At 36.7% G+C, this 56,833-nt stretch carries 68 protein-coding genes and 1 pseudogene (2 of these 69 only partly in view); 13 read left to right on the top strand and 56 right to left on the bottom strand.

Features of this window, described 5'->3' with window-relative positions:
• The 23 genes from CFE53_RS03290 to mfnE all read right to left on the bottom strand — a co-directional run.
• A protein-coding gene (locus tag CFE53_RS03290; RefSeq protein ID WP_148120469.1) for an uL15 family ribosomal protein crosses the window boundary here: on the bottom strand, nt 1-235 show its 5' portion. The gene continues 197 nt to the left of window position 1, outside the view; the window shows 235 of its 432 coding nt (coding positions 1-235); it begins with the start codon at nt 233-235; its stop codon lies beyond the left edge, outside the window.
• 12 nt (nt 236-247) lie between these two features.
• Nucleotides 248-712 carry a 50S ribosomal protein L30 gene (locus CFE53_RS03285; RefSeq protein WP_148120468.1) on the bottom strand — a complete coding sequence of 155 codons (465 nt, stop codon included), beginning with the start codon at nt 710-712 and terminating at the stop codon, nt 248-250.
• 9 nt (nt 713-721) lie between these two features.
• Nucleotides 722-1,384, bottom strand: a complete 663-nt coding sequence (gene rpsE / locus CFE53_RS03280) for a 30S ribosomal protein S5 (RefSeq protein WP_148121143.1) — start codon at nt 1,382-1,384, stop codon at nt 722-724.
• Between the two features lie 22 nt (nt 1,385-1,406).
• Complete coding sequence (locus tag CFE53_RS03275; RefSeq protein WP_148120467.1) at nt 1,407-1,991, bottom strand: 50S ribosomal protein L18; 585 nt, start codon at nt 1,989-1,991, stop codon at nt 1,407-1,409.
• Between the two features lie 23 nt (nt 1,992-2,014).
• Nucleotides 2,015-2,467 carry a 50S ribosomal protein L19e gene (locus CFE53_RS03270; protein WP_148120466.1) on the bottom strand — a complete coding sequence of 151 codons (453 nt, stop codon included), beginning with the start codon at nt 2,465-2,467 and terminating at the stop codon, nt 2,015-2,017.
• Nucleotides 2,468-2,479: 12 nt separating this feature from the next.
• Nucleotides 2,480-2,923 (bottom strand): 50S ribosomal protein L32e, encoded by a 444-nt coding sequence (locus tag CFE53_RS03265; protein WP_148120465.1) that lies wholly within the window; start codon nt 2,921-2,923, stop codon nt 2,480-2,482.
• A gap of 9 nt (nt 2,924-2,932) precedes the next feature.
• Nucleotides 2,933-3,481, bottom strand: a complete 549-nt coding sequence (locus CFE53_RS03260; protein WP_148120464.1) for a 50S ribosomal protein L6 — start codon at nt 3,479-3,481, stop codon at nt 2,933-2,935.
• A gap of 69 nt (nt 3,482-3,550) precedes the next feature.
• Nucleotides 3,551-3,943: a 30S ribosomal protein S8 gene (locus tag CFE53_RS03255; RefSeq protein WP_148120463.1), complete on the bottom strand. Its 393-nt coding sequence runs from the start codon at nt 3,941-3,943 to the stop codon at nt 3,551-3,553.
• Nucleotides 3,944-3,964: 21 nt separating this feature from the next.
• Entirely contained in the window at nt 3,965-4,117 is a 153-nt protein-coding gene (locus CFE53_RS03250) for a 30S ribosomal protein S14 (protein WP_148120462.1), read from the bottom strand.
• A 13-nt stretch (nt 4,118-4,130) separates the two neighbouring features.
• Nucleotides 4,131-4,679, bottom strand: coding sequence for a 50S ribosomal protein L5 (locus tag CFE53_RS03245; protein WP_148120461.1), 549 nt, complete (start codon nt 4,677-4,679; stop codon nt 4,131-4,133).
• 12 nt (nt 4,680-4,691) lie between these two features.
• Nucleotides 4,692-5,438 (bottom strand): 30S ribosomal protein S4e, encoded by a 747-nt coding sequence (locus CFE53_RS03240; protein ID WP_148120460.1) that lies wholly within the window; start codon nt 5,436-5,438, stop codon nt 4,692-4,694.
• 12 nt (nt 5,439-5,450) lie between these two features.
• Nucleotides 5,451-5,822: a 50S ribosomal protein L24 gene (gene rplX, locus CFE53_RS03235; protein ID WP_148120459.1), complete on the bottom strand. Its 372-nt coding sequence runs from the start codon at nt 5,820-5,822 to the stop codon at nt 5,451-5,453.
• A gap of 20 nt (nt 5,823-5,842) precedes the next feature.
• Nucleotides 5,843-6,241, bottom strand: a complete 399-nt coding sequence (locus tag CFE53_RS03230; RefSeq protein ID WP_148120458.1) for a 50S ribosomal protein L14 — start codon at nt 6,239-6,241, stop codon at nt 5,843-5,845.
• Nucleotides 6,242-6,250: 9 nt separating this feature from the next.
• Entirely contained in the window at nt 6,251-6,580 is a 330-nt protein-coding gene (locus CFE53_RS03225; RefSeq protein ID WP_148120457.1) for a 30S ribosomal protein S17, read from the bottom strand.
• 157 nt (nt 6,581-6,737) lie between these two features.
• Nucleotides 6,738-7,028, bottom strand: coding sequence for a ribonuclease P protein component 1 (gene rnp1, locus CFE53_RS03220; protein WP_148120456.1), 291 nt, complete (start codon nt 7,026-7,028; stop codon nt 6,738-6,740).
• Between the two features lie 7 nt (nt 7,029-7,035).
• Nucleotides 7,036-7,344 carry a stress response translation initiation inhibitor YciH gene (gene yciH, locus CFE53_RS03215; RefSeq protein ID WP_148120455.1) on the bottom strand — a complete coding sequence of 103 codons (309 nt, stop codon included), beginning with the start codon at nt 7,342-7,344 and terminating at the stop codon, nt 7,036-7,038.
• Nucleotides 7,345-7,404: 60 nt separating this feature from the next.
• Nucleotides 7,405-7,614, bottom strand: coding sequence for a 50S ribosomal protein L29 (gene rpmC, locus CFE53_RS03210; RefSeq protein WP_148120454.1), 210 nt, complete (start codon nt 7,612-7,614; stop codon nt 7,405-7,407).
• Nucleotides 7,615-7,626: 12 nt separating this feature from the next.
• Nucleotides 7,627-8,262 carry a 30S ribosomal protein S3 gene (locus CFE53_RS03205; protein ID WP_148120453.1) on the bottom strand — a complete coding sequence of 212 codons (636 nt, stop codon included), beginning with the start codon at nt 8,260-8,262 and terminating at the stop codon, nt 7,627-7,629.
• A gap of 19 nt (nt 8,263-8,281) precedes the next feature.
• Nucleotides 8,282-8,743 (bottom strand): 50S ribosomal protein L22, encoded by a 462-nt coding sequence (locus tag CFE53_RS03200; RefSeq protein WP_148120452.1) that lies wholly within the window; start codon nt 8,741-8,743, stop codon nt 8,282-8,284.
• A 10-nt stretch (nt 8,744-8,753) separates the two neighbouring features.
• Nucleotides 8,754-8,978, bottom strand: a complete 225-nt coding sequence (locus CFE53_RS03195; protein ID WP_148120451.1) for a hypothetical protein — start codon at nt 8,976-8,978, stop codon at nt 8,754-8,756.
• A gap of 86 nt (nt 8,979-9,064) precedes the next feature.
• Nucleotides 9,065-9,334 (bottom strand): elongation factor 1-beta, encoded by a 270-nt coding sequence (locus CFE53_RS03190; protein ID WP_148120450.1) that lies wholly within the window; start codon nt 9,332-9,334, stop codon nt 9,065-9,067.
• A gap of 18 nt (nt 9,335-9,352) precedes the next feature.
• Nucleotides 9,353-9,517: a zinc finger domain-containing protein gene (locus tag CFE53_RS03185; RefSeq protein ID WP_148120449.1), complete on the bottom strand. Its 165-nt coding sequence runs from the start codon at nt 9,515-9,517 to the stop codon at nt 9,353-9,355.
• Nucleotides 9,518-9,559: 42 nt separating this feature from the next.
• Complete coding sequence (mfnE, locus tag CFE53_RS03180; protein WP_172456351.1) at nt 9,560-10,213, bottom strand: [5-(aminomethyl)furan-3-yl]methyl phosphate kinase; 654 nt, start codon at nt 10,211-10,213, stop codon at nt 9,560-9,562.
• Between the two features lie 790 nt (nt 10,214-11,003).
• On the opposite strand from mfnE, the gene CFE53_RS03175 reads away from it, so the two are divergent.
• Nucleotides 11,004-12,107 (top strand): ABC transporter permease, encoded by a 1,104-nt coding sequence (locus CFE53_RS03175; RefSeq protein WP_148120448.1) that lies wholly within the window; start codon nt 11,004-11,006, stop codon nt 12,105-12,107.
• Nucleotides 12,108-12,162: 55 nt separating this feature from the next.
• On the opposite strand, the gene CFE53_RS03170 is transcribed toward CFE53_RS03175, so the two are convergent.
• The 25 genes from CFE53_RS03170 to CFE53_RS03050 form a co-directional block, all read right to left on the bottom strand.
• On the bottom strand, nt 12,163-13,359 hold the full coding sequence (locus tag CFE53_RS03170) for a methanogenesis marker 16 metalloprotein (RefSeq protein WP_148120447.1): 1,197 nt from the start codon (nt 13,357-13,359) through the stop codon (nt 12,163-12,165).
• Between the two features lie 1,103 nt (nt 13,360-14,462).
• On the bottom strand, nt 14,463-16,061 hold the full coding sequence (gene atwA, locus CFE53_RS03165) for a methyl coenzyme M reductase system, component A2 (protein WP_148120446.1): 1,599 nt from the start codon (nt 16,059-16,061) through the stop codon (nt 14,463-14,465).
• A gap of 13 nt (nt 16,062-16,074) precedes the next feature.
• Nucleotides 16,075-16,467 (bottom strand): DUF134 domain-containing protein, encoded by a 393-nt coding sequence (locus CFE53_RS03160; protein WP_148120445.1) that lies wholly within the window; start codon nt 16,465-16,467, stop codon nt 16,075-16,077.
• 10 nt (nt 16,468-16,477) lie between these two features.
• Nucleotides 16,478-16,807, bottom strand: a complete 330-nt coding sequence (locus CFE53_RS03155) for an MJ1244 family protein (RefSeq protein WP_148120444.1) — start codon at nt 16,805-16,807, stop codon at nt 16,478-16,480.
• A gap of 228 nt (nt 16,808-17,035) precedes the next feature.
• Nucleotides 17,036-17,677 (bottom strand): DNA repair and recombination protein RadB, encoded by a 642-nt coding sequence (gene radB, locus CFE53_RS03150; protein WP_148120443.1) that lies wholly within the window; start codon nt 17,675-17,677, stop codon nt 17,036-17,038.
• A gap of 123 nt (nt 17,678-17,800) precedes the next feature.
• Nucleotides 17,801-19,048 (bottom strand): tRNA(Ile)(2)-agmatinylcytidine synthase, encoded by a 1,248-nt coding sequence (locus CFE53_RS03145; protein WP_148120442.1) that lies wholly within the window; start codon nt 19,046-19,048, stop codon nt 17,801-17,803.
• Between the two features lie 248 nt (nt 19,049-19,296).
• Complete coding sequence (locus tag CFE53_RS03140) at nt 19,297-19,737, bottom strand: hypothetical protein (protein WP_148120441.1); 441 nt, start codon at nt 19,735-19,737, stop codon at nt 19,297-19,299.
• 455 nt (nt 19,738-20,192) lie between these two features.
• Nucleotides 20,193-21,392 (bottom strand): tripartite tricarboxylate transporter permease, encoded by a 1,200-nt coding sequence (locus CFE53_RS03135; RefSeq protein WP_148120440.1) that lies wholly within the window; start codon nt 21,390-21,392, stop codon nt 20,193-20,195.
• A 5-nt stretch (nt 21,393-21,397) separates the two neighbouring features.
• Nucleotides 21,398-21,973 (bottom strand): zinc ribbon domain-containing protein, encoded by a 576-nt coding sequence (locus CFE53_RS03130; protein WP_148120439.1) that lies wholly within the window; start codon nt 21,971-21,973, stop codon nt 21,398-21,400.
• A gap of 83 nt (nt 21,974-22,056) precedes the next feature.
• Nucleotides 22,057-22,527, bottom strand: coding sequence for a hypothetical protein (locus CFE53_RS03125; RefSeq protein WP_148120438.1), 471 nt, complete (start codon nt 22,525-22,527; stop codon nt 22,057-22,059).
• A 312-nt stretch (nt 22,528-22,839) separates the two neighbouring features.
• Entirely contained in the window at nt 22,840-23,772 is a 933-nt protein-coding gene (locus CFE53_RS03120; RefSeq protein ID WP_148120437.1) for a YkgJ family cysteine cluster protein, read from the bottom strand.
• A gap of 382 nt (nt 23,773-24,154) precedes the next feature.
• Nucleotides 24,155-24,547 (bottom strand): Zn-ribbon domain-containing OB-fold protein, encoded by a 393-nt coding sequence (locus tag CFE53_RS03115; RefSeq protein ID WP_148120436.1) that lies wholly within the window; start codon nt 24,545-24,547, stop codon nt 24,155-24,157.
• Between the two features lie 12 nt (nt 24,548-24,559).
• Entirely contained in the window at nt 24,560-24,733 is a 174-nt protein-coding gene (locus tag CFE53_RS03110) for a CooT family nickel-binding protein (protein WP_148120435.1), read from the bottom strand.
• An 8-nt stretch (nt 24,734-24,741) separates the two neighbouring features.
• Nucleotides 24,742-25,923 (bottom strand): thiolase domain-containing protein, encoded by a 1,182-nt coding sequence (locus tag CFE53_RS03105; RefSeq protein ID WP_148120434.1) that lies wholly within the window; start codon nt 25,921-25,923, stop codon nt 24,742-24,744.
• A 9-nt stretch (nt 25,924-25,932) separates the two neighbouring features.
• Nucleotides 25,933-26,979 carry a hydroxymethylglutaryl-CoA synthase gene (locus CFE53_RS03100; protein WP_148120433.1) on the bottom strand — a complete coding sequence of 349 codons (1,047 nt, stop codon included), beginning with the start codon at nt 26,977-26,979 and terminating at the stop codon, nt 25,933-25,935.
• Nucleotides 26,980-26,987: 8 nt separating this feature from the next.
• Entirely contained in the window at nt 26,988-27,716 is a 729-nt protein-coding gene (locus CFE53_RS03095; protein WP_148120432.1) for a helix-turn-helix domain-containing protein, read from the bottom strand.
• 425 nt (nt 27,717-28,141) lie between these two features.
• Nucleotides 28,142-29,128: a respiratory chain complex I subunit 1 family protein gene (locus tag CFE53_RS03090; protein ID WP_148120431.1), complete on the bottom strand. Its 987-nt coding sequence runs from the start codon at nt 29,126-29,128 to the stop codon at nt 28,142-28,144.
• A gap of 285 nt (nt 29,129-29,413) precedes the next feature.
• Nucleotides 29,414-29,857 (bottom strand): NADH-quinone oxidoreductase subunit B family protein, encoded by a 444-nt coding sequence (locus tag CFE53_RS03085; RefSeq protein ID WP_148120430.1) that lies wholly within the window; start codon nt 29,855-29,857, stop codon nt 29,414-29,416.
• A 1-nt stretch (nt 29,858) separates the two neighbouring features.
• The gene (locus CFE53_RS03080) at nt 29,859-30,362 is read right to left on the bottom strand and encodes a 4Fe-4S binding protein (RefSeq protein WP_148120429.1); all 504 of its coding nucleotides are present in this window, start codon (nt 30,360-30,362) and stop codon (nt 29,859-29,861) included.
• 241 nt (nt 30,363-30,603) lie between these two features.
• Nucleotides 30,604-32,070: a 4Fe-4S binding protein gene (locus tag CFE53_RS03075; protein ID WP_148120428.1), complete on the bottom strand. Its 1,467-nt coding sequence runs from the start codon at nt 32,068-32,070 to the stop codon at nt 30,604-30,606.
• A gap of 5 nt (nt 32,071-32,075) precedes the next feature.
• Nucleotides 32,076-32,294, bottom strand: coding sequence for a hypothetical protein (locus tag CFE53_RS03070; RefSeq protein ID WP_148121141.1), 219 nt, complete (start codon nt 32,292-32,294; stop codon nt 32,076-32,078).
• A 4-nt stretch (nt 32,295-32,298) separates the two neighbouring features.
• A complete protein-coding gene (locus CFE53_RS03065) occupies nt 32,299-33,066 on the bottom strand; it encodes an MnhB domain-containing protein (protein WP_371678229.1) in 768 nt (255 codons plus the stop codon).
• Between the two features lie 4 nt (nt 33,067-33,070).
• Nucleotides 33,071-33,385: a hypothetical protein gene (locus tag CFE53_RS03060; RefSeq protein WP_148120427.1), complete on the bottom strand. Its 315-nt coding sequence runs from the start codon at nt 33,383-33,385 to the stop codon at nt 33,071-33,073.
• A 49-nt stretch (nt 33,386-33,434) separates the two neighbouring features.
• Nucleotides 33,435-34,895: an energy conserving hydrogenase EhbF gene (gene ehbF / locus CFE53_RS03055; RefSeq protein ID WP_148120426.1), complete on the bottom strand. Its 1,461-nt coding sequence runs from the start codon at nt 34,893-34,895 to the stop codon at nt 33,435-33,437.
• Between the two features lie 11 nt (nt 34,896-34,906).
• Nucleotides 34,907-35,266, bottom strand: a complete 360-nt coding sequence (locus tag CFE53_RS03050; protein WP_148120425.1) for a cation:proton antiporter subunit C — start codon at nt 35,264-35,266, stop codon at nt 34,907-34,909.
• Nucleotides 35,267-35,621: 355 nt separating this feature from the next.
• On the opposite strand from CFE53_RS03050, the gene hycI reads away from it, so the two are divergent.
• The 3 genes from hycI to rplJ all read left to right on the top strand — a co-directional run bounded on the left by hycI (nt 35,622) and on the right by rplJ (nt 38,862).
• Entirely contained in the window at nt 35,622-36,173 is a 552-nt protein-coding gene (gene hycI / locus CFE53_RS03045) for a hydrogenase maturation peptidase HycI (RefSeq protein WP_148120424.1), read from the top strand.
• 45 nt (nt 36,174-36,218) lie between these two features.
• Entirely contained in the window at nt 36,219-38,258 is a 2,040-nt protein-coding gene (gene lonB / locus CFE53_RS03040; protein WP_148120423.1) for an ATP-dependent protease LonB, read from the top strand.
• Between the two features lie 73 nt (nt 38,259-38,331).
• Nucleotides 38,332-38,862, top strand: coding sequence for a 50S ribosomal protein L16 (gene rplJ / locus CFE53_RS03035; protein WP_148120422.1), 531 nt, complete (start codon nt 38,332-38,334; stop codon nt 38,860-38,862).
• 742 nt (nt 38,863-39,604) lie between these two features.
• Here rplJ and CFE53_RS03030 read toward each other — a convergent pair.
• The 3 genes from CFE53_RS03030 to CFE53_RS03020 are packed head-to-tail and all read right to left on the bottom strand — an operon-like array spanning nt 39,605 to nt 42,214.
• Nucleotides 39,605-39,814 carry a hypothetical protein gene (locus tag CFE53_RS03030; protein WP_150131693.1) on the bottom strand — a complete coding sequence of 70 codons (210 nt, stop codon included), beginning with the start codon at nt 39,812-39,814 and terminating at the stop codon, nt 39,605-39,607.
• The gene (locus tag CFE53_RS03025) at nt 39,814-41,085 is read right to left on the bottom strand and encodes a UbiD family decarboxylase (protein WP_148120420.1); all 1,272 of its coding nucleotides are present in this window, start codon (nt 41,083-41,085) and stop codon (nt 39,814-39,816) included. The genes CFE53_RS03030 and CFE53_RS03025 overlap by 1 nt, the downstream gene beginning before the upstream one ends.
• A complete protein-coding gene (locus CFE53_RS03020) occupies nt 41,066-42,214 on the bottom strand; it encodes an amidohydrolase family protein (protein WP_148120419.1) in 1,149 nt (382 codons plus the stop codon). The genes CFE53_RS03025 and CFE53_RS03020 overlap by 20 nt, the downstream gene beginning before the upstream one ends.
• A 254-nt stretch (nt 42,215-42,468) precedes the next feature.
• Here CFE53_RS03020 and CFE53_RS03015 point away from each other — a divergent pair, with 254 nt between their 5' ends.
• The 5 genes from CFE53_RS03015 to CFE53_RS02995 all read left to right on the top strand — a co-directional run bounded on the left by CFE53_RS03015 (nt 42,469) and on the right by CFE53_RS02995 (nt 46,220).
• Nucleotides 42,469-43,689, top strand: coding sequence for a 2,3-bisphosphoglycerate-independent phosphoglycerate mutase (locus CFE53_RS03015; protein WP_148120418.1), 1,221 nt, complete (start codon nt 42,469-42,471; stop codon nt 43,687-43,689).
• A gap of 13 nt (nt 43,690-43,702) precedes the next feature.
• Nucleotides 43,703-45,046: an adenylosuccinate lyase gene (purB, locus tag CFE53_RS03010; RefSeq protein WP_148120417.1), complete on the top strand. Its 1,344-nt coding sequence runs from the start codon at nt 43,703-43,705 to the stop codon at nt 45,044-45,046.
• The gene (locus CFE53_RS03005) at nt 45,043-45,204 is read left to right on the top strand and encodes a Trm112 family protein (RefSeq protein ID WP_148120416.1); all 162 of its coding nucleotides are present in this window, start codon (nt 45,043-45,045) and stop codon (nt 45,202-45,204) included. The genes purB and CFE53_RS03005 overlap by 4 nt, the downstream gene beginning before the upstream one ends.
• Nucleotides 45,205-45,208: 4 nt before the next feature.
• Nucleotides 45,209-45,730, top strand: a complete 522-nt coding sequence (gene thpR, locus CFE53_RS03000; protein ID WP_148120415.1) for an RNA 2',3'-cyclic phosphodiesterase — start codon at nt 45,209-45,211, stop codon at nt 45,728-45,730.
• Nucleotides 45,731-45,941: 211 nt separating this feature from the next.
• The gene (locus CFE53_RS02995) at nt 45,942-46,220 is read left to right on the top strand and encodes a TIGR00304 family protein (protein ID WP_148120414.1); all 279 of its coding nucleotides are present in this window, start codon (nt 45,942-45,944) and stop codon (nt 46,218-46,220) included.
• Here CFE53_RS02995 and ilvE read toward each other — a convergent pair.
• Nucleotides 46,217-47,080, bottom strand: a complete 864-nt coding sequence (gene ilvE, locus CFE53_RS02990; protein ID WP_148120413.1) for a branched-chain-amino-acid transaminase — start codon at nt 47,078-47,080, stop codon at nt 46,217-46,219. The genes CFE53_RS02995 and ilvE overlap by 4 nt on opposite strands.
• A gap of 481 nt (nt 47,081-47,561) precedes the next feature.
• Here ilvE and CFE53_RS02985 point away from each other — a divergent pair, with 481 nt between their 5' ends.
• Nucleotides 47,562-49,436, top strand: coding sequence for a molybdopterin biosynthesis protein (locus tag CFE53_RS02985; protein ID WP_148120412.1), 1,875 nt, complete (start codon nt 47,562-47,564; stop codon nt 49,434-49,436).
• Nucleotides 49,437-50,302: 866 nt separating this feature from the next.
• On the opposite strand, the gene CFE53_RS02980 is transcribed toward CFE53_RS02985, so the two are convergent.
• Complete coding sequence (locus tag CFE53_RS02980) at nt 50,303-50,884, bottom strand: RraA family protein (protein ID WP_148120411.1); 582 nt, start codon at nt 50,882-50,884, stop codon at nt 50,303-50,305.
• 37 nt (nt 50,885-50,921) lie between these two features.
• Here CFE53_RS02980 and CFE53_RS02975 point away from each other — a divergent pair.
• Nucleotides 50,922-51,608, top strand: a pseudogene (locus CFE53_RS02975) (aminotransferase class I/II-fold pyridoxal phosphate-dependent enzyme); the annotation flags it as partial.
• A 99-nt stretch (nt 51,609-51,707) separates the two neighbouring features.
• Nucleotides 51,708-52,898 (top strand): WD40 repeat domain-containing protein, encoded by a 1,191-nt coding sequence (locus tag CFE53_RS02970; RefSeq protein WP_172456350.1) that lies wholly within the window; start codon nt 51,708-51,710, stop codon nt 52,896-52,898.
• Between the two features lie 239 nt (nt 52,899-53,137).
• Here the strand turns inward: CFE53_RS02970 and hpt are convergent, their stop codons facing one another.
• From hpt to CFE53_RS02955, 3 genes are all read right to left on the bottom strand, one after another.
• Nucleotides 53,138-53,692 carry a hypoxanthine/guanine phosphoribosyltransferase gene (gene hpt, locus CFE53_RS02965; protein WP_148120408.1) on the bottom strand — a complete coding sequence of 185 codons (555 nt, stop codon included), beginning with the start codon at nt 53,690-53,692 and terminating at the stop codon, nt 53,138-53,140.
• A gap of 2 nt (nt 53,693-53,694) precedes the next feature.
• Nucleotides 53,695-54,552 carry an Mrp/NBP35 family ATP-binding protein gene (locus CFE53_RS02960; protein WP_148120407.1) on the bottom strand — a complete coding sequence of 286 codons (858 nt, stop codon included), beginning with the start codon at nt 54,550-54,552 and terminating at the stop codon, nt 53,695-53,697.
• 127 nt (nt 54,553-54,679) lie between these two features.
• Nucleotides 54,680-55,450, bottom strand: coding sequence for an isopentenyl phosphate kinase (locus CFE53_RS02955; RefSeq protein ID WP_148120406.1), 771 nt, complete (start codon nt 55,448-55,450; stop codon nt 54,680-54,682).
• 90 nt (nt 55,451-55,540) lie between these two features.
• Between CFE53_RS02955 and CFE53_RS02950 the strand changes: the two genes are divergently transcribed.
• Nucleotides 55,541-56,833: the 5' portion of a lactaldehyde dehydrogenase gene (locus CFE53_RS02950; protein WP_148120405.1), read on the top strand. 108 nt of this gene lie beyond the right edge of the window; the window shows 1,293 of its 1,401 coding nt (coding positions 1-1,293); it begins with the start codon at nt 55,541-55,543; the stop codon falls past the right edge of the window.

Genomic DNA, 56,833 nt, shown 5'->3' with positions numbered 1-56,833 from the left:
CGATCTCTCCTAAGTTTATAGTCCTTAACTCTTTAACGAGGGATGGATGTCTTGTGAATCCATACTTTCCAAAGTGATCTGGTTTATACTTTACAATATGGATCCACTTGTGTTTGTGTCCTCCTGCCATTCCTCTACCTCCTCTGTTTCCAGCTCCTCTGTGTTTCTTGTGGGATCCGTATCCACAGGTTCTACTGCCCCTTAACTTTCTGATCTTTCTACGTTTTCTTATCATGTTACCACCTTTTTACATCATCCTCTCTAACAGTTTGTTTATCTCCCTACCTCTGTATCCGAGAGCACCTCCTACTGAGAAGGGCTTCTTTATACCTGCCTTGTCGTACCCCTTTCTTGGAGGATGGAGTCTAAATACAGGTTTTAAAGGTGTATTCTTTAAGAGTATCTCTCCCTTTATTATCTTCTCAGATAACTCTTCAACAGACATCCCCATTAACTCCTCTATCTTCTCCTCACTTATTCTCCTATCTCCAGGTAACCTCCCCCTCTTGAGGATCAACTTTATCAAGGTATCTTTATCTATCTCTCCATAGGTTACGTAATCCTTAACCTTCTCAAGCATACCTTTGTAAGTATCTGTCTCTGGTACTATTACACAGTGATTTACCCTGTGGAGTCTAAGCATCTTAAGGGTATCACTAATATCTCCTCTAACTCCTACCCTACCCCTAACTCGCACAACTGCATAAGCCATATTATCACCTTAGAATGTCCTACCCTCTGCAATACCAAGGAGTTTTTTATGCTCTGGTTGGTATCTGACACGGTTCAACTTGTTGAGGGCGTCAAAGGTAGCCATAGCGAAGTTGTATGTTGTTCTCGTATCTCCAAAGGTCTTTGTCCAAACATCCTTTATACCTGCCAATCCAAGTACAGTTTTGGCAACATCTCCTGCAACAAGTCCCACTCCCCTTGGAGCAGGGAGTATCTCTATCTTAACACTGGAGCATCTGCCCCTTACAGCGTATGGGATGGAGTGAGGTCTTCCACATCCACACTCCCAGGATCCACATCCCTTTTTCACCCTAATTATGGACAACTTCGCCTGGGCAATTGCCTTTCTAATTGCAGGTCCTACCTCCTTAGCCTTCCCCATACCTACTCCAACGTATCCGTTCTTATTACCTACCACCACTGTAGCCCTGAACCTTGCCCTCCTACCTGACTTGTGCATCCTCTGAACTAGGGCAACGTCTATAACCTCCTCTGTTATATCTGGAAGGAGGGCATCCACTATCTCAGGTTCCAAGATAGGTAATCCCTTATCCAATATGTAGTCGATATCTGTAATCTCGCCCTCTTTAACCATCCTTCCTACCTGGGTCCTAGGTTCCCAGGCCTCTAGATTAAACCTCTTTCTATCCATACTCATGTTTTTCACCTTTTAATTATAATTTTTCTATTTTCTCTTTTATCTCCTCAAAGTGTTCAGGTAGATTCTCAGGAGGTAATCCATTTTCTAGGTACTTTGAAAACTGTCTCTTATACTTCTCCTCGTCCTCCTCCTTTAACAACTGGGCATACCTCCTAATGTGCTCTCCCCTAATTCTCTCCTCATCTGGGAGAATACTCTCCCCATGAGGTATATCCATCCCAGCATCTAGGGCACCCTTAAGTACGGCAAAAACTGCAGCCCCCTTTGTAGCACCATGTAGTCCTATATCCAAGATTGCCTCATTATATCCCTTCTTAAGTGCCTTTTTACCAATGAGGTATCCTACTAGATAGGCTGCAGGTAGATTTCCACGGTGTCCCTTGTATCCTAATTTTAAAAGTTCCCTTGTATGGGCTGAGACTACAACCCTATCTCCCTTCTCGTCGTACTCTACGATCTGAACTATTATGTTATTTAGGGATTTTCTAACTACAAGCCTAGGTTTTTTTGAGAGTAAAAGTCTCAATCTCCTCCTGTAATCTGTTTTTCCCTCTCTTCTCCTTCTAAAGGGAACTCTGTACTTAGCACCATGTGCCATGTTTCTCCCTCCTTAACTATTATTTACTCCTTTATCAACAGTTCATGTTCCTCTAGATATAACTTAAGGTGGCTTCTACTTCTGAAGGCTCCACCCTTGGCCATTCTATACAACATTCTATAGGTACTCCTATCTATCATACCACTGTCTCTAAGTTCTCTTAGCATCCTTCTTAGAGGTCTTATTGTGTTTATCCACTTTCTCTTCTTAGGTGTTCTGGCTCCCTTAGCACCTTTTCTTGAACCAGGACCTCTCCTCCTACCCTTCTTCTTCTGCTCCTTCAACTTCTTAGATCTTGCACTACTTATACCCTTCTTCTGTTTCTTAACTATTATTCCCTCTTTGATCAACTGTCTAATATCGTCCTTTGTAATAGCCATCTTGACTCTATCTAGGTGCTCAGGATCTATCCATACCCTCTCAATACCACAGTCCAGTATATCTGCAGCCATCCTTCTCTGGGTTGATACGTCCATACTATCACCTAATTACTCCTTACTTTCATCATCTTCATTCTTACTTTCCTTATTGTAGTTAAGGAGTTCGGTAATTTTCTCCTCTGATATATTTAAAATCCTTATACCTAACTCCTGAGCCCTCTTTACTATTTCAATCCTCTTCCTCCTACTTACTGTAGAGGCTATTCTCGCCCCCTGGGTTTGAGGATCTAACTTCTCCAACTCCTTTACGTTGTGTACTAGGACATCCTCAAGTCCTGAGGGATGCAATCCTCTAACTGCAGCTGGGGATCTATAACCTATCTTAACTATAGCAGGTCTACCCTTCAACTGTTTTCTCATACTACTCTGTAGGCCCTTAGGTCTCCTCCAAGAGGTACCTAACCTTTTATGTCTGTGCCACTCCTGTCTCCTAAATTTAGGTCTTTTCTGTTTCATCTTAAATTTTAACCTTAGAAGCCTACTCTTACTCATAGGATCACCTTAGATCGTTTTTCCAGCCTTCTCGACGATGTAGATACCATCTTGGAATACCCTAATATCCCTTCCTTTAACCTTTGTAGCCTGTTCAATGTTTGCAGCAGTTTGCCCTGTCTTCTCCTTATCTATCCCCTTTACAATTATATCCTCACCACTGACCTTAACTGTTACACCATCTAAGATCTTTGCCCTCCTCGGGTGTTTTTCACCTAAGAAGTTGTCTATTATTACCTCATTACCTTTGACAGTAACCTTCATAGGGAAGTGAGAGTACCTTATCTTCAACTTGTATTCAAACCCCTCTGTTACGCCCTTTATCATGTTTTTAATATGGGCTGCAAAAGTCCCTACCATAGCGGCGTGTTTCTTCCTTGGGAATAAACTCTCTACAATTACCTTGTTCCCCTCTGTTTTTATAGTAACGTTTGGATACGAAAGTACTCTCCTTAACTCCTTATCTCCAGATCTCACTATAACCTCATCACCGTTGATCTCCACAGATACGTTCTCTGGTATCTCAATCTCCTTCCTAATAACTGCAGCAACTGGCATAGTATCTCCTTTTAAATTTTTAATTATTTTAATTATTATAATTTTTTTAATGAATATAATAGAAGAGATTTAATAGACGTAGGAGATCAGTCTACCACCAACACCCTTTGTCTTAGCCTCCTCGTGGGTCATCAATCCCTCAGGAGTACTTACAATTAAGAGACCGAATCCCTTTGCAGGGAGGTATCTCTTTTCAAACTTTTCAAATTCGTTCTTTTTAACAGCGTATCTCGGTTTAATTGCACCACACTTGTTTATCTTACCTATTAGTTCCACCTTATATATTCCTCCCCTACCATCCTCTATGTATTCAAAATTTCCAATATATCCGTTATCCTGCATAACTTTCAATACTCTTCCTATCAACTTAGAGGCTGGTTTTATATAAACTACTTTTTTACCCACCCTCTCACAGTTGGAGAGATGGTTTAATGCATTTGCAAGAGGGTCCATTAGACTCATATTCCTACCTCCAAAATTTTTTTAATCCAGTTTTTTAAATCCTAACTGAGGAGCCACCTCTCTAAAACACTGCCTACATAGATACAAACCGTACTTCCTAATTATTCCCCTTACCTTCCTTCCACATCTTTTACATACTCTCTGATTTTGCCTTTTCTCTTCAATCTCTACCATATTTTCACCTTCTTTATTCTTCTTCCACTATATCGATATTAAAGGTTGTTTTTATATACTCAATAGCCTCCTCCTTCTTTACCTGGTGTCTCTTTGGGATTCTACTTCTACTGATTTTCCTTCTTTTAACCCTATATCCAGGTTTTTCAAGTGTTACACAGACATCCATCCCAAAGGTACCGATCTCAGGATCGTACTTCTGTCCAGGGAAGTCGATATGTTCTGGAATACCGAAGGAGAAGTTACCTCTCTCATCAAAGGAATAGGAGTATAAAGTTTTTCCAGCAGCTTTAAATGCGATAAATGCATTTTTTAAGAATTCTTCAGCCCTCTTACCCCTCAGTGTAACCTTCAAACCTATTGGAAGTTTCTTCCTTATACCAAATGCTGGGTTTGTCTGTTTAGCACGGGTTCTAACAGGCTTCTGTCCAGTAAGTTCTTCAAGGACCTTTTCACCTTTTAACAACCTATCTCCACTTTCCCCTATTCCCATATTAACTGTAACCTTCTCAATCCTCGGTTTACACATAGGCTGTTTTTCCCATAGTTCCAAGTAAGACATCTCTTTCACCTATTACAGGTTTTTCAATGCAGATAGAACAGGCTCCTCATCACCTACTACAAATACATAGTCTTTAATAGTTTTAAACTCCTCTCCATCTTTTGTTTCAAGTGTTACAATGTCTGGGTGGAGTTTTCTTTTCTCTACACTTATTATCCTTGCAATATCGCCAATATGCTTTCCTCCTGTAATATAGGCCAATTTGCCCTCTTCAAAGGGAATATGATCCAACAACTTCTGCTCTGGGATAGAGAGTATCACTGTATCGCCAGTTTTATAAACATCCTCTTCCGCCTTAGTTGGATCTGAAACGTATACAATCTGGTTTCTACCATCATGGAGATTTAACTGAATATGTCCCCCTTTTATTACAGTCTTGTTTCTAATTTTACATAACTTCATGTCATTTCTATCTGTTTTCTTCAGAGTTATTCTACCTTTTTTGTCAAATAGGACTAAGAAATCTTCCCCAGTGTCTGGGATAGAGAGTATATCCATCAATCCAACGGGAAATTTATGGTCCTTTCTAACTACCCCATCAACAAGTATCTTACCCATTTTAATAATTTTCTTAGCCTCCCTTCCATTGTCAGCATAACCTAAGAGATCCCTTACTATTAACAGAAGAGGCAGGGAGTTCTCTATAGAATGAGGTCCAGGAGAAGGCTTAGTAACGAACTTTTTAACCTTTCTTGGAAGTTTCCACTTTGCTGGGGCAGGATATCTTTTAAGATGTTTTTTAGATCCCTTACTAGCCATTATTTACACCTCTTATTTTTTGTTTCTCTCTAAGAATCTAAATCTTTTCTCATCCGATTCATCTAACTTTACAATCATTACATTGGATGGATGTATAGGATAAGGTACCTCTTTACCATTCTGCTTTTTGATAAATGCCCCCTCTACATGTATCCTGTAGGACTTGTAATCAACCTTTAAAACCTCTCCTTCAACGTTTTTAAAATCTCCTCTCATTATCCTTACAACATCTCCCTTCCTTACAGGGAGGGCATTTTTTTTGTACTTCTCTTTCAACTCTTTTGAGAGCATTGCAGACATTATTTGGCGTCTTCTATGGAGAGGTGCATTAAATAGAGCCTTTCTCTGTTTTCTTGGTTGTTTAGATCTTGTTAGGGCTACCATCTCTATTCACCCTCTTTGTTTTATACAATTATTCTAGCCAATCTTGCTATACCAGGCCACCTTTCGGCAGCTTCCTTTGCAACAGGTCCCTTTATCTCTGAACCTTTTGGGTTTCCATCTGGAGTAACTATTACAGCGGCGTTGTCTTCAAATTTAACTCTTGTACCATCTGGTCTCCTATACTCCTTCTTCTGTCTGATTATTATAGCAGGTAGTACCTGTTTTCTCATCTCAGGTGTTCCCTTTTTAACTGAAACTATAACCATACTACCTACTCCTGCAGCAGGAAGCCTTCTTGCCACACCTTTGTAATTCTTAACTGCAATGATCTCCAACTCCCTTGCTCCAGTGTTATCTGCACATATTACCCTCGCTCCATTTGGTAGAGCCCTAGTTATTTTTGAACCAATACCTCTCATAATCTCACCTTACTTTTCTTCCTCAATCTTTTCAATAACTACAAAAGCCTTGGTTTTACTGATAGGTCTACATTCTGCAATTCTTACTTTATCTCCAACTTTTGCATGAATACATGGTGGATTATGGGCAACTATCTTACTGGTTCTCTTTTCATACCTTTCATACTTTGGAATGTATTTAGTTATTTCCCTTTTAACTACAACAGTTCTAGGTGCTTTATCACTTACTACAATACCTTCGAATATCTGCCCCCTTACAGACAACTTGCCGTGGAATGGACAGTGAGGATCGTCACAGGTATTTTCTGGATACTTCACATCTATACCTATGTTTCTCATAGTACTACCTCCATTTGCTGATTTTTAATACTAATAGGATTATGAAATATATAAGAAAAACAAGGGAGGGTATTAAAACCTTAAAAATAACCCTTTTGAGATAAACTTTAAAAAGTATTTAAAAGTTTCGTCGAATAGGTACTAGATCAAAACAGTATTAGTAGGGATAGATATTTTTAATTTTCCTTTTCAACCTATCCTCTGGCCTGCCTATTAAAAGGCTACCTATAACCTTAACGTACTTATTGTCTCCCAACTTAAATTTAAATACTGCAATATCCTTAGGTACAACTATCTCCTTACCGTTACTCTTCTCTATAATGAGGGTATTTCTCGTTTCATCAACAACCCTACCTTTTACACCTACTAATGATGGGTTGGATGCCTCTACAATCTCTACATCCAACCCTATCAACTCATGTCTAAGTATATTATAGGGTGTTATCATAGGAACATCATCTGATTTCAATCGTATCTTTGGAGAAGCCCATTTTGATAAGGGCCTCCTCTACTCTCCTTCTCTGGTCTCCCTGGAGTTCTATGGAGTCCTTTTTTACAGTTCCTCCACATGCACAGATATCTTTTAACTTCTTTGCAAGATCTTTTATATCGATAAGGTCTGTGTCTATACCCTCTATAATGGTCATTAACTTCCCAAACCTTCTCTTTGTAACGTAGATTTTTATTTTTTGTTCTTCCTTAGCAATTTCCTCACATACACACAGTTCCTTAGGTAGCCCACACCTTGGACAGATCTCGGGCATCACTGCACCTCTAATTTATTAGTGTTTTTTACTCTATAATTAAGATGTGGTATATAACTTTTATTGTTTTTTATATCTCTTCTCATTCATAATGGTGTATATTCTTGCTATTGTTCTCCTTATCTCTCTCATTCTACCTGGGTTTGAAGGAGAACCACTAGTAGCCTTGTTGGTGTATTCCTTAAGAAGTTCCCTCTTCAACTCCATCAACTTCTCCTTCATCTCAGAGATACTCATCTCCCTAATTTCCTGGGCCCTTAGTATTGCCATAATCTCACCTTTTTACTGTTCTTCGACACTACTTACTTCCTCTACCTTTTTGCCTTCCTCCTCCTTTATAATAACCTCATCAGGTAGTATAACATCTGGAGGTACAAGTTTTACAGTTACTCCAATTATACCTAACTTCAACTTTGCTACTCTGTGAGCCTTCCTAACGAGGTCTTCAGAGGGCTCTCCACAGTGTTTCATATACCCTTCCATAAACTTCTCGGTTCTAGCCCTCTCTCCAGTTAACTTTCCTGAGATGATTACTACAACCCCTTTAGCCCCTGCTCCCATTACCCTTCTAACTGCTGCGTGGGCAACTCTTCTGAAGTGCATTCCCCTCTCAAGGGCAGAGGCTATCTTCTGGGCAACAATTGCAGGATCTAAATCAGGGTTTTCAACCTGTTTTACTTCTATCTGTGGATTCTCTACACCGAACTCCTGTGCAATTGTTTCTGTCAACTCCTTTACAAGTCTACCCCTTCTACCAATAACTAGACCTGGTCTTTCGGCGTATACAATAATCCTTGTTCCAATAGGTGTTTTTTTCATCTCCATATGGCTGTATCCTGCTCTAGTTAACCTGTTCTTTAGGTACTCATCTACAAGTGCCTCAATAACATGCTCCTTTATAAATACTCTCTCGATCATCTTCTTCACCTTCTTTAATTTATTGGTACTCCTCCAATATTACCTGGATGTGTACAGTTTCCTGGAACTTAGGTGTAGCCCTACCGTAGGCCCTTGGCATGTATCTTTTTATAGTAAACCCTTTATTTGAGGAGATATGTTTTATCCTAAGTTTGTCTACATTTAACCCCTTGTACTCTGCGTTACTCTTAGCATTCTCTAAGACTTTCAGTATCTCCCTTGCAGCCTTCTGTGGATATCTCCCTGCACCCCAGCCATACTTACCCTTCTTATGGCCTACCTCTTTCCCATGTCTCTTAAATGGAACAACCTGTTTCAACTCAATTACCCTCCTTAGGTACCTCATGGCCTCATCAAGTTTCATGCCCTTTATCTCCCTACATATCTCTACAGCATGTTTTCTAGATATTCTGAGAGCCCTACCCATAGCCCTTGTAGTTTTATTTGGATCAGTTTTAATCTTGTACTTTAACTTTCCCATACCCCTCACCTTAACTTTTTATCATTGAGATACCTAACTTCCACATCAATTTTAAAGCGTTGAAATAACAGACCCTAACATTCCCTACTGTGTTTTTTAGGAGGAAGTTAGGTTTTTTACTACCTATTTCTAAAACAAGATCTCTCTTATAACGTACTCTTAGGGTATATCCCTTTTTTTCTATAAAATCTACAAACTCCTTAAATTCATTAAACTTCTTTATATACTTTACCATAGATATAACCTAAAGAGTTATAGTATTCAAAAAAATTATCAATAATTATAATAATACTATTTATAAAAATTTTTATTATAAAATAGTTAGGCTAAAGATACCTCTACAACATCTACACTTTCTACATCTTCTAAATTACTCAATTCTTTTTCTAGAGGTTCAGTTCCCCCTTCCTTCTCCTCCATCTCTACCAGGACGTAGATAGCATAAAGTCCAAAGGCTAAAGGCTCCTCTAAAATATTTAAGCACTTTATTCCCATATTTTCTACAGTTTTCTTTATTTTTTCCTTCAAACTCTCTCTATCTACTTCAGGATTTACTGGCATAATCTTTACCTTTGCGATAACTGTTGCCATACTTACACCTTTTTACTTTTATGGACCTTCAAATCCACAGGAAGGACATTTATAGAGGTTGCTTAACTTTCTACATTTTTCACATCTTACTATCTCAACCTCTCCACAGTTTGGACATAGGAACTTTGTAGCATGTTCTCTAGGTGCTATCTCTGCATTACAGGAGATACATATGTATTTCATCCTATCACCTTAATTATCTGTATTTTTAAATCTTCAGTTTTATTAATCTACTATAATCTTGGTATATATATCTTTCTTTCCCTTTAGGATATTTACAACCCTCTCCGGGTACTTTCCATTAACCACTATACACTCCATTTTATATTTTATTAAAAGTTTTGGTAGATAACTATCTACGGAAGTAAAACCTCTAATGGATTTAGCACTTATAATATTTAACAGTTTTCCTCCAGGATACTTATTATATATGCCATCTACATCTGTAACTATTATTGCCCTCTTCAACTTTAGAAGTTTGGCGATATAGAGGGCTATGGAGTCCGAGGTAACCTCCCAGGAGTGTGGAAGTTCATCTGTAGAGAGTACAACCTTAGAGGGTAGTAGTATAACTATACTACTATCTAGAAGTGTAATCTTGGTATCGTAGAGATTGTCAACAGTTTTAATATGAGATACGTCGGAGAAATAAACACCCATCATATCCATAGCCATCAAAGCCATCCTGTGGGATGCCCTATTACTCAACCTCACATCCTGATCTAAGTCTCGTACTACATCTGCAAACATCCCCCCTCCAGGTACAATAACTATTCTGTTTTCCTCACTACTGAAGGACTTCAAGGTATTTAAGAGAGGTTTAACGTGATGGGTTAAACTACCTCCTATCTTTACCAGGTGGAGATTGTCTATTTTCATACTTTCACCAGTAATTAAAAAAGGTAAAATTTTCAATTCTCTTATATAGGTGTATATACTAAATTTCATATGTTTTAGTTCTTATAAATAGAGAAATAAGAATTAATACAGAGAAAAAAGAAATGAAAAAAGTATGCCTACTGAAATATTGAATATAATAGACAATCCGCCTTTAACAAAATTATTACTAATATAAATTTTCTATTTTTATTTTTTTATTAGTGCTTTTGTTATTTTTAGATTAGATTTTTATTTTTTAATTACTACTTTGATGGAGATTAGGATAAAAATAAATTAAATTATTTAATCACAATAAATAAAAGTAAAAAATTTTCTAATATAAAAAGATCTTGTCTAATTTTCCCAATGTTCGGAGCATTTCAGAGAATAAACAGCGAGAGATTTTTTATTAATTATTAACTTTTTTATTATTATCAAGAACATAATGTTCAATACTAATTAATATCTATTGAATAAAAAATATAATTTTGAATATTTGAATTTTATAGTACTTATATAAACTTAAACTGTAAAAAATAAAATAGTAAAGTAGGGAATCCCGTCTCGTCTTTTCTAGTTTAGTTATAATACTTTATTCGTTATATTTATAATAGTTAATTATTTTTTATCAGAATCTTTGGTTATTTTAATAAATAATTTTTATTTATAACCGTAAATTTTTATTTTTTCAATATTAAATTCTTTAATTTTGTAAAAATTATAAAAAATATAAAATTTTAATACTAAACCTAATTTATATAGCAATATCATTGTTATCCACTGTGAAACCATGTACCTCAAACTGGCAAAGAGAAACCTAAAGAGACATATCTTAAGAAGTACTTTGGCGTTGTTAGGTATTGTTATAGGTGTTATGACTATTTCTTCCTTAGGGATTTTAGGAAGTGGATTGAAATATAGGATCCTTGAGAACTTTGAAGGTGTGGCAGATTTTGTCGTTGTATATCCTAACCCTGAAGAGGGCTATTTATATTTTACAAAGAGGGACGTAGATAAGTTGAAAAAATTAAGATGTACTGTAATTCCAATATCCTTAAAAACCGATGTTGTATATATTAAAGAAAAAAATAGGAAAACTTATACAACAGTATACGGTATAAGGAAAGACTTAATAAAATATTTAAATTTAGACACTGAAGGTAAGCTGACAGATACAACAGTATATGTAGACAGTTTTTTTGCCAATACCTATGATCTAGATGTTGGAGATAAAATACTCCTGAAAAATGTATCTTTTAGGATAGTTGGTATCTACAACAGTTCTTTTTTTGTGATATCTCAGAATTCAATTATTTTATCGGAGAAAACATATAGGAGGTTTTACGATAACAACTACTCCATGATAATACTCCACGTAGAGAACAGGGAGGATATTGACAGTATAAAAAATAAAATAGAGAAAATTATGAACAAAAAAGAGAAAAAAGTTGTTGTTCTATCCATGGACAGAATTTTAAGATCTATAGAGAATGTTTTAGATAACATATCCCTCTTTTTAATGGGAGTAGGTGGAATATCTCTTTTAGTTGCAGGGGTTGGAATTGGAAATACAATGCTAATGAGTACAGTTGAGAGGACTAAGGAGATTGGGATCATGAAGAGTATAGGAGCGTCTAGGAGAGACATTTTAATGCTGTTTCTATTTGAATCTCTAATATTGGGAGTTGTTGGTAGTGTTGTTGGGGTGTTGTTAAGTTTAGGAATAGGCTATCTAGTAGTTCATTATTTATTGAACTCCTACATAACTCTGGAGGGTTTGATTTATACATTTTTGGGATTTTTATTTGGTGTTGGAACATCTGTAATTGCGTCTCTCTATCCAGCATATAAGGCTGCGAATTTGGATCCAGTGAAGGCGTTAAAAAATGACTAACTTCTTCGCTCTAAGGATAAACTTAGGGTTGTAATCCTTTAATACTTAAAAACTTTTAAAGTTTAAACTCTCCTTTCTCGATTCTCTCTTTAAGTTCTCTAGATAACCTCATTGCCCTTTCCCTGTCTGACTGTCTACAGGTTATAGGTATTCCCAAGATACTGTTTAACTTCATGGAGTATATCCCATAAGGACAGGCACCTGTACAGATACCACACCCAAAGCAATCCTCTGTTGGTAGTGGTCTATTTCCTAAATGAGGCATTCTCTTTATAGCCTTCGTTGGGCACATTTCCATAGGAATACATACATCACAGTTTCTACACCTGTAGATGTTTATATTGGGCCTTAAATCAGCATCCTTCCATACCTGGGCGTAGTTACCTATATCTATAATACTCCTTCCCACCACATTTACCAGAGGCAAAGGGATATTTTCATCTAAGGTCTTTAAGAACTCTTTATTTTTCTCATCAACCTCTACAGGTACTGCAACTGTATTAAATACCTCTACACCTCCAGATGTAATAAAACCTCCTAAATAGTAAGGATCCATACTGTGCATATCTGCAGATATCATAATATTTTCCTTCCCACTTGAACTCCTTGTCCCAAATCCAAGTATTACACCTTCAGCACCATTTAATAATACTCTTTTTCCAAGAAGGTTCCTTTCATCACAGTACATATTTTGGAGAGGGTTTAATTCACCACATCCTGAGAAGGAGGCCTCTCCTTTTTTCATCTTTCTTCTATGGAAGATAGTCCTTACAGGTTCCTCTCCTAAGTTGGTAAAGGCTGAATAGTTTTTAAATGCCATCCTCGTTCCTATCATTCTAGCAGTGGGAATATCATCTAAGGTTATAGTCCTCTTGTATGTTCTCCCCTCACTCTCTAAGAGGACATCTACCTCCTTACCTGCAACTAGATCTTTAAATAAAAATCCACCTCCGTAGTCTCCCACATAACTTGTACCGTACACTACAACATCTACAGAACCTAAGTACTCATTTGGACAAGGTCCAATATGTCCTTCTATACCATTTAAGTATATTTTTTCCCCCTTTCTAAAGGTTCCAGGTTCAGCGATAGGGATATAAAAAACCGCCATAGTACCAGACATTATTCCACAGGTAGCAGTTGTAACGATATCTATCTCGTCTATTTTATCTTCTTCATTGTTCCTTATCATCTTCTTCAACTCATCTACAGTTACCACTACCTTATCCTCAGATGTTTTAGATCTATCCATAATGACACCTTATTAATTAGAGACTTTATACAACAATAGATCTATTTTCTATTAAAATCATGATAAAATCAGAAAAAATTTGTGAAATGAAAAAGAGTTAGTAAGGTCTTTATTCTACTTTTTAATAGTTTAGAACAATACTCTAAAAAGAATAAACAGTTATATTTTAAATATTTTTTATCTACATTGCTCTTTTAATATTTTTTAACAATTTTATTTTTAATTAATAATCTTCATATTTGGATATTTTTTTAGTTATTAATATTTGAAATTTAAATTAAAATGATAAAATTATAATATATTTCTCACTTTCTTAGTGTTTAGAGTATTCAGGAAAAATAACAATAGGATTAAGTTTTTTATGTATCTAATTTCTTTTTATTATTTTTTAAATTTTAATTAAAATTTTATTAGTAATTATTATAATTATACGCTCCTAAATGTTACCAAAATCTCAATAAAATCAATATTAAACCTATATTTAAAAACTTTATAAAAATATTGAAAGTAAAATACTAAAATACTGTAAACACAAAAGTATTTCTACTTTATCCTGATGTTGGAAGAAGAAAAGATTTTTCCACGTATCTTCTAAATCATAACTGTTGGCTATCCTCCATCAAAATAGAATTTCTAAATCCTGCCATTAGAGTCCAGGACACTTATAAAATTAATATCGTTAATAACTTCAATTCCTTTTTATTTAACCTTAGTTCCCACCAAGTGGTGATTAAAAGGACAATGAAAACAATCAATATAAAAATCATTAAATATCCAAGATCTTTCCGAAATTCTCCTCCAATCTTCTTTTTAAAATGGTATATCTGAGATTATAGAAGTTTTTTATTTTAAAATCTTTTTATTATTTTTATTATTTTATAATTATTATCTTTATAATTATTTTTATTATTCTTTAAACTACTCTTTTGATGGGAACTAGGGTTTTTATTTATTTTTTATATGGGATTTTTATTATTATAATACCTATAACTTTTTTAATTACTTTTTTTATTAGAAACTAAAGGTAAATTACTCTTTTATCTATTTTTAACAACTATTAATTCCTACTAAGATCAGTTAAAAATAGTTAAAAAATTAAGAAATCACAGTCCCATGTCCTCCTTCTCCTCCTCAGTGAGTATCTTCACAATCTCCTCTGGTTTTCCTATCTTAACGATTTTCCCGTCCCTCATAAGGGCAGCCCTATCACATACGTTCATTACAAAGTCCATATCGTGGGATACGATTATATAAGTCTGCTCTAACTCCTTCCTAGACTTATGGATAGACTCTGCCACCATGTTCCTTGTAAATGGATCCATCGTTCCAGTAGGCTCATCCAGTATTACGACTCTTGGCTCCTTAATAAGTACCTGGGCAAGGGCTACTCTGTGTCTCTCCCCAACACTTAACTCCCTAGGATACTTATCCAATATCTTCTCTGCCTCCTCTTCAGTGAAACCTACGGACATCAACGTATATAGTGCCTTCATCCTTGCAAATTCTCCAGGGAGTTCTAAACCTATGGCCTCTGTAAGGTTGTAGAGTACAGTCCTATGTGGGTATAGTGCATACTCCTGGAATAACATACCGATGTATCTCTTTGCCCTACCTCTGTACATAGGTCCAGGTTTAGTCATATCTATCCATTCATCTCCTAATCTGAACAGATACTTCCCCCTAGATGGAGGTATAACTCCTCCTATAATCTTCGCCAAGGTAGTTTTTCCAGCCCCACTGGTTCCCACTATACCAAATATCTCCATCTCGTATATATCTAAAGACACTCCCTTAACAGCATGTACTACTCCTCTCTCAACAGAACAGTACTTCTTTTCTATATCTTCCAGTATGATCTGTTTTTCTTTTACTTCTACCTTTTCAAATTTCTTAAATTCCTTAAGAGATGACATGAATTCTTCTACAATCTCCTTACTATCTCCCATCTTTTTAATTTGCCCATTTTCCAGCCACATTACTCTATTTGAAAGTTGAGCAACTACCTCTGGCCAGTGGGAGGTAATTATCATACTTATATTTTTTTTAACAACTGCATTCTTCAGCGTCTCATGTACTAACTTAGCAGTTTTAGGATCCAAGGTTCCTGTAGGTTCATCTGCCAAAAATATTACAGGTTTCTTGGCAAGTTGTCTTGCAAGTACTACTCTCTGCTTCTCTCCTCCACTGAGATCCCTTGCAATGTGGGTGACCCTATGTTCTAACTTCACCATCTTTATAAGTTTTAGAGCGATCTCAACAGCCTCCTTGCCCTCAAAACCTGCAGAGTATAAGGCCTCCAATATGTTCTCAATTACACTTTTCTCCCCGTAAAGTGCAAAGGTTCTCTGGAGCATTATTGCAATCTTTCTTTTCAAGTTGTAGACGCCTTCATTATCTCCCCAGAGATCTATAGATGTTTTACGTAATACCCCCTCCCCACATCTCTCACATCTCTGCCCATCTTTAGAGGGCACATCTACCTCTCCACAATTATCACACATTGTGACGTGATATATTACCTTACCTTCTGTGGGCTCATATCCTTCCATACCCCTTAACATATGAAGTAGTACAGATTTACCGGCACCACTTCTTCCCAATATACCTAATACCTCACCTTCCTCAAGTGTAAAGTTTATATCCTTTAATACTAGGTTATCGCCAAATCTCTTTGAAACGTTCTTAACCTCTAACAGTATCATCCTACCACCTTTTTTATGGGTTGAATCTACGACAGTGATCCTTTGGTTTAAAGGCACAGTGTCTCATTCTGCCACATAGTTTACACATCCCACACTCTCTTAATATATAATCTTCCCCCTCTATCCTTAACACTTTACCGTTTATCAGGAAGTCACCTATCTTCTTCCTGGCAGATTTTAGAATATTCCAGAAAACTCGCCTAGATACGCCCATTAACTCAGCCCCTTCCTCCTGAGAGAACCCTAAATAATCGACCAATCTTATAGCCTCCAACTCCTCGTAGGTAAGTTTTACAGTATCACTGTCATCTTCTACTCCCTCTTTAGGTACGAACTCCCTAATTTTCGGTATTTCAGAGATGAATCGAGGTATCCTTGGACGACCTTTTCTCCTCCTAAATCTCATGTGTATCCCATTACTCTACAATATTAACTTCGATATTTTCAACAGGTACTTCTATTATGGTGTATCTACAGTTCGATAGTTTTTCCTTGATATATCTCTTAATTATCTCTCCCCTTTTCTCACTTACTACGGTACCTATCATTACAGCATTACGAGATATATCGTTAACAATCTTTATAGCCTTTTCAGGGTCCTCATCTATTAAAAAACCTTTCCACTCCTGAGGAGATAATCCTTTATACTCCATAAGAAAAAACCCAGATATGCCACCTTCAGATAGAGCGTTGATAACCTTCCCTATATTTTCAGTTTCTACGAAGACATAGAGGAGCACTTTCATAATATCACCGTTGAGATAGTATTGAAAATTATTTTTAAAATAATATATAAGGTTTAGGTGAAAAGAGTTGGGAATGGAATAATGACTATTTTTAATATTTTTTAATAATAATTATAAAAATAATATTTTTAAAATAAAAAATATAATGATATCAATGAAAAAGATGGTATAAAATTCCTTAATAATTTTATAACTTCCCCTCACCTTTGTAGTATTGTTAATTTTATCTTATCTCTTAAGAATCTCAATTCCCTCATTTACTATTCTGAATTTAACTCTCTCACCCTCCTTAATATACCTATGTTTCTCCAAAATAGCCTCTCTAATATCATCTATCCTCTCCATCCTTACAATAGTCTTGCTCCAGTACTCCAATACTATACCTCCTATAGGTCTAACCCCGTTGTAGGTATCACTAATCTGGTTGGTTAATAATACTCCTACGTTCTTTTTTTTGGCAAGTTTTAACAAGGTAAGTATCTGTTTCCCAAGTATCCTGTTGAGAAGGGTGTTTCTATGGACGTCATCAGAGAGTTCTAATCTATAAAGGGAGGATATCCCGTCTATAACCACTAGCCCCATATTTTCGATATAGAATAGTTTCTCCAGGATTCTAGACTGCTCTTCAAAAGTTTCAGGTTCGTAAATTATCAGATTTTCAAGTATTTTTTCAAAATTCCTTCCAGATATCTGCCTTATTCTCTCAACAGAGAGCCCTCCTTCTGTATCTACATACACTACCTTATATCCCCTCCTTATAAAATTAACTGTAGAGATGATAGCGATATTCGTTTTTCCTACACCGGGAGGGCCGTATATCTGTGTTATGGTTTTTCTCTCTATGTTTCCTCTAAGTATATCTGATAGCATAGCACCACTTTATTTTACTACTTTTATTTAAAATTGTTGGAACACTCAATATAAAATTAAGGGTACTTAACGTTCCAAACTTTTTAGAATTTTAAGAGGACAATACTAGTTAAAATACTGGCTTTAAAACAGAAGTAGAGGCTTACTTAGATGTCTCCTTGCAGAGGGTGGCACCTCGTAGAATCCCTCTGAGACGTCCCTCTTTACCTCAATCAGTTTTATACTGTTGTAATCTATCCTCTTCTTACACCTATTACATACGTACCCACTTTTAACCCCCTTTGACTTCAAGGTACCTCCACAGGAGCACCTCTTATCCTTAATGTATAACTTACTTAACTTCACCACTTTCAACTTTTCTATATTAATACCAAAAGGTTCCTCCCGTACAGTTCCATACACACCCACCATATCATCCTTTTTTAACTTTCTTACTATATCCCTAAATCTCTTTGTAGGTTCGTAGGCTACACAGGAGATCTCTCCAGTACCATCACTAACCTTGAAAACCACAGCTCCTCCCCTTATATTCTTAGGATCCTCTGTAACTACTCCATAAACGATAACCCCTGTATTTGGATAGATATCCTTTATTTTCATAGGCCTCAGATGAGCATCTGTACCCTGGTTGGTTTTAAATATCATATACCTGTCTATCTCCTCTCCACACTTAACCATCCTCATAGCCTTTCGCAGTATATCCTTTCTTACCCCTCTGATACCGTAGAGAACTGGACACTTGGTGTTAGGTGCAATTATCTGTTTATCTCCATCTACGTTGTTGAAGGTATAGGGAAATGTCTTCCTATCCATCTCTACAACTGATTTATCGTCGATTATTCTCTCCCTCCCCCAGTTCTCCTTCTTCCTGTAAGTTAGAAGTTCGTAGGTATAGGGCCCACAGGATGCTATACTCCCCAAAGCCCCTATAACACCGTAGCCCTTTTTATAACACACGTATTCTCCTCCTACCTTCTCAACGATCTCCTTGGCATATTGGAGATCCACTATATCGTATAGTACCTTCTTATAGTAGTTTTTTAAAATACTCCTGTTTCTCTTATAATCCTCCTCCATGAGGAAAACAACTCCTGGGTTTGTATTCTCATCCTCAAGATCTGAATACTCTTCTACGTACTTCAAAACAGTTTTTTTTATATAATCTATATCACTATCCTTTAGATCCTTTTCCAGAACCCTTAAAGAAACCCCTCCATTTCCCCTAGTTTTATACTTGACCATCGGATTCATCCTAATCAACTTTGGAGTATCCATCTTGTACCTCTTTCCCAACTCCTCCATTAAAAGGGCACCAATATAGGTAGTACAGTACTTCTCCCTACTGTCTGTATCGTCTATACCTATGAACATTAGCATCACCTTGAGGTAAATTGTTAAAATTCTAAAATAAAAGATAAATGAGAGTAAACAGATAATAAATCTATTTTAGGCACTCTTAGGTACTAGAAGAGGGATTTTTTACTTCTTTTAGATTATTATAATAATTTTAATTATTATAGTTGAAATACTGAAAATAAGTTAATAAGAAATAAAGTTCTATACAAAAACTAAAGATTCTCTTAAAATGATTTAGAAGAAATATTGCCCCTAATTCGAAGTTATCTTATCCTTACAGATAGATTTTTAGTTATATAGAAATCTCCAAAGGAGATATTAACAATATTTGGAGGTAAAGTTTCATTTGTGTATCTTAAGTTATTTTCAGTGATGTTTATATAAGTGCCATTTTCGTCGTACTCTCTTCTAAAGATAATAGTGGTATTATCATCCACTACTATCTCTTTGTTGGAAAACCTTATGGTATAACTGATATTCCCTATAGGTTCAAAGGTTGTTGAAAGGACAACGTCCTTCGAGTAGGATATTAGAGCGTAATTCTCAAAAACATCCATTATAGAATATCCTCTTTCCACGATTTCCCAGTCTCTAATATTGTCTAAAGTGTTAAATACGTTATAACTGAGTATTGCAGTGACTAACAGTATAAAGATTATTGCCAATATAGCATCGATGGAGATTTGACCTCTTTTAGATAGCATAGTATCCCAATAGTGTTTTTGTGGTATTTTGTTTTTATTGTTATAATTACTAATTTTTCTCTATTATTTATAAAAATTAGAAAGTAATAAATTAGCGATAAAAACAAAAAATAGGATAAAATATCTTTTCCATAAAATGTTCTTAAACAGAATTTTATATTTCTAAGAAGGTATTAAACAGGGTTTGTAGTATTTTTCAGTATATAAAGTACCTCTAAAGACAACTATAGATTTGCTCTTTGCCTGCAATTGTTCCTTTTATTATTAGGTTTTCTTATGATTCTATTTTTTATTAAGGTTCAATATATTAATAATTTATTTAATTTTTATTTTTTTATAAATAATTTATTTAATTTTTATTTTTTTATATTTTTTAAACTTTAAAAAATCTGATCTTATCGTTACTTCTAAACACTGGGAGGAAAAGAAATATTACTATTTTTTGATTTAGACTCTTACATTTTTAGATAATAGAGTATCGTTGGAAACACTAACACCCCCATAAGATAAGACATATTCCCTTTAGATTTCAAGGACAACATCCCCAAAGTAGAGGACACCAAGAAAACCATAAAGTAGTATAAAAGGTACCCTGAGAAATACCCTAAAATTAACACGATAAATACACATAGAAGAAGTATATAAAAGGAGATCTTCCCGTAATCCACCCTAGGCAGATACTCTAAAATGTACTGTGATAAAGTAATGAGTATATAGAGGGCAAACCCTGTTGCCACCACCAAGGGAATAACGATACTACTGTCCAAAGGTATAGAGAGGTTCTTTATAGCCACTGCAGTTCCACTTCTACCGTAACCTATCATTAGAAGGGAGAGGATAGAGAATACCTCGTTGGACATGGTAATGGCGCCCTGGGATACTAAAAATCCCTTTATATTATTCTCTCTTATCAACTTACTTAGAAAGAAGTTTATCTGGGCTCCTCCAATTGCAGGTAGGAATATCCTTAGAAATCCTCCAAGGGTTCCAACAAATCCACACTTTATGAGGGAAATATCAACCTCTGGATAGGTGATCCTCTGGGGAGGAACCTTCTCACTCTTTAGATTTTCTAAGAGAAAAGGCACTCCAAACATACCTGTAAATATGGCAGTTAGAATGTTATCTACAGGAGGGCGATTGTAGAGAACCACTATTCCAAATACTCCCGAGAGAATAAACACAACACTGTTCCAAAGTATATTATCTGTAAATATTAAAGATAAAATCACTAAAAGTATCAACACATAGGGAATATAAGGTTTAAATTGAGAATAGAGTCCATCTAAATCAAAACCAATATTAAAAATTAAAAGTGCCAATATAACAGAGAATAGCACACCGATGAAACCTCCAATACCGCAAAGCACTACGCCCTCATGCCCTCTACCATTTAGAGTTAGCCGATGTAAGGGTAGAACAGAAACTGCAGTCTCATCTTGAGGTACACCTATAAATGCCGAAGGTATGTAATTTACAAAATAGTGAGTAATTACCATTCCTATTAGAAGGTATAGGTAATTCCCTGGAGATAGATAACTGTAAAGTATAGTAGTAAGAGGTATTAAGGTATTGGGATGTATTCCAGGTACCATTCCAGTGAAGGTTCCCAGTAAACATCCAAAAAATAAGAACAGTATATTGATAACATCCATAAAAATTAACTCCTCTTTATCCTCCTTAACCTATGACCACAGTAGGGACATACCATCCAGGAGGGATCTATAGGTCTTCGACACTGTGGGCATACTGGTGTTCTCTCCTTTTTCTCCTTTAACTGAGTACCACAGTGGGCACAGTATGTCCAATTCTCTAAGATATACTTATTACAGTTACTACATCTATTAAAATTTTCAAAGACCATTTTGTCAATATCGGAACCACAGTTGGTACAGTAGTTCCATCCTAGATCTATAACTTCATTACACTTATTACATCGAGGTACTTCTATAGTGAATTTAGAACCTAAGGCTTTTTTTACCTTTTGAAGGGTTATTAACGCTTCCCTCTTTATTATTTCGTCCTGTTCCATCTCGTATATTTTTTCAATAGATTGGATTATCTCCTGCATACTCCTTTTATCTACCATCTCCAAGTACTGTAGGGATTCTGGACGTAGATCTGCTATATCTGCTATTTTTTTTAAAGTTACCAATTTTGTAGCAGGTACTCGACTTCTAAGTCCCGTTAATATACTCATTTTTTCCTCTTCAGAGATAGGAACTATCGTTACCATAGTTATCCCCTATTTAAAGTTTAATAATTATTTAAAAAATTTTTTATATTTATTATTTTCTTTTCAATAAAGAGATAAAAACCTTATTCACTATGCACTTTTAATTTACCCAGTTTAATTAATTTGTTGTAATAGTGGTATATGTTGTTTGCCAAATCTTCCTTGGAAATGTTCAATAGACCTGCTAATTCAGCATTTCTTCTATCTATTTTAAATTTGTAGTATTCGATAAATCTTCCTTCATGACTATAGTAAGATATTATCTGAACTTCGTCAACGTTAGGATACTTATTGAATATATACCATACAATATAACAAATTTCAGTTTTAGTCTGTACATCTAACTTGCCTTTAACACTACTTGGATCCTCTAAATTTTTAATCTGATACACTATCGAGACATTTCTACCGTTGATAGTAGTAAACTCCACATGATGAACATCGTACTTCGCTAAAACATCTTCAGAACTTGAAAGATAGTACTGAATAAGCCAAGTTATAGGTATAGCCACTAGGATTATTGTTATAGTAAGTATTATTGATTCTTTTTCCATAGTTTCCCAATTGACGTTATACCTCCTATACCCTTTATAATATCTAATTCTATATAAAATACATTATATATTTTTTATTTTATTTTTATTGAGTATTATTTTAAGAAATCCTTATCTTGAATATTTGAAAAAATTAAATATTTAAATTAGAGAGTTTATTAGAATCTCTCCATAGAAAAGAATTCTACAGTGAAATTCCACCTTCTGAAAAGGGAAGAATAAGAGAATACAGTAATTTAACAAGAAATAAAATAGGAGATAGATCTCATAAATCCGTATAGATACGAAATATAACTGAACATTGAAAATTTTTTACTTAATTAGTGAAGATTCGTTTATAGTAAGTTCAAGATCAATTATTCCTTCTCCCTCTAAGATATTTTTGTATCTACTAAGTTTCTTACCAATTATAATCAACCTGTATAATTCCTCTTTAAAGGATAACTTTCTAAAAATCTCCCTCTTATTCAACTCTCCTAAGTATCTTATAATCTCCCTTTCTACAAATCTAATTCTACTGGTCTCTTTATACTTTCTCTTTTTGGAAGCGTATTTTATACCACTGTTGATAAAATAGTTGTAGTTATAACTATTATAACCCTTAACAATACTTCCCTCTATATTTCTCTTAATATAGGCAATATCCTTAGACACGTTAAGATTTACTATCTCCATGTACTTTCTACAGAGTTCTTCTAAGTTAGAACTACTGAATATGTATCTTCCGAACTTTTCCCTCTCCTCCCATGTAATGTACTCCTTCTCATCCAACCTACACCTTGTAGAGGTTTCCATCCCCATAATTCTTATCCTCTCCAGTTGATCGAGATACAACTCCTCGCAACACTCTATAGCATGTTTGATTATCTCCCTATTACACTCTCCTATTCTGATACCCCTACAGTAATGTTTAATGGTAAGTAGAAGATCCCCATTCCACTTTACCCTGAAACTGAAGGGAAAGAGTTTGCACATTGTAGGTTTATAGGTGTACCCTCTTTCTATCTGGATTTTACAGAGGTTGTTATCTGTCAATAGGGCACACCCTCTTTTATCGATCTTTAGCCTCTTATGGAAGTGAGACCCTTCACTATCTTCGATATATTCAGAGTAGTTCTCCCTCAATTTTATATAGTCAAAGTATGGAAGGTATATCCTCCAATTTCTACAACTACAGCAGTATCCACATCTAATACATTGGTAAGTGATCCCCTCAAAGGTGATCTCCCATCTCGTAGGGCTCACCTTTTAGAGTTTTTATGATTAGTGATGTTTTTGTCATAAGATAATCTAAGAGGTTTTTATATGTCCTGATCTTTTTTTCACCTGATTTTTATAATTATTATAATAAATTTATTTATGATTATAGTTAAAAATATAGGACAGGAACAAAGATAATTATAATAAACTACAAACTATGAAGTAGAACCTAGATTAATAGAAATAATAATGATTATAATTAAAATTAGGCGAAAGAGTAAATCTTGCTGTTGTTCTCTTAACTTACACTGGACATTAAGAAGGGATTGGATTTTGCTAACTCTATTTTTTAGGACTTCTTATTCTTTTTATTTTTTTATTTTATTTATTATAATCTTTTTTATAATTATTATTTTTTTAATAAAAATTAACCCTCCACAGGTTTAAACTTATACCCATAATGGATTATTCCGTCCTCTCCATCCTCCTTTATCCTCCTAAATACAACCTCTACAGGCATGTCAATATATACCTCATCTGGTTTACAGTCTATCTGGGCTGTTATCCTTGGGCCCTCCTCCAACTCTACAATTGCAATTACATAAGGTGCTATCCTTTCAAACTCCTTAGGTGGTGTATGCACTACAGAGTAAGAATATACCTTCCCCCTTCCACTGAGTTTATACTCCTCCAACTCTCCCTTCCTTCTACAGTAGGGACATATATTCCTAGATGGGAAGAATATCCTACCACAGGTTTTACACCTAGTCCCAATGAGACAGTACCTCTCCTTTATATGTCTCCAACTTCTCACTACCAAGGTATCACCAAATTAACCTCTTATCAGTATCCTGTTGTTATTTAGATCCACCTTAACGATCTCCCCCTGAAACTCCTTACTCTCACCGAAGAGATCTGTGGCAACGATCTTATCCCCTCTTTTTTCTACAAGCATAACATCCTCCATAACCAATTCATCATTTAAATAGAGGTTGAGGTTGCACATCCTTTCACCTATCTCTTATTATTAGAGAGTATATGGATACATACAGTTCCCCCAGTTCCCCCAACATTTGCAGTTATTCCATAACCATGTTTTATAACCGCCTGTCTATCCTTACAGTTCTTATCCCCCTTCAACTGCCAGTATATCTCTCCAACCTGTCTTATACCTGTCGCCCCAAGGGCATGTCCCGCCGCCTTTAAACCTCCACTGGGATTAACTGTAATGAAATCCTCACAATCTACCCTTATCCTCTCCTCGGCAACGATCTTCCCAGTTTCCCCCTTCTTACAGAAACCTAGATCCTCCAGTAGTATTAATCCATTTATGGCAAAACAGTCATGGACCTCTGCAACATCTACCACCTCTGGAGTGATCCCCGCCATCTTATATGCCCTCTCCGACGCCACCTTTGCAGATTTAAGGGTTGTTATACTCTCCCTACTGTGAAGGGAGATGGTATCTGAAGCCTGAGTAGATGCCCTTATATATATCATATCGTCCTTGGAGACGAAATCCTTAGCCCTCTCTGCATCACATACTATAAGAGCCGCAGCACCGTCTGATACTGGGGAGCAGTGCATAAGTGTTAAAGGTTCTGCAACTGGAGGTGCATTTATAACCTGTTCCAGTGTGGTTTTAAACCTAAATTGGGCATAGGGATTTCTAGATCCATGATCGTGGGCTATAACACTCCACATGGATAACTCCTCTATGGTGAGACCGTACTCGTACATATACCTCCTTGCCATCATGGCGTAGAGGGAGGGAAAGGTTGCACCAAAGAATGCCTCCCACTCCTGATCTGCAGCAGTTGCTATTGCAGAGGTGGCATCTACAACGTCTGTCATCTTCTCAACCCCTCCCACAAATACAACATCATGATGCCCACTTGCCACAGAGAGGTAGGCACTTCTAAGGGCTAAACTTCCAGAGGCACAGGCAGCCTCAACCCTTGTACAGGGAATAGGTGTTAAACCTGCGTAGTCTGCTATAAGGGAGGATATATGTTCCTGTCCTACGAAGAGCCCCCCACTCATGTTTCCAACGTAGATGGCATCGAGATCCTTACCGTCTATGTTGGCATCTTCAATAGCCTTAACTCCTGCCTCAACTATTATATCTCTGAAGGAGTACTCCCAGAGTTCTCCAAATTTCGTCTGTCCGTATCCTATTATTACTACATCCCTCATACTATCCCTTTATACCTTTATACCTCTCCTGTACTTGAGATATATGGAGTAATCTATGTACTCCTTCCTGTTAAGTAGATCCATGGTTTTAGGTGCCCTATCCTTTACCTCCTCTATTCTCTCGGTAAGAGTAATGTCGAAGGCATCACTTCCTGCTCCACTTCCATAGGATACTGCAAGTATCCTATCCCCTTCTTTACCCTTATCTAGAATATTAGATAGTCCCAAGGGCACAGCGCCGGAGTAGGTATTTCCCAGATAGGGAGTAAGTAATCCATCTTTATACTGCTCCTCCTTAAACCCTAAGTACTTGGCAACCCTTATGTAGAACTTACCGTTAGGTTGATGGAATACACAGTAATCGTAATCCCTTGGAGTTGTACCCATCTTCTCCATTAAACCCTTTGCAGCACTTATCACATGTCTGAAGTAGGCAGGCTCCCCTGTAAATCTACCACCATGTTTTGGATAGGGTTTCCCCTCCCTCCTCCAAAAATCTGGAGTATCTGTTGTAAAGGAGTAAGTGCCGTTGATCTCTCCTATTATCTCCTTCCTCTTGCTCCCTATTATATAACAGGCTCCCCCTGCCGCAGCGGTGTATTCAAGGGCATCGCCAGGTGCTCCCTGGGCAGTATCTGCCCCAATTGCCATTCCGTACTTTATCATCCCACTTCCAACAAGTCCCATACACATCTGAATACCTGCAGTCCCAGCCTTACATGCAAACTCTAAATCTGCACAGGTTAGATCTGGTGTAATTCCTAAAGCCTCTGCAACTATGGTGGAGGTAGGTTTTACTGCGTAGGGATGACTCTCACTACCTATATAGAGGGCGCCAATATCCTTAGGATCTATATCAGCCCTTTTCAGAGCATTTTTACCAGCCTCAACACTTATAGTGGCAGTATCCTCATCTGGACCTGGGACACTCTTCTCATACACTACAAGACCCTTCTTTATAGGTTCTGGATCCTTTCCCCAAACTCTAGCAATCTCCTCTACCTTTATCCTGTACTTGGGAATATAACTCCCATAACCTACAATACCAACCTTCATCGGATCACCTAATTTATCTTACTTAACCTCTCCAACAACTCATCCACTGAAAGTTTCGTAAGGATAAGTGGGATACTCTCTATCTCAGCCAACTTCAATGCCAGTTTATCTAAGTAAGATACTCCCTGAAAGACCACCAACCTAGGTTTTATAGAACTTACCCTTATGGCAACCATAGGACTCCTACCTGTGGATACATTTGTAAATATCAGAGCCCTCTCAGTTGTCCAACCGTAGAGGTTCAAAAAATCCTGTCCACTCATCTCCAATATGGCCTTTACGCTATCTACAACTGTATGGCCAAATATGTGGTTATTTAACTTCTCCTCCATCTCTTTACGATAATTTTGAACCTCTTCGTTATTAGGGCTCTCTGGAAGTTCTCCCTCTATTATTTCCAGGAATTCTAAAATCCTAACTGGGCTGTTGTACTCCTTTATCTGAAGGATGGGATCCATGGAAAATGGGTTTAGTATCCTCTGGAGAGCCCTTATGGTGCCCCCTCCCCTCCTCCTATCTATATCCACCAGGGCATCTACGTACCTCTTTATAATGTTTACACCTGGATTTTTCCTCCTACCTGTCTCATAGTCACTTACCACAGAAGGAGAGACCATAAGGTACTTAGCCACCTCTATTTGGGGGATGTTGAATATCTCCCTCCATTTTTTTAGACCCTTTCCAATATCCTCAGATAGAGCGATGTCTCCAATGATATGTTTTTTTATTTTATCCATGGTTTATGGTTTTCATTATAGTTATATAAAAGTTTCGATTTAGAATAAAGTTTATTTAGACATTTGTCGATTTAAGAAACTCTCGTAAAAATTAGCAATATCTATTAAAATGACTTGGTAATGGTTATAATAGAGAGTCATAGTTTTTTGTCAACGTAGTTAAAAAAATTAAAAAAATAATTATTAAAATTATAAAAATCTAATTAAAAATACAGAAAACTAGAAAATAAAGTGAGAAATTTGTTATAATATGAAATTCTATAAAAGAGGACCATTTCTTTCTCTTCTCTAATGTCTAGAGGATGGACTTTTAAAAAACTTATATTTTAGATAGATAGGGATTTTTTATTTTATACATCACTTAAAACAAATATATGAACTTGTTTCTTTCGAGGCTTAATATTAAATTTCTTATTTTAAATATTTTAAATCCTTAACAGTGCAAGTAGAACCCCAACAAATCCCACTGCAGAAGTATATAGAGATATAGGATATATCTGCCTGAAGGTTAGCACTGGAGAGTATGCCCCTAAGATACTACTTAAGATAGATATTAAAAATGCCACTCCAAAGTTTATAACAATGGTTATTGGGCTGTTTACATCGGGATATATTCCTAAATAGAGTGTTGCAAATAAACTTCCTAAGGTTATCATAAGTAACTCCTTAAATGATAGGTATATCGCCCTGTATCTACCAGAGTACTCCAAGGTAGGACCTTCGATAACGTCAGCCTTTGTGTGCATTATGGAAAATGGATACTCTCCAATTAGTACAACATAGCCTATAAAGTATGCTATCGCTCCAAAGATACCTGGAAGGGTGAATAGAAAATTACTCCCAACTATACTATCTAAGAATATACTCTTCTTGGAGATGAAGGGAAGTACTATTCCTATATAGAGGGGAAAGGACCCCACTGTAATTAACTTGTATGCCCTAAGTGCCCCAAGTTGTTCAAGAGACATTCTCAATATATCTGTAAAATTACTACCTTTACAGATATCAGAGATAGGCATCCTAACTCCCATGATGGAACTACTTAGGGACCCCATGATAATATATAGCATCTCTTTAACCTTCAGGAGACCTGTGATAAATACAATATTAGAAACAACATGTATATGAGGTACTGTAGTAGCGGCTAAAATAACCCAAACTACAAGGAAACCAAGGACTGTTAATAAGTTATACAATCTAGGCATCTCACTGAAGGGCCTCTTTACCTCCTTAGCCAGAAATTTAAAGAGTGCCCACAACCCAGGTGTTAAGATAGAGGGACCTATTCTCCTCTGAATCCTCGCCTGGATCTTCCTCTGTATCCCTGGGATCAGTGTAGAGACTGCAAAGGCTATAAGGGGAATACCTACTATTGAGAGTATGAATTCTATAAGTGATAGATCGATAACCATAGGCACACCTTTTACTATTGTACTTTAAAATATTACTACACATTAATATCTTATCAAAATGAACTCGCCTCCTTTGAGGTTTTTAATTTTTAATTATGACAGAAAACCCTATACTTTTCCAGATGCTAAGGAATAAATCCCCCCTGCTTCTCCAGTATATAGTGTAGTCCAGGAGATAGGACCTATATTTTACTTTATTCGCCGAATTTATTCTTTATTTATAAGTTTTTAATATTTTTATTTTAATTATTCTTTTTATAATCATTATTTTATTTTAAAAATCAATTATCCCTTAACTATCTTCGGAATAGCCTTTATTATACCGTCTATAATATCCTCTGGCCTCGGTGGGCATCCAGGTACCTTAACATCCACTGGAATTATTCTATCTACAGGACCCTCTATAAAATCCGAGGTACCTAAGTAGCCCCCTATGTTTCCATAAACCCCTCCCATCAGAGCACAGCAACCTATAGAAACTACAGCCTTTGGTTCTGGGATACTCTCGTATATCTTTCTTAATGGTTCCTTCATAACCTTAGTAACACAGCCACTTACAATTAGTATATCTGCCTCCCTTGGATTCCAGGTTAAAAAGACGTTGTACTGTTCTGCGTCATAGTAGGGGGAGAGGAAACAGTTAACTGTCTCGATATCGCAACCGTTACATCCCCCTGTATATGCCAGCATAACATGGATACACTTTTTTCTAGCATATTCCTTTATCATATCACTTCCCCCTATCTTTCATCAACTTTCTAAGATTTATAGAGAGGATACTGGCGATCTTTTTCAACTGACTTTCAGGAATATCTACAGGCTTCTCAAAGATCTTGGAGAGATCCACCTCTACGTACTCCTCTCCTACATCCCTTGGATGTATAGGGGATATCTCGTTGAATATGGAGAACACGGGACAGAAGTCATGGCAGTATAGACAGTATATACACTTTGTAGGGTCCATTACAGGAATACTCTTTTTCACATAGTTGTCAGATAACTTAACAGGTTCGATCTTTTTCATCTGGATACATCCTGTCGGGCAGGCATTGGCACACCCTGCACATCCGATACAGAGATCCTCTAAAATATACCTTGGTAGTTTCACCCCTGAGAGTATCTCCTTCCTCATCTCCCTTGAGGTGTAGGTATCTGTACCTAAGAGTATCCTCTCTATGTTTTTATAGGCACCTAGGATCACCAGTTTGGCGAGGTTTTTAAGGGATTGATCCATAATTACACCTTAGTTACTCTCTCCTCAAGAAATAGTTAATAAAGAGTTAGTACAGAGATAGTAAAATCTTATTATAAGGAGATTGAAGGGATGGTCCCCTAAATATCTTAGACAGGTGTTGATACCGTAAGATTCTCCCCATTTTTCAGTATTCGAAAACGTCCTTTTCATTAGGATTTTTATTATAATTATTATTATTTTAATTACTATTTTAATTGGGAAGTAAAAGTATTTTTAAACCTCACATCTTCTTCTCCACCCAGGTTCTGTAGATGTTGATAGCATTGGTAGGACATATATTTGCACAGGCGGAGCAGTATTCACATCTCTCCTCATCTATGTCTCCCATATCTACAGCATCCACTGGACATATCCTGTTGCACAACCCACATCTAATACAGAGATCAAAGTCTGTCCAGATGTAGGAATTCTCCCTATCTACAACTTTTTTATAACCTGTAGTATTTGGTATAACATCCCTTGGACAGTGAATTGCACACTTCTCACACATTACACAGTTCTCGTTAAAAATTACCTCTCCTGTATCCTTATCTCCCTTTCTAAGTTTTATCTTTACAGTTATGGCGTCCACTGGACATACATCTCCACAGGTGCCACAATATATACATCTCTCATCTCTGATAACCTGGAACTTCTCAACCTTTTTAAAGGATATTGCTTTCTCTGGACACTCCTCTATACATATACCACAGAGGGTACAGGCTCCAGTGATTTTTTTATCTCTCTTTATCCTAACCTCCTGAGGACATACCTTTACACAGGTTTCACATAGATCACATATACTCTCGTCGTAGAGGATCCTACCGTCCTTAACCCTTAAGGCTCCCCTTGGACAGTTATCTGCACATAACCCACAGTTTATACAGTACCTCGATGGTATGGTTTTTTTATCATCTTTAACTTTAACTACCTTGAAGTTCTCTATCCTTAGAGCATCCTTGGGACATTTCCTTATACAGTTCCAACATAGGACACACTTCTCCTCATCTACCACTCCTTCAACTATAGCACCCTTTGGGCATACATCACCACATATATTGCATCTTGTACAGCCATCTACAGTATCCTTCTCTAATATTGTCTCTCTTGGACATAGATAGATACATCTACCACAGTTTTTACAGAGATCCCTATCTATGTATATAGATGTTCTAAGGTTGGAAACCCTCTTAGGTTTTAATTCTCCCTTCTCTTCAATAGGCAGTTTCTCCTTTTTTCCAATCCTAGCCAGTATCTGTATATATTTATCTAGAAGTGCCCTGTTCTTTCTATCCTTCAGATCTCCACTGTAGAAGAATCTCCTGGCACTATGGGGACACACCTCTACACATAAACCACACATTACACAGATACCCTTAGGATAGACTACTTCCTTCCTCCTATTATTAATTACCTTCTCCTCCTTCTCCATCTTTATTATACCAATGGGACAGAGAATCTCACAGGTTCTACATCCGTTGCACCTTCTCCTATCTACGTAATAACCTCCAAATTTGTTTTTTTTAATAGCCTTATTTGGACACTCCCTTGCACAGGTACCACAAGTTATACAGGAGTAAGATTTATCATCTATTATAACAACAGCACCGGTAGGACATACCTCAACACAGATAGGCGTATTTTTATCCTTAGATCCCTCTGTACATCTCTCATCCTTCAGACACTTGAATACATCTGTTATTATCATAGGTATCACTTCTTCCTAACAGTGAGGTTTCCAATTAGGAGTCCTACTAGGGAGAAGAGAAATGAATAGGATATTGGAAAGTTGTAGTAGGGCAGTGATCCTAAGAGGTATCCAACAACTAGCCCTATCACTAAATAGAACCATATATTTAACTTAGCAGTTATCCTCCTACCTAAGATAAACCCTAATACCATCCCTGTAAATGGTAGAAAGAAATAATTCATCACGTTATCCCTTCCCTATGTTTTTTAAAATAATCCTCTGGGAGATAAGGAGGGTTGTTATTGTGGATAACCCTGCAAGTACCTTCAAACCTACTCCTATATTTAAGTAGGGAATAATACCTACATCTCCTATCCCTGAAGGAGAGGGAAAGGGATTTATCCCATAGATATCAGTGATGTTAAACAGATAGTACCCTGAAATTATAATGCCTATCAATCCCAGTATAAGGAACAGGAGGGCTCCAAAACTCTCTAGGGATTCCAAGAACTTATGGGAGAATCTCACTGGACAATCCTTCCTACCAAATGCCACCATAGTTAAAATATACCCTGCAGATATCAAGGCACCCCCCTGAAATCCTCCTCCAGGTGTAATATGTCCCCCAAGTATTACAACGATCCCTAAGGCCATAAGTAAAACTCCCATAGGTACTGCCAAGACCTTTATTATAGGAGTAAATCCCAGATCAACATCTTTACAATCCTCATTACTATATATCTCTTTAAGGAAATCCCTGTTAAAGAGTCCCTTTCCAAATACCACCCCAGTAACTAACACTGAAGTTATCAGTATTAGACACTCCCCAAGGGTATCGAATCCCCTCCAATCGAAGAGTACAGCACTTACAAAGTTGGGAATTATCAAGGTATTAGTATATACTGCATTCACACCTTCAACTACATCAATACTGTAGATGGAGTAAAATACACCTGCACCAAAGAGGAGAAAGGATAGGGAAACTGCAACCTCCCTACTTACAGAGATCCTCATAACATCACCAAGAACCTGTAATAAATATTATCATAGATATGGCACCTAAGAACATGGAGATCCAGAAGAGTTGGAGGACTATATTGTTTGAATTCTCCCTCTTAAATTTAAATACCATAGGCATAACCTGTAGCCCAATACCTATTGCAAGTAATCCCACTATGGCAAGAAGTACCTTTCCAAACACCCTGGAAAGAAGAAAGAGACCTACAACTAAGAACCCGTAGAGTATAAACTCCCCAGTTAAGCCTGCACCTGTAAATATATTGTCCCCACAGACCTCTTTTTCCATTTCCTTTTTAAATCTGTCATAATCCATAAATATCCCATAATTATTGTTATTTTAATAATTATTATTTTAATTATTTTTATCTTAAAACCCAACTAATACCGATCTCCTCACCTATAGGATACAACCTATCCAATACTATGTCAGGATAGACACCAAGTATTAAACAGAGTACAACCAACAACCCCAAGGAAAATATATGATATTTCGAAATTTTAACATCCCTGTACTCCTTAAGTTGCTCCTCACCACAGGGCTTCAAGAATATGAGATAGAATGCCTTCATCATATAGAGGAATGTACCTATACTGACGATCAACATTAGAACTACAAGTTCTGGTATATTTGCACCCATTACAGCCTCTGCAAGTAGTAACTTACTCTGAAAGCCGTTAAAGGGCGGAATTCCAATACTTGCAAACTTGGCAAATAACATTAGAAATGCTACGATGGGTATGGTTAATAGTAGTCCCCCAACCTTTCTCATGTCTGAGGATCTTACCTTATCCACAATATGGGCGCCGATAAAGAGGGCACTCTTGTAGAGGGCATGGTTTATCCCGTGGAATATCCCTGCTACAATACCTAAAGGAGTTCCAAGGGCCAATCCTAATGCAACATAACCTCCCTGGCTTATAGTATGGTAGGCCAGAAGTTTTCTATAGTCCTCCTGAAGTAGTGCCATAACTGTCCCAAATACCATGGCAATTACAGAGAGCGCTATCAACACCCCTCGGATAGTGTTGAAGATAGGGAGGTTTCCAAACAACTTCAATATAACTAACATTAGTGCAATAAGTACAAACTTTGAGTAGGTTTGAAGTATAGCAGATACAAAAGGCTTAGCCCTGGCGTACAGATCCACCTTTAAGGTATGAAAGGGAGGAAGTCCTCCTCCATAGGCTAAACCAACTATTAACATCAATAAACCTCCATATACAGTAGGAGTTAATGGATTAAGGGCAAGATACCTCCCCATATCCCCTATATTCAAGGTACCAGTTGCAGATAGTAGGAGTCCTACTCCCAGAAGTAGTATAGATCCTGCCATAGTTCCAACTAGGAGATATTTAAAGGCAGATCTGTAGGCATTCTCTGTACCTGCTAAAATAACCAAACCTGCCTGTGCAATTGCCGCAATCTCGTAGAATACATATAGGTTGAAGAGATCCTCAGTTAGTATCACTGCAGAGACACTTGCAAGTCCCATCAACACCAAGGATGTGAAAACTCCACTTAGATTCTTCTCCTTGGTGGATAGTATAAGTACTAAGGAACCTATCAACATCAGTGTAAATAGCAGGATCTCCTTTAGAGGATTTAATGTATAGAGGATCCCAGATACAAGGGGAATGCCCTCTATGAATGTTATACCATGTCCTCCGAAGAAGTAGGGACCGTAGGTTCCAAGGAAGGGGAGAATAAGGAGAACCAATGCCATTAAAAGTGTAAGAGATCTGACATATTTACTCCTGTAGATATAACTAAAAATTATCGCCATAATGAGAGGGACAACTACTATCAAGGGGAGAAGGTTCATCTTTCCACCGTTTAGTCCTCCTTTAGGATAACAGAGGTTTTCAGTGTTTTATACTTCTTATAAAAGACTATAGATAGGGCCAACATCACCGCCAACATTGAGGCTCCAATAACTATGTTAGTTAGAACAAGTGCCTGGGGAAGGGGATAGGCCATCTCCTTAGAGAATATCTGAAACTCAACAGTAGGGATATATATAGGGACGTATCCCCCTTCCTTATACCCCATTGCCACCAATGTAAGGTTAACACTGTTACTTATAATTGATAAGGCAATGATCTTTTTGATCACATTATCTACGAAGAAAAAACCGTACAATCCCAAGACAACCAAAGCCCCCGCAGTTATAAAGGATGCAAGTTGTAGATCCATATTTCCACCTAAAGGGTTGAGGTTAATGAAAATGTTATTATCACTAATATATATAATTTGTCATTAATTATAATGATAAATTATATAAAGGAGAATAGACTCTGTTCAAATCGATCAATCAATGACAATCAAAAACTAAATAATTACTAGCATATTAAAAAATATGATAAAATAACAAACATACAATATAAACATAAACATACAATACTAAAGACAGTATCTTTAATTTTATATATTTGATCCTACTCTTAAGGGTTATAGATAGTTTTTCTTAACAGGTGTGCATATTATTTCTCCCTTTAGTATTCTCTTTTTTATTTTATTATTACTATAATTTATAATATCTGGTGAAACCTTGGACAATTTAAATATTCTAGAAAAGCAACTGAAAAACTGTAGAAAGTTAGCAATTTTAGGTATAGGAAACACCATAAGAGGGGACGACGGTTTAGGTGTATTTATCATAAAGAGTATAGTAAAACATTATACAAATAAATATCCCCAGCAAAATTTAAATATAAACAGGGAAGTAAATAAGATTTTCGATAAGGTAATACTGATAAACTGTGGAACTGTTCCTGAAAACTTTACAGATATTTTAAAGGAGGAAAAACCTGATAAAATAGTTATTATAGATGCTGCAGTAATGGGGGAGAAACCTGGAACTATAAAGTTGATAGATGTGGAGAATATACATAGTGTAGGATTTTCAACACACTCCTTACCACTTAACGTAATGGTTAAATACTTAATGAGGTATATAGACAGTGAAATATTTATAGTAGGCATGGAACCTAAAAATTTGGATTTTGGAGTAGAGGAGTTGTCAGGGGAAATTTACAGGATAAGTTTAGAATTTACAAGAATTTTAATAGATATAATAGATTCTATTTTAGAAAAACAATAATAATATTATTATTTTTATTAATTTTAATTTTTTAAAGGTGATCTCATGTTCTCCGTTAAATTTAAAACTACCGAGGAATTGCCTGAACCTTCTCCAAGGTTAATAGACCAGATAATTGGACAGGATGAGGCTCTTAGTATCGTGTTAAGTGCAGTTAAGAACAAAAGGCACGTTATTCTCCTGGGAGATCCTGGAGTAGGTAAATCTATGATAGTGAAGGCTGTAGGAGAACTTATTGAAAAATCACCCTCTAGTGATTTCAAACCTTATACGATAATATCAAAACCTAATCTAAAAAATCCTGAGAAACCTATAGTAGAGTTGATAGAGGGTACTTATAAGGAGGATGTAGAGGATATTAAACCAAAGGTAATTAAACAACCTCCAGGTTTGCTAACACTAATGTTGATTATGATATTCTTCACGCTGATCATGTCATACTTGGTAAGAGGTATCTCCCAGACGCATCTTCTCGCTGTAATAACTACTACTGCCATTGTATCCTTCGCTCTGGCATTTGTAGTGGTATTTTTGGCCATGTTCGGGGCTACAAGGGGAGCCATGTCAAACACTGTTAGTCCATTGGATTTAAAACCTGTAGTACTCTATGAATGTAAGAAGAGGCCTGTAGTCAAGGCCAGTGCCTATAACGTAACGAAGTTACTTGGAGATGTTAGACACTGTCCACTAGGGGGCAAACCTCCTCTTGGAACACCACCACATAAGAGGATAATCCTAGGTGCTATCCATGAAGCCCATAAAGGTATCCTCTACGTAGACGAGATAAAAACCATGCCTCCAGAGGTGCAGGACTATATCCTAACTGCACTTCAGGACAAATGTCTCTCTATAAGTGGTAGAAATCCGAACTCCAGTGGTGCAACAGTAGAGACAAATCCAATACCATGTGATTTTATCCTCATCATGTCTGGAAACATGGACGACATCAACAACTTAAGGGCACCACTTTTAGATAGAATAGACTACAAGATTGTACTGAGAAACAAAATGGATAACACTCAGGAGAACAGGGATAAACTTCTACAGTTCATAGTACAGGAGATAAGAAACAACAACTTAAATCACATGACTTACGAGGCATGTTGTGAGATAGTTAGAATAGCCCAGTTGTTTGCAGGTTCCAAGGATAAATTAACCTTGAGACTTAGGAAACTCTCTAACATAATAAAGATGGCAAACGATATTGCGATGGGTAAGAGTATTCAGGAGATAGTGGAGGAACTCTCTGGGGACGAAGATACGATTAAAAAGGAGGAAAAAGAGGATAAGTTAAAGAGCATTATAGAGGCGTTAAAGATTGGTGAAAAGGATAAAAAGAAGGAGAAACCTAAGGATAAAAATACAATAATAGAGAAAATAGAGAAGAAGGTATATATAGACGTGGAACACATCCGTAAAGTTATGGAAAGTGGTATATATAGTATGTCAAAACAGGTTGCTATAGACTATCTTAGGGAGTTTAAGAGGTATAAACACATAGTCCCAAATGACACACCAAAGATAGGAGTTATATATGGGTTGGCAGTAATAGGTTCAGATGGTATGGGAGATGTAACGAAGATCATCACCCAGATAGTAGACTCCAAGAATCCTGGTACCCATCTCTTAAATATAAGTGGAGATATTGCAAAACACAGTATTACCTTGGCATCTGCCCTCTCTAAGAAGTACATATCTGAAGGTAAGTTGCCACTGAAACCAGAGAAGGATATAGATCTAAATAGAAAGGAGATATACATCCAATTCAGTCAGTCCTACTCAAAGATAGATGGAGACAGTGCAACTGCTGCAGTATGTCTCAGTATTATATCTGCCCTCCTTGAGATACCTTTAAAACAGGACTTTGCAATAACTGGAAGTTTAGACTTAAATGGCAATATTCTCGCTGTTGGAGGTATAAACGAAAAGATAAACGCTGCAAGGGAGTATGGATTTAAGAGGGTTATCATTCCAGAGTCCAACCTAGTAGATGTGATAGACGATAGAGGTATCGAGATCATTCCTGCCAAGAGGTTAGATGAGATAATACCTTTAGTATTTGAATACGATAGTAGTAAAAAATAATATGTTCTCAAAAACTTTATATAATAAAATCCCTTAAAAGGTTAAGAACAATAAAAATAAATGGAGTGATAGCATGGGACTGAGACCAGGTAAGTGTTATAGAGATGTAGATAAGCCTCCATATACAAGAAAGGAGTATGTTAGAGGAGTTCCACAGCCTAAGATAGTCCATTTCGTAATGGGTAACCTAAGTGGAGAGTTCCCAGTAGAGGTTCATCTAGTATCTAAGAACGATGTACAGATAAGACATAATGCATTAGAGGCGGCGAGAGTTATAGGAAACAAGTATATCCAGAGTAAATGTGGTAGGATGGGGTACAGGATGTTGATTAGGGTGTACCCGCATCAGATACTTAGGGAAAATAAGATGGCCTCTGGTGCTGGGGCAGATAGAATCTCCGATGGGATGAGACTTGCATTTGGAAAACCTATCGGTACTGCAGCAAGGGTAAGAAAGGGACAGAAAATTATTACTATATATACCAATCCAGACAAGATAGAGGACGCCAAAGAGGCTCTAAGAAGATGTGCCATGAAGATACCTGCTAAGTGTAGAATAGTTGTGGAGATAAAGGATAAGGATAAGACATCCTCTAAAAAATAATAACTTTTTAAAATAAATAATAAAAATTATTATCAAAAATTTAAAATAAATTTTAAAGACACAGTTGGAGATTCATATAGGAATATTTTCCTTTATTTTCTCAATACTAAAAGGGTGAAGAGAATCCTTCTTAACAAGGGGATTATAAATTCTTATTGTTAATATATTTTTGTTGTTGATATTTTCCCACTTTTTTATTTAATTACTAAATTTAAAAATTAACAATAAATAAAAACTATAAAAGAGTTAATAAATCCTTTATCATGTTTCTTTACAGTTTTATGTAAACTAGAAAAGATAATGGTGGAATTTTACTTAATATTTTCTTATATCGGCAATTTTTAATTTTTTATTACATTAGTTCTCATTACAAAAATTCTATAAAAAAATGATTATTATAAAAAATAAAATAAAAAACAATAGAGAGGTTGATTATAAAAATAAAAAACTCTATGTTTATCTTGGATACAAATTTTTGGAAGTGCAAACAAGAGGATTTTTCTCTATTTCCGAAATATTGAAAAGAGGGCGATCCTTCCTAACAGAATTTATACTATAGCAGAACTTTCCATCTTATTTCAAAGTGTTTTTGTTATTATTTTTTAGATTAGATTTTTTTATTGTAATTATTTTCTATTATCATTTTTAATATTTTTAACAGCTACTTTGATGGGAATTAGGGTTTTTCATTATTACAATAAGGTTGTTTTATTCTTATCTATAATTATTATAATATTTTAATTTATAATTTCAATATTCTAAATTTAACAAGGATGGCCATCCCTATTAAATAAACTCCGAAGGCTGCTGAAAATAAAACTAATGCTATAAAAATAAAATCTTTTCTTATATCGTATCCTAACCTTGGAAGATAGAGCATAAGTATCATAGCTACAACTGTTGATAACGCATACACTACTAACATAGCCTGTTTTTCGTTAATTTTTAACATCATTTATCACCTTCAGGCACCTCTGCCCTAATGAAATCCTCCCTATTTTTTCTTAAACTTATAGTGGCATCTATTCCCATCTTTGCAGTTGTTTTATCCTCATCTATGGAAGGATCTAAAGAAGATCCTTTAGCTCCTTTTATTATAATCACGTCCCTATCTGCCTGTACCCTCGTTGCTATGGCGTACTCCACATCCTTGGGATCATATATATTTATATCCTCATCTACAACCACCACATGCTTTAAACTTGGATGGGAGGCTAAGGCTGCGAGTATTGCGTTCTTTCCATCCCCTTCAGTTCTCTTTTCAATGGAAATTACAGCATGTAGCCAGCAACATCCCCCCTCTGTTAATACGACGTCCTTTACAGTGGGTACTGCATTCCTTACGCCTTTGAATATCCTAGGTTCCTGAGGTAGTCCCATAAGTACCTTATGCTCTATTCCTCCAGGTAGTAGGGCGTGGAATATAGGATTTTCCTTCCTCTTCAGGGATGTTATCCTTATAACTGGCTGTTTTCTAACCTTGTCGTAGGTGCCAGTGATATCTACAAAGGGCCCCTCATCCTCCATCTCCTCAGTGATCTTACCTTCTATGATAAATTCCCCAGGAGGCACCTCTAGATCTACAGTATCGCACTCTATAAGTTCTAAGGGTCTCCCCATCAGGACAGAGGCGTACTTCAACTCGTTAAATGTGATATCTCCAGAGGTGGAGGCTGCTAGGAGTATGGCAGGATGGACACCTATTACTATGGCGACATCCACCTCCCCCTCTTTGATATTCTTGGTATATATACAGTGGAGATGTCTCTGTTCTACCATTCTAATTACTAGATGATCCTCCCTTACAAGTATCCTATGTATAGAGGCATTAACTCCGTAATCTTTATCTTTTACAATTACAACACCTGAGGTAATGTAGGGTCCCCCATCCTTGGGGTAGTATATTGGTATTGGATAGTTGTTTATCTCACTGGGATCGTCCTCTATGTACTCTTTCTTTAACTTATTGTTTATAACTAACTCTCCCTCCTTCTCCCTCTCCATACAACTTAACATATATCTCATAAGATCCTTTACAGGAACTCCCAAACTTTTAGATATCGTCTCCCTATTACAGAGGTTCCCTATAACCTCGTAGCCATTTACATCCTTTATATATACAGGGGTTCCATCGTATTTTTTCAGTATCCTAGTTATACCGAATCTCCTATCTGCAGAGGGTACTTCTATCTTTTCAATGGAGTTAATAAGATCCCTTATCATCATTTCCCCCGTAAATTACAATATCTCCCTTTTCACATCTCGTTATTACAGAGGCGGTTATATTCTTGGAGTACCTTATAGAGGGACAGTCCCTTATGAAGGTGAATATTCCCTTATAGCCCTCTTCAATTAGTCCAACTCCTTCAAGTCCCAGTATTCTACAGTTGTTTATCGTAGAGAATTTAAGTATCTCCTTTGGATCTATATGGTATATTTTGTATATAAAATCCATCTCCTTAAATATAGATGGAGAGTTGGCCATAAAGTTGTCAGTTCCCAATCCAACAAGTACATTATTATCCAGTAGGTTCTTAATATCAGGTAGTCCTACGTTGAAGGAGGCATTTGCCCTTGGACATACAACAACTGGTATATTGTACTCCCTTAGAAGTTGTGCCTCGTAAGGTGTTGTATAGGTGGCATGTATAATAAATGTGGGATGGAGTTTTAGATCTACTATCCTCTCTATCTCACTCATCCCGTAGGTACTTTTGGAGTACTCTATAGAACCTCTATGTTCATTGGCATGGATGGAGAATATCTTGTAATCTAACTTTCTGATAGTCTTCAACTCCTCATCTGAGTACTCGTTGCATCCACTTAGCCCTATCCCATCTGCAACCTTCAGGATCTCCCTTATCTCATTTTTCAGATCTTCTCTATTGTTAGTTGTAGGTCTTCCCAATATTATAGGATGGGGAAATTCCCTGTTGTATCTACTGTATGCCTCTCTTAAAAGATTCACCCCCTTTAATCCTCCCTCTCTAAAATCACAGAAGTGAGTTATACCGTTGTTTCTAAGTTCCTCCAATCCATCTACCATCCCGTTTATTAATTCTTCATCACTACAGGCGTTTAGAAACCTATGTTTCAGTCCATGAGGAGGTTTTACAAGTTCATCTAAGGTTTTATTTATCCCTATATCCTTTATAATATTGTCTCCGATATGGGTGTGGGCGTTTATAAGAGGAGGTATTACAACACCTTTATGAAATACAGGCTCCCTTATATGTTCCCCTGTAAATCCCTTTATTATACCATCCTCTATTACAAGAATACCTTTTCTGTATTGGAAGTCCTCACCGTATAGGAAGTGGGATTTTAGATAGGTAGTATCTCTGGGATACATAGTTCACCATTAAACTTTTATTTATAAAAATAAGGAAGTTTTAAAATATAAAAAACTTTTAACAACTTCATATTATTTTTATTGATTAATTTAATTAAAAATTTTTATTATAATTTTTTAAATTAATATTTAAATAAGAAAATAAGAATTAAGATGGTCGTGTATGGTGTTGTTAATAAATTTATATCAACTTATAAATATTAAAAATAGTGAAACTTTATTATCCTGTAATTTACAACCTTTTGGTGATATCTGTGAAAATAATACTCTTTATTATCGATGGATTGGGAGATAGACCAAACTCCAAGGGAAATACACCTTTAAAGGAGGCAAATACTCCAACCTTAGATAGGATGGCGAAAGAAGGTATCTGTGGAATAATGAGTGCCATAGATATAGGGGTGAGGCCTGGAAGTGATACCGCCCACTTGGCCATCCTTGGATACGATCCATATAAATATTACACTGGAAGGGGCCCATTTGAGGCTGCAGGTGTAGGTATAGAGGTGAAACCGGGAGATGTTGCATTTAGGTGTAACTTTGCCACTGTAGATGAGAACTTCAAGGTTTTAGATAGGAGGGCAGGGAGGATAAGGGAAACTAAGGAACTTGAGAAGGTTATAGATGGGCTGGAGATAGATGGGGTTAAGGTGATATTTAAGGAATCTGGAGGTTATAGGGCTGCACTTGTTCTAAGGGGAGAGGGGTTAAGTGATAAGGTTTCAGATGGAGATCCTCATAAAGAAGGTGTTAAGGTACCTGAGGTTAAGCCCTTGGATAGTTCTCAGGAGGCAAGAAGGACTGCAGATGTTCTCAATAAACTGATAAAGATCTCCTATGAAAGGTTGAACAATCACCCAGTAAATGAGGAGAGGAGGAGAAAGGGATTACCTCCTGGAAATATTATCCTACCGAGAGGGGGAGGGGTGGTACCTTATATAGAGCCATTTTATGAGAGGTACAAGTTAAGGGGTGCCTGTATTGCAGGTACTGGGTTGATAAAGGGTATAGGGAAGATGGTAGGGTTAGACTTTATACCTGTGGAGGGTGCTACAGGTACTCCCTCTACAAACTACATGGGCAAGGCTAAGGCTGTTGTAGAGAATATTAAGAATTACGACTTTATAATGGTTAATGTAAAAGGTGCAGATGAGGCGTCCCATGATGGAGACTACGAGACGAAGGTAAAGGTACTTGAGAACATAGATAGGATGTTAGAGTATATACTGGATAACGTAGATAGGGAGGAGGTTTATATTGTAGTAACTGGGGATCACAGTTCTCCCATAGAGGTTAGGGATCACTCTGCAGATCCTGTCCCTATAGTGATATGGGGTAAAGGTGTTAGGACAGACGATGTAGATAGATTTGATGAATTTTCTACCTACAAGGGGGGTTTATCCTGGATAAGGGGTAAGTACATTATGCCTATACTCCTAGATCTTATAAATAGATCTGAAAAGTACGGTGCTTAAGGGGGTATTAAATATGGCAGTGCATCCTATAGACTACAGATACGGTTCCGAGGAGATGAAGAGGATCTGGGACGAGGAGAATAAACTACAGAAGATGCTTGAGGTAGAGGGTGCCATTGCAAAGGCTCAGGGGGAACTTGGTATTATACCTAAGGAGGCTGCGATGGAGATCTGTAGGAAGGCTTCTACAAAGTACGTGAAGTTAGAGAGGGTTAAGGAGATCGAGAGGGAGATAAGACATGACGTTATGGCTATGGTGAAGGCTCTTGCAGAGGTGTGTGAGGGGGATGCTGGAGAGTACATCCACTTTGGTGTAACCTCCAACGACATAGTAGATACTGCCCAGTCCCTACAGTTCAAGGAAACTATAGACATTCTACTTAGAAAGTTGGAGGAGTTAAAGGAGGAACTACTTAAGAAGGCAGAGGAGCATAAATACACCGTCTGTATCGGAAGAACCCATGGACAACATGCCATCCCTACAACCTACGGTATGAGGTTCGCCCTCTGGGCATCTGAGATCCAGAGGCATATAGACAGACTTAAGGAGTGTAGAGAGAGACTCTGTGTCTCCATGGTTACTGGGGCTGTAGGTACCATGGCAGCACTTGGGGAGAAGGGTATGGAGGTACATAAGAGGGTAGGGGAGATCTTAGGATTGACACCAGTTCTTATCTCCAACCAGGTTATCCAGAGGGATAGACATGGGGAGTTTCTGGCCCTTCTTGCCCTTATTGCCCAGACCCTAAACAAGATAGGGGTAACTGTTAGAAACATGCAGAGGACGGAGATTGGAGAGTTGGAGGAGGAGTTCGATCCTACGAAACAGGTTGGAAGTTCCACAATGCCCCATAAGAGAAACCCAATAACCTTCGAACAGATCTGTGGCCTCTCAAGAGTAATCAAGGCAAATGCCCTTGCAGAATTTGACAACATTCCTCTATGGGAGGAGAGGGATCTGACAAACTCCTCTGCAGAGAGGTGTCTCTTCCCAGAATCCTGTGTACTCTTGGATCACATATTAAATTTATGTATAAAGGGTATTAGGAAGTTGAAGGTAAATAAGGAGAATGTAAAGAAAAACTTGGAACTGACAAAGGGACTTATAATGGCTGAGAGGGTAATGATAACCCTTGCTAAAAAGGGCATGGGAAGACAGAGAGCCCACGAGGTAGTAAGAAGATGTGCCATGAGGGCATACGAGGAGGATAGACATTTGAAGGATGTTCTAAGGGAAGACGATGAGGTTATGAAGTATCTCAGTGAGGAGGAGTTGGAGGAGTTATTTGATTACTCCACCTATATAGGACTAGCCCCAGAGATCGTGGATAACGTTATAAGGGAGTTGAAGAGATGACCTGGGTAAGGAAGTACTTAGATATACTCCAGTGTCCATCCTGTGGAGGAGAGTTGGAACTTGTGGAGGAGAGGTATAAGGGATATAAACTTCTATGTAAAAGATGTAAGGAGGAATATCCTATAGTAGATGATATACCTATATTACTAAGAAAGTGAAACTATGAGGTGCTTCCTGGCTATTGAGTTAAGTGATGAGATAGTTGAGGGACTGGAGGATTTAAAAAGAAACTTCAAGATAGATGGTATCAAATTAGTTGAGAAGGAGAATCTCCATATTACAGTTAAATTTCTTGGAGAGATAGAGGAGAAAACTGTAGAAGATATTAAGAGTATGGATCTATCCTTAGAACCTGTTGAGAGTCGTATAAAGGGTTTAGGAGTGTTTCCCAGCGAGAACTATATAAGGGTTATCTGGGTAGGTGCATCTAACCTTGTACCTCTCTTTGAGGAGGTAGATAAAAGACTTCAAGATCTGAACTTTAAAAGGGAGAGGGAGTACGTGCCACATATAACCATAGGGAGGGTGAAGTTTCTTAAAGATAGGAAACTCCTTAAAGAGAGGATAGAAAAATATAGAGATATAGATCTAGGGACTCTCTATGTAGATAGTATAGTGTTGATGAAAAGTACCTTAACAAGGAGTGGGCCAATATATGAGGTACTTGAGAGATGGGATTTTTAATAAGTTTATTTCTTTAATCATTATTTTTTATCTAATTAATTTTAAATTATTTTAAAAAATTTTTTATTATTTTTATTATTATTTATTTTATCAAGATAGACTTTTTAATGAGAACTAAAGGTATAAAAATTAAAATAAAAAATACCCAACATATAAGATTTATCTACTTTTAAACTAATCTTTTATTTAAATAATCAAAAAAGGGATTATTATGGATAGACTACTCCTTATACATCTTGGCATATTTCTAATATTTATCGGTTTTTTCTTAGTATCCTTTGGAGTTATCACATATGGGATTCAAAATAAAGATAAGATAGATGATAGGATAGATAAAAAGGAGGAAAGTGAAGTTTCTTTTTCAGGTATTATTATGATCGGTCCCATTCCTATCGTTGTCGGGAATTCACCTACATTAGTCATTCTCTCTGTCCTAATACTGATCCTAATGATGTTATGGGTATATCTTTTCTATATGAGGGTCTTTTAATCGTACACTCTTGTACCCAAAATCCTTTTTACTCTATCAAATTCCTCCTTTAACCTTCTTGTTATCTTCCCTGTTTTACCGTTGTTAATTACCCTTCCATCTATCTCTACGACAGGTACTACCTCTGCAGCGGTGCCTGTTATAAACACCTCATCTGCAACGTATAACTCGTGGAGGGTAAGTCTTTCCTCCACAACTGTATAGCCCAACTCCCTCGCTATATCTATAACTGTATCCCTTGTGATACCTCTAAGTATACTAGATGCCACTGGAGGAGTTTTTATAATACCATTTTTTACTACAAATATGTTATCTCCAGTTCCCTCTACCACATACCCCTCACTGTCCAGTAGGAAAGCCTCGTCAACCCCTGCATAGTTCGCCTGAATTTTTGCCAGAATACTATTTAGATAATTTAGGGATTTTACAGCAGGGTTTAGTACATCTACAGGTAGTCTTCTAATTGAGGATGTTATAACCCTTATACCACTCTCTCCAAGTAGGGGGTTCATAGGTTCCGCTATACAGAATACAGTTGGATTAGAACACTTTCTAGGGTCTAATCCTAAATCACCAATCCCTCGAGTAACCACCAGTCTAATATAGGCATCCCTCAAGTTGTTTACTCTTACAGTCTCAACCACCACTCTCTCCATTTCTTCCTTAGAGAGAGGTATCTCTAAAAGAATAGACCTCGCAGAGTCGTAGAGCCTATCTATATGCTCCCTTAATTTAAAGATAACCCCATCGTACGCCCTTATACCTTCAAATACACCATCTCCATAGAGAAGACCATGATCGTAGATAGATATCTTAGCATCCTCTTTATCTACAAACTTACCATTTAAATACACCTTCATATATTCACCCCTCTTAATATCTCTTTTTGAATAAAAAATAATAGTTATATAAAAGTTTAGTATAATATTCTTCAGATTCATCAATTTTTAGTATTTTTATAGTTTTAAATAAAAACCATCTATACTAAAAGGTAATCCTGTGAATCTCGATGAAAAATATTATATGAATTAGTGAATAAAAAATAAAAAAATAGAACTTTTAAAAATAATACCCAGTAGGCATCCAAATAACCTTTTTCCAGTGTTTTAGAGTATTTCAAGAGATAAATTGTGAAATTCACACCTTTACAAGAACTACTCTTTTTAGGTATTTTTATGGAGATATCTATTTTCTGATTTTTAGGTTGTTATCCTTATTTTACATTTTTTTAATTACCATAATTTTAAACTATAAATTACAAGTAATATAATAATGTACAATAATTGAAATAAGATTTTATCTCCGAAATAAAATCTTTTATAACTACCTCAGGGGGATATTATTAAGAGGTTTTTAAAACTCTCAACTATAGAGGAGGGAAAGGAAATAATAAAAAAATTCTTGGAGAAAATAGGATGGGAAGAGGTAGATCTATTCGAATCTGTAAATAGAGTACTGGCAGAGGATGTTGTTGCAGAGATGGACGTACCTCCTTTTGATAGGGCACTTATGGATGGTTATGCTGTTAGATCTGAGGATACCTATCTGGCTGATGAAGACAATCCAGTGATACTTAAGGTTGTTGGGAGTATAAGGGCCGGAGACTCTCCAAATATTGAGGTTAAAAGTGGGGAGGCTGTGGAGATAGCAACTGGGGCACCTATACCTAAGGGCTGTGATGCTGTAGTTATGGTGGAGTATACAGAGAGGGATGGAGACAGTGTAAAGATATATCAGGGCGTTGCACCCCATGAGAATATACAGTACTGTGGTAGCGACATCATGGCTGGAGAACTTGTGTTGAGGAGGGGCACATTACTGTCTCCAAGGGATATTGGAGCATTGGCGGCTATAGGGAGGAGGAGGGTAAAGGTTAAGAGGAGGTTGAGAGTAGCGTTGATATCCACTGGAGATGAGTTAATAGATCCTGGAAAACCTCTGGAGGATTACAAGATATACGACGTCAATACCTACACCTTGGCAGCCTCCATAAGGGAGAGGGGCTGGGATTTCAAATTCTACGGCATTGTAAGGGATAGAGAGGAGGATCTTATAAGAACTGTTAAGAGAACTATAGAGGATAACAACGATATAGTGATCCTAAGTGGTGGCACCTCTGCTGGAAGGGGAGATCTAACTGCCAAGGTAATAGAGAAACTTGGAGGGGAGATACACATCCATGGGATGAAGATAAAACCTGGGAAGCCAACTGTAATAGGCACTGTGCCTGGAAGGGATGGTACTCCTAAGTTAATTCTAGGACTTCCAGGTTATCCTACATCCTGTTTAACAGTGTTTAACGTACTCTTTGGAGGGGAGGAGAGGAGTATAAGGGGACACTTCCCACTTAGATATATGTCTGCAAAGGGGAGGGTGGAGTATCTACCTGTATCTGTAGTTAGAGGTAGTGAGGGATACACTGTTTATCCTATTCTCAAGGGTAGTGGTGCTATTACCTCCCTAACTTACAGTGATGGGTACGTTGTTATAGAGGAGAGTAAGGAGATACTGGAGGACGAGCCTGTTGAGGTATGTCTCTTTGGGAATATAAAGTTTGGACTTAGTATAGTAGGTAGTCACTGTATAGGTGTGGATATTATACTTAGGGAGGGTAACATCTATGCAAAGACTATCAACGTAGGTTCCATAGGTGGGTTGTTGTCTATAAAGAGAGGTGAGGGAGATATTGCAGGGATACATTTACTTGGGGAGAATGGGGAGTACAATATCCCCTTCTTAGAGAGATATAATGTTAAAGATGCAGTACTTGTTAGAGGGTATATAAGGAGACAGGGTTTTATAGTTAGAAGGGATCTCCCATTAGAAACCTTGGAGGATATCTTAGAAAACATTGATAAATATAAATTTATAAACAGGAATAAGGGCTCAGGTACAAGGATACTCTTTGATAAATTTCTAAAGGAGAGAGGCATTGATAGGAGTAAAATAAAAGGTTATAACATAGAGGCGAAAACCCACTCTGCAGTTGGAATGGCAGTTGCCACAGGTAGGGCAGATATAGGGGTAGGTATTGAAACTGTTGCTAAGCAGTATAACTTGAGGTTTATACCTATAGGTGAGGAGCATTATGATTTTCTTATTAGATCTGAGAAGTTAGAGGATGAAGATGTTATGAGATTTATTGAAACCTTGAAGAGAGTAGATCTGCCCTTTAAAAAACCTTCAAACTGTGGGGAGGTAATATATAAGTGTTAATAAAAAAAATAGTCTCAATGGTGGATTTATATTTAACTTTTTTATCTCAGTTTTCATCAAGAGAGTGATTAGAAGAATAATAAAAATAATAATAAAAATCTTAAGAGTAATAACAACAATAATGTAAAATGCTGGGAAGATATAAATAAAAAAATAAACCTTACTCCCCACCAAGATAAGATAGAGGATTTATATAGAGGATCGTTCTCCTTAAATCCTTTTTTATTTTTATGTATCAGGGAATTGTAATCTAAGATGATATAAGTTTTTTGTTTTTTTGAATATTTTCATTTATTTTTTATTCTTATTATTTTCATAATTATCATTATTATTCTTTGATATATAGTATCTTATAACATCCCAGGGGGATTATTTATCTTTGATCTTAATATCTTTTATACCCTAGTTCCCATCAAAAGGATAGTTTAAAAAATAATAAAAATAATTATAAAAATAAAAAATAAAGAATAATGTTTAAAAAACAGAAAAATTTAAAAAGAAGATTGAAGAAAAATGATCCTTTGAATATCTTTTAATATAGGGATTCAGAATAGGATCCCCTATCTTATCTAAGGGTTCGGAAAGATCCTAGAATGTTTAATAGTTTTATTTATATAGATTTTATACTGATTATTTTAATTATGATTTTTATTATAATAATTATCATTTTTCACTGTTCTTTTAATCACTACTTGGTGGGAACTAAGGTTCTTTTATATATTACAATATTAGGATTTAACTTTTTATTTTTCATTATGCAGTGCTTAAAAGTATAAAAGTATGATAAATTCCTGTTAAACCTTTTTTAGGAATTTTTTTATTTTTTTGTTTTATCTCATTTTATGGTAATTTTTATTATCATTATTTTACTCCAATCCCAAAATATCCCTTAGATCCACCCCCCTCATAATCCTATCCCTTATCTTACCTTCCTTTCTCTTAATCTCCTTAACCCTCTCAAGCACTTCCCCAATTCTCTCCCTCTCTATAACCACAACACCGTTGCAGTCTCCAACTACTATATCCCCAGGTTTTACAGTAGTGCCACCACACTTCACAGGTACTCCCATAACTCCCCTATCTAAAGGACTCCCAGCATTAGGTGTATATCCCCTTGAGAATACTGGAAACCTGATCCTCCTAATGTCTTCCAGATCCCTTACATAACCATCTATCACCACTGCAACAACCCCCTTTAACTTAGCATTTAATGAGGCTAAACCTCCCCATACTGCACACTCCTCTCCCTCACATTCTACAACTATAACTTTCCCCCTACTGTAGGAGATAGATTTTACAACTGTGCCCCAATCCTCTGAAGATGTTTTAACTGTAAAGGCCTCTCCAAATACCACACCCCGAATGTTATCCACAGGTTTTATACCTTTAAGTACCTTCGCTCCAGCGTCAGAGAGGTTTGGAACTGAGACATCTTTTAGGATCATCATGGTGATCGTTTGGGATTTTTTATTTTAATTCTTTTATCATTTTATAAATACCCTAGAGGCGAAAGTAAAGAACTACAACAATATATTCATTATCACAGATGGAGTCTTCTCCATGGATGGGGATATTGCGCCACTGAAGGACATAAAGAGAATTGCAGACGAGTACAACGGTGTAGTTATAGTAGACGATGCCCACGGTACCGGAGTACTAGGCAAAGGTAAAGGTACCTTGAAACACTTCAACTTAAAACCTTCAGATAACATCATCCAGATAGGCACCCTGTCTAAGGCATTTGGGGGGTTGGGGGGCTTTGTATGTGGAATAGAGGAGGTGGTAGAGTACCTAATAAACACCTCAAGGAGTTTCATATACTCAACTGCTCTACCTCCTTCACTGGTTTCTGGAGCCCTTAAGAGTTTAGAGTTGATAGAGGAGGGCCATTTAACTGAGAAGTTACAGGAGAATATAAGGAGTGCAAATAGGATATTTAGGAGGTACAATCTAATTGAGGAGGATAGTTTAACACCTATATATCCTGTAATACTTGGAGATAGAACTATGGAGGTTTCTGAGTATCTACTTAAGAATGGGATATACGCTCCAGGGATCAGGTATCCCTCTGTACCTAAGGGTCTCGAGAGGATAAGGGTTAGTATAAATGTGGGACATAGGGAGGAGGATTTTGAGAGGTTAGGTAGTTTGTTAGGTGAATTTAGGGGATGAAAATAATTATTACTTTGATGAAAATTAGAATAATAATTATTATAATGAAAACAGTTAATATTGCTTTTAGATTTATAATTAATTAGGTGGGGTGATATGATGGATTTTGATAGAGATGGGAGGAATGAAGGTTATTGTATGTTGTGGAAGTATAGGGCAGATGATAGCGTATGGTCAGTCTCCATAACTCCTGATGGGGAGTATGTGGTTGCTGGGAGCGGGGGTTGGTATGGTAAGTATGTCTACCTCTTCAACAAAAGAGGAGAGTTGTTGTGGAAGTATGAGACAGGTGGTAGTGTTTACTCAGTCTCCATAACTCCTGATGGGGAGTATGTGGTTGCTGGGAGTGAGGATAAACATGTCTACCTCTTCAACAAAAGAGGAGAGTTGTTGTGGAAGTATGAGACAGATGGTTGGGTTTACTCAGTCTCTATAACTCCTGATGGAGATTATGTGGTTGCTGGGAGTTGGAGATATGTCTACCTCTTCAACAAAAGAGGAGAGTTGTTGTGGAAGTATGAGACAGGTGGTAGTGTTTACTCAGTCTCCATAACTCCTGATGGGGAGTATGTGGTTGCTGGGAGTGGATGGAGAATCTACCTCTTCAACAAAAGAGGAGAGTTGTTGTGGAAGTATTGGACAGGTAGTGTTTACTCAGTCTCCATAACTCCTGATGGGGAGTATGTGGTTGCTGGGAGTAGATATTATATCTACCTCTTCAACAAAAGAGGAGAGTTGTTGTGGAAGTATAAGACAGATAGTATTGTTAACTCAGTCTCCATAACTCCTGATGGGGAGTATGTGGTTGCTGGGAGTAGGGATGATCATGTCTACCTCTTCAACAAAGAAGGAGAGTTGTTGTGGAAGTATGAGACAGATGGTATTGTTAACTCAGTCTCCATAACTCCTGATGGGGAGTATGTGGTTGCTGGAAGTGGTGATAAACATGTCTACCTCTTCGCCTCACCACAGGCAATGTTAATATTGGAAATGAAAAACCAAATCAAACAATGTAAAAATGAAATCGAAGAATATGAAAACCAAATCAAACAAAACATCACCCTCATATTCATCCTTATACTCATCCAGGTAATACTGATCCTAATTTTAAACTGGGACTGGAGATCACCTGTAGTAATAATAATCAGTTTAGCAACAATATACTACATTATAAAAATTCCCTATCTCCTGATCAAGATTAAAAAATTAGAAAAAGAAATACTAGAAAGAGAAAAGAGAATAATAATCAGAGAATTAAAGAAACTTATCGGCGAAGAGGATGAGGAATAGATCATCTATTAGTAATAGATAAAGAATTATTTTTCCTATATTAAAAAGTATGGGATTGATGAGTTTGTTAAAATCAATCTAAAAAATCTAAAAATTTAGGTTGGAGTTAGAAATGAGAAGGTAGATATAGACACTTTCTCCTCCCTTTAACTAATATTTCACTAATTTTTTATTCAAAATTATTTTTATTTAATTTTTTAACTGTATTTTAAATTGGGACTGAAATTAAAAATATTATATTACAAAATAACCACTTTACCATCTACCACATCAACTTTAACAAGGGTTTTAACATCGTATCCAGTTTTTTCCTTTACCTCTTCCTTACCTCTTCCCCTCTCTATTACACATACAATATCTTTTATCTCTGCTCCTGCCCTTTCTAAGGCTTTGATCATTGCCACCATAGTACCGCCAGTAGATATTACATCGTCAACAATTATAACCTTATCTCCCTTCTTAATCCCATTTAGATAGAGATTGCCTTTACTGTATCCTGTCTCCTGATAGACTGGTATCTCCCCCTCTAAGTTATAACTCCTCTTCCTCATAATAACGTAAGGTATATCTGTGTATAGGGAGAGAATGGTTGCCAAAGGTATACCCATAGCCTCTGCCGTAACGATCTTATCCACATCTTCAAGATCACAAACTTTTATAATATAGGTTGCCACCTCTCTAAGTAGATGAGGATCTACCAGAGGAATACCGTCTGATATAGGATGTACAAAGTAATGATAATCCCCTCTCTTTACAACAGGGGAGGATTTCAACGTCTCTATCAACATCTTCATATTTATCCCTCTAACTTTTTGACGATCTTTTCAACTATCTTTTTAAACTCCTTGGAGGCTGGACAGTCCAAGAGTACCATAGGTACCCCTCTATCTGATGCCTCCCTTGCCTTTACATCTAATGGTATTCTCCCTAAAAAGTCTATACCTAACTCCTTCGCTGCCCTCTCTCCTCCTCCTTTTCCAAATACGTCCACCACCTTCTTACAGTAGGGACATACAAACCCCGCCATATTCTCTATCAATCCCAGTATTGGTATATTTAGCATCTTTGCCATACCTACAGATCTCTTTGCATCTAAGAGGGCAACCTCCTCAGGTGTTGTAACTATAACTACTCCATCGATGTCAGGGATGGACTGCATTATAGTAAGTTGGACATCTCCAGTCCCTGGCGGTGTATCTATAAGTAGATAGTCCAACTCTCCCCATATTACATCACTTAGGAACTGTCTAATTGCTCCACTTATCTTAGGCCCTCTCCAGATTATAGGAGTATCTCTATCTGGAAGGAAATAACTTATAGAGATAACCTTTATCCCCTCAGGTGTTGTGATGGGATAGATACCATTCTCATCTGCATAAGGTTGAACGTCCTCCACCCCTAACATCTTGGGAATATTTGGACCATGTATATCTCCATCTAAGATACCTACCTTCTTTCCCATGGAGTTTAATGCAGTGGCTAAATTTACAGTTACAGTGGATTTTCCAACACCTCCTTTACCACTTAGTATTCCTATCTTATGCTTTATCTTACTCATGTTTTCTCTTATTTTTTCATCCTGCATCTCCACTATCCTCTTACTACAACTGTCCTTCAATGAACATGTATCATGTTTTCTATCACATTCCACCATAATCACCTTTTTTATTATAATTGTAATAATAAATTAAACTATTTTTAAATACCTTAACTACATTAATCAATTTTTTAAACTATTTTTATTAATTATTAGATTTATAAAAACTAGAATTAATATGTGTTTAATTTATACTAGTTCCTATAGTATAATCCCCTATTAAACCCCTGTATATATTACCTCTTTTATTCCCGTTGAATATGAGCACCTTAACCCCTAACCTATAAGCCTCCATCACTTTAAGATACATACCCCCAGTCACATCATTCTTTTTAGAGGGTTTTAAATAGTTTATAACTTCCTCGATGTTCTCTGAGTTGATACTCTTTATAACCCTACCCTTGGGATCCAATACCCCATCTACATCAGAAGCGTGGAGGCTTATATCTGGTTTCAACTTTTTACTTAGATAAGGTAGTGCATGATCTCCAGAAAATATCTTATAGTCCTCTTCGTTAGAGATTACAATATCTCCATGAATTACAGGCACCAATCTCCTCTTCAGCATGCCCTCTATTACGTAGGTATCAAAGTGGATCCTCTCACCTCTAAAGGCCACAAAGGAAGAGGGTTGGATAGAAACCCCTGGAATACCATATTCATGAAGGACATCTATCAGTAAGGTGTTGAACCTCCTCATAACCTTCTGGATCTCCCAAAAGCCACTATCCATATTTTCGAATCTGCCATTTTTAATATACCTCTTTGCCACAGGATGGCCAAAGGAACCTCCTCCATGAATAAGTACCAATTTCAACTCTTCCCCCTTATTTAAGTAATAATCCATAGCCTCCCTGATCTCTCTTGCAACTCTTTCTAAGTTATCCCACTTAATAGAGTAGGGAATATCTTTATTACAGAGTACACTACCTCCAATCTTAAGAATTGCAAACATGTTCATACCATAGTACAATTTTTTATAACTTATTGACAATATTATTATAATAACCTTATTTTATATACAAATATAAAGTATGGTGGAACTATGTTTATTAATGGTGAGTGGATATTTAGAAACGATTTAGAAGTTTTCAATCCTTACAATTTGGAAGTTATAGGATATATACCATCCTTAAGTAGAAAAGAGGTTAAAGAGGCTATATCTATAGCCCAGGAGCATAAAGACACTATGAAAGAGTTGTCTCCCTCTCAGAGGTACAGCATCCTTATGAATATAGCAAGAGAGATCCAGAGAAGGAAAGAAGAACTTGCGAAGATCATATCCTTAGATGCAGGGAAACCTATAAGACAGTCTATAATAGAGGTGGATAGATCCATAGGTGTGTTTAAACTTGCAGCCTTCTACGCTAAGGAGATGAGAGGAGAAACTATACCCTTGGAAGATGGGATAATACTAACTAAGAGGGAACCTGTTGGACTCATCGGTGCCATAACTCCTTTTAACTTCCCGTTAAACTTAGTGGCTCATAAGGTAGCCCCTGCCATAGCAACTGGTAATGTAGTGGTACTCCATCCTTCCTCTAAGGCTCCAATGGTGGCGATTGAACTAACCAAGATTATAGAGAGTATACTTAAAAGAAAGAATATCCCCTTAGGTGTATTTCACCTATTAACTGGTAGAGGGGATATAGTTGGAGACGAAATAGTGAGAAATGAAAAGGTAAATATGGTGTCTTTTACAGGAAGTGTTGAAGTGGGGGAGTCCATTACAAGGAATGCAGGATTTAAAAAGATAACTTTGGAATTAGGAGGTAACAATCCCACCATTGTGCTCAGGGATGCCGATATAGAGATGGCTGCTAAATCTACAGTTAAAGGAAAGTTTTTAAACGCTGGTCAGGTATGTATATCTGTAGGTAAGGTGTTAGTTGAAGAAGAGGTTGCAGATAGGTTTATAGAAAGAGTGGTAGAGGAAACGAAGAAATTGAAAGTTGGAAATCCCTTAATAAGGGAGACTGATGTAGGGCCTCTTATCACGCCTGAAAGTGCTGAAAGAGTGGAGAGTCTAATAAAGCAGGGGTTAGAAGAAGGTGGTAAATTACTCTATGGAGGGAAGAGGGAAGGAAATATAGTATATCCAACAGTTATGGAGGTAGATGCCGACAATATACTGTGTGAGGTAGAAGTATTTGGACCTGTACTACCTATAGTGAGAGTAGAAAATATAGAGGAGGCTATAGAGATAAGTAATAATACAATATATGGATTACACGCTGGAATATTTACAAAGGATATAAATAAGGCATTCAAAATAGCAGATAAACTGGAGTATGGGGGAGTGGTGATAAACAATAGTCCAACATTCAGAGTAGACAAC

The sequence above is a fragment of the Methanofervidicoccus sp. A16 genome (assembly GCF_003351865.1).
Lineage (GTDB): Archaea > AGJL01 > Methanococci > Methanococcales > Methanococcaceae > Methanofervidicoccus.
Note: the sequence above shows the minus strand (reverse complement) of the source record. Positions and strands in the feature narration are given on the sequence as shown.

Bases quoted from the DNA above. Each gene is read 5' to 3' on its own strand.
- CFE53_RS03105 (WP_148120434.1), bottom strand. From the start codon at position 25,923: ATGAGGGATGTAGTAATAATAGGATACGGACAGACGAAATTTGGAGAA.
- purB (WP_148120417.1), top strand. From the start codon at position 43,703: ATGGCAGTGCATCCTATAGACTACAGATACGGTTCCGAGGAGATGAAG.
- CFE53_RS03025 (WP_148120420.1), bottom strand. From the start codon at position 41,085: ATGATAAGGGATCTTATTAACTCCATTGAAAAGATAGAAGTACCCTCT.
- CFE53_RS03170 (WP_148120447.1), bottom strand. From the start codon at position 13,359: ATGGATAGATCTAAAACATCTGAGGATAAGGTAGTGGTAACTGTAGAT.
- CFE53_RS03145 (WP_148120442.1), bottom strand. From the start codon at position 19,048: ATGTTCATAGGTATAGACGATACAGACAGTAGGGAGAAGTACTGTACT.
- atwA (WP_148120446.1), bottom strand. From the start codon at position 16,061: ATGATACTGTTAGAGGTTAAGAACGTTTCAAAGAGATTTGGCGATAAC.
- lonB (WP_148120423.1), top strand. From the start codon at position 36,219: ATGTTCTCCGTTAAATTTAAAACTACCGAGGAATTGCCTGAACCTTCT.
- CFE53_RS03140 (WP_148120441.1), bottom strand. From the start codon at position 19,737: ATGCTATCTAAAAGAGGTCAAATCTCCATCGATGCTATATTGGCAATA.
- CFE53_RS03020 (WP_148120419.1), bottom strand. From the start codon at position 42,214: ATGTATCCCAGAGATACTACCTATCTAAAATCCCACTTCCTATACGGT.
- rpmC (WP_148120454.1), bottom strand. From the start codon at position 7,614: ATGGCAATACTAAGGGCCCAGGAAATTAGGGAGATGAGTATCTCTGAG.
- rplX (WP_148120459.1), bottom strand. From the start codon at position 5,822: ATGGTAGCCCTAACAAGATCTAAACAACCAAGAAAACAGAGAAAGGCT.
- CFE53_RS03060 (WP_148120427.1), bottom strand. From the start codon at position 33,385: ATGGATTATGACAGATTTAAAAAGGAAATGGAAAAAGAGGTCTGTGGG.
- CFE53_RS03050 (WP_148120425.1), bottom strand. From the start codon at position 35,266: ATGGATCTACAACTTGCATCCTTTATAACTGCGGGGGCTTTGGTTGTC.
- CFE53_RS03200 (WP_148120452.1), bottom strand. From the start codon at position 8,743: ATGGGAAAGTTAAAGTACAAGATTAAAACTGATCCAAATAAAACTACA.
- CFE53_RS03065 (WP_371678229.1), bottom strand. From the start codon at position 33,066: ATGAGGATCTCTGTAAGTAGGGAGGTTGCAGTTTCCCTATCCTTTCTC.
- ehbF (WP_148120426.1), bottom strand. From the start codon at position 34,895: ATGAACCTTCTCCCCTTGATAGTAGTTGTCCCTCTCATTATGGCGATA.
- CFE53_RS03255 (WP_148120463.1), bottom strand. From the start codon at position 3,943: ATGAGTCTAATGGACCCTCTTGCAAATGCATTAAACCATCTCTCCAAC.
- CFE53_RS03270 (WP_148120466.1), bottom strand. From the start codon at position 2,467: ATGGACGTATCAACCCAGAGAAGGATGGCTGCAGATATACTGGACTGT.
- CFE53_RS02980 (WP_148120411.1), bottom strand. From the start codon at position 50,884: ATGATGATCCTAAAAGATGTCTCAGTTCCAAACCTCTCTGACGCTGGA.
- radB (WP_148120443.1), bottom strand. From the start codon at position 17,677: ATGCTATCAGATATACTTAGAGGAAACATAGAGAGAAAAACCATAACA.
- CFE53_RS03175 (WP_148120448.1), top strand. From the start codon at position 11,004: ATGTACCTCAAACTGGCAAAGAGAAACCTAAAGAGACATATCTTAAGA.
- CFE53_RS03265 (WP_148120465.1), bottom strand. From the start codon at position 2,923: ATGAGTAAGAGTAGGCTTCTAAGGTTAAAATTTAAGATGAAACAGAAA.
- CFE53_RS03160 (WP_148120445.1), bottom strand. From the start codon at position 16,467: ATGAGATTTAGGAGGAGAAAAGGTCGTCCAAGGATACCTCGATTCATC.
- CFE53_RS03155 (WP_148120444.1), bottom strand. From the start codon at position 16,807: ATGAAAGTGCTCCTCTATGTCTTCGTAGAAACTGAAAATATAGGGAAG.
- rnp1 (WP_148120456.1), bottom strand. From the start codon at position 7,028: ATGATAACACCCTATAATATACTTAGACATGAGTTGATAGGGTTGGAT.
- mfnE (WP_172456351.1), bottom strand. From the start codon at position 10,213: ATGAAAATAGACAATCTCCACCTGGTAAAGATAGGAGGTAGTTTAACC.
- ilvE (WP_148120413.1), bottom strand. From the start codon at position 47,080: ATGAAGGTGTATTTAAATGGTAAGTTTGTAGATAAAGAGGATGCTAAG.
- CFE53_RS03205 (WP_148120453.1), bottom strand. From the start codon at position 8,262: ATGATCGAGAGAGTATTTATAAAGGAGCATGTTATTGAGGCACTTGTA.
- rpsE (WP_148121143.1), bottom strand. From the start codon at position 1,384: ATGGATAGAAAGAGGTTTAATCTAGAGGCCTGGGAACCTAGGACCCAG.
- CFE53_RS03100 (WP_148120433.1), bottom strand. From the start codon at position 26,979: ATGAAGGTTGGTATTGTAGGTTATGGGAGTTATATTCCCAAGTACAGG.
- yciH (WP_148120455.1), bottom strand. From the start codon at position 7,344: ATGCCCGAGATCTGTCCAAGGTGTGGGCTACCTAAGGAACTGTGTGTA.
- CFE53_RS03095 (WP_148120432.1), bottom strand. From the start codon at position 27,716: ATGGATAAAATAAAAAAACATATCATTGGAGACATCGCTCTATCTGAG.
- CFE53_RS03260 (WP_148120464.1), bottom strand. From the start codon at position 3,481: ATGCCAGTTGCTGCAGTTATTAGGAAGGAGATTGAGATACCAGAGAAC.
- CFE53_RS02955 (WP_148120406.1), bottom strand. From the start codon at position 55,450: ATGTTTGCAATTCTTAAGATTGGAGGTAGTGTACTCTGTAATAAAGAT.
- CFE53_RS03110 (WP_148120435.1), bottom strand. From the start codon at position 24,733: ATGTGCAACCTCAACCTCTATTTAAATGATGAATTGGTTATGGAGGAT.
- CFE53_RS03085 (WP_148120430.1), bottom strand. From the start codon at position 29,857: ATGATAAAGGAATATGCTAGAAAAAAGTGTATCCATGTTATGCTGGCA.
- CFE53_RS03090 (WP_148120431.1), bottom strand. From the start codon at position 29,128: ATGGTTATCGATCTATCACTTATAGAATTCATACTCTCAATAGTAGGT.
- CFE53_RS03030 (WP_150131693.1), bottom strand. From the start codon at position 39,814: ATGTTAAAAATTAACGAAAAACAGGCTATGTTAGTAGTGTATGCGTTA.
- CFE53_RS03230 (WP_148120458.1), bottom strand. From the start codon at position 6,241: ATGAGAGGTATTGGTTCAAAAATAACTAGGGCTCTACCAAATGGAGCG.
- CFE53_RS03225 (WP_148120457.1), bottom strand. From the start codon at position 6,580: ATGAGAAACATAGGTATAGATGTGAAGTATCCAGAAAATACCTGTGAC.
- CFE53_RS03250 (WP_148120462.1), bottom strand. From the start codon at position 4,117: ATGGTAGAGATTGAAGAGAAAAGGCAAAATCAGAGAGTATGTAAAAGA.
- hpt (WP_148120408.1), bottom strand. From the start codon at position 53,692: ATGAAGATGTTGATAGAGACGTTGAAATCCTCCCCTGTTGTAAAGAGA.
- CFE53_RS02995 (WP_148120414.1), top strand. From the start codon at position 45,942: ATGGATAGACTACTCCTTATACATCTTGGCATATTTCTAATATTTATC.
- CFE53_RS03005 (WP_148120416.1), top strand. From the start codon at position 45,043: ATGACCTGGGTAAGGAAGTACTTAGATATACTCCAGTGTCCATCCTGT.
- CFE53_RS02960 (WP_148120407.1), bottom strand. From the start codon at position 54,552: ATGGTGGAATGTGATAGAAAACATGATACATGTTCATTGAAGGACAGT.
- CFE53_RS03195 (WP_148120451.1), bottom strand. From the start codon at position 8,978: ATGGTAAAGTATATAAAGAAGTTTAATGAATTTAAGGAGTTTGTAGAT.
- CFE53_RS03080 (WP_148120429.1), bottom strand. From the start codon at position 30,362: ATGGATCAATCCCTTAAAAACCTCGCCAAACTGGTGATCCTAGGTGCC.
- thpR (WP_148120415.1), top strand. From the start codon at position 45,209: ATGAGGTGCTTCCTGGCTATTGAGTTAAGTGATGAGATAGTTGAGGGA.
- CFE53_RS03125 (WP_148120438.1), bottom strand. From the start codon at position 22,527: ATGGAAAAAGAATCAATAATACTTACTATAACAATAATCCTAGTGGCT.
- CFE53_RS03185 (WP_148120449.1), bottom strand. From the start codon at position 9,517: ATGAAATACATATGTATCTCCTGTAATGCAGAGATAGCACCTAGAGAA.
- CFE53_RS03135 (WP_148120440.1), bottom strand. From the start codon at position 21,392: ATGGATGTTATCAATATACTGTTCTTATTTTTTGGATGTTTACTGGGA.
- CFE53_RS03190 (WP_148120450.1), bottom strand. From the start codon at position 9,334: ATGGCAACAGTTATCGCAAAGGTAAAGATTATGCCAGTAAATCCTGAA.
- CFE53_RS03130 (WP_148120439.1), bottom strand. From the start codon at position 21,973: ATGGTAACGATAGTTCCTATCTCTGAAGAGGAAAAAATGAGTATATTA.
- CFE53_RS02970 (WP_172456350.1), top strand. From the start codon at position 51,708: ATGGATTTTGATAGAGATGGGAGGAATGAAGGTTATTGTATGTTGTGG.
- CFE53_RS03240 (WP_148120460.1), bottom strand. From the start codon at position 5,438: ATGGCTAGTAAGGGATCTAAAAAACATCTTAAAAGATATCCTGCCCCA.
- CFE53_RS03070 (WP_148121141.1), bottom strand. From the start codon at position 32,294: ATGAATTATTTCTTTCTACCATTTACAGGGATGGTATTAGGGTTTATC.
- CFE53_RS03275 (WP_148120467.1), bottom strand. From the start codon at position 1,991: ATGGCACATGGTGCTAAGTACAGAGTTCCCTTTAGAAGGAGAAGAGAG.
- CFE53_RS03285 (WP_148120468.1), bottom strand. From the start codon at position 712: ATGGCTTATGCAGTTGTGCGAGTTAGGGGTAGGGTAGGAGTTAGAGGA.
- CFE53_RS03075 (WP_148120428.1), bottom strand. From the start codon at position 32,070: ATGATAATAACAGATGTATTCAAGTGTCTGAAGGATGAGAGATGTACA.
- CFE53_RS03245 (WP_148120461.1), bottom strand. From the start codon at position 4,679: ATGTCTTACTTGGAACTATGGGAAAAACAGCCTATGTGTAAACCGAGG.
- rplJ (WP_148120422.1), top strand. From the start codon at position 38,332: ATGGGACTGAGACCAGGTAAGTGTTATAGAGATGTAGATAAGCCTCCA.